Origin of the sequence: Amycolatopsis regifaucium (genome assembly GCF_001613935.1) — a bacterium.
GTDB classification, from domain to species: Bacteria; Actinomycetota; Actinomycetes; order Mycobacteriales; family Pseudonocardiaceae; genus Amycolatopsis; species Amycolatopsis regifaucium.
Genome location: NZ_LQCI01000014.1, coordinates 224,432 through 281,500 on the forward strand (window position 1 = coordinate 224,432; position 57,069 = coordinate 281,500).

53 protein-coding genes and 1 pseudogene (2 of these 54 only partly in view) are annotated in these 57,069 nt (G+C 70.3%); 17 read left to right on the top strand and 37 right to left on the bottom strand.

Annotation, left to right across the window (positions count from 1 at the left end; genetic code table 11):
• The 5 genes from AVL48_RS17945 to AVL48_RS17965 all read right to left on the bottom strand — a co-directional run.
• Positions 1-535: the 5' portion of a VOC family protein gene (locus tag AVL48_RS17945; protein WP_061984052.1), read on the bottom strand. Its footprint begins 92 nt before the window's first position; 535 of the gene's 627 nt are visible here — the first part of the coding sequence; the start codon lies at positions 533-535; its stop codon lies off the left edge, out of view.
• Between the two features lie 142 nt (positions 536-677).
• Positions 678-1,205 (bottom strand): regulatory protein RecX, encoded by a 528-nt coding sequence (locus AVL48_RS17950; RefSeq protein WP_143104879.1) that lies wholly within the window; start codon positions 1,203-1,205, stop codon positions 678-680.
• Positions 1,206-1,231: 26 nt separating this feature from the next.
• Positions 1,232-2,272, bottom strand: coding sequence for a recombinase RecA (gene recA, locus AVL48_RS17955; protein WP_061984048.1), 1,041 nt, complete (start codon positions 2,270-2,272; stop codon positions 1,232-1,234).
• A gap of 206 nt (positions 2,273-2,478) precedes the next feature.
• Entirely contained in the window at positions 2,479-2,673 is a 195-nt protein-coding gene (locus AVL48_RS17960; protein ID WP_061984046.1) for a DUF3046 domain-containing protein, read from the bottom strand.
• A gap of 610 nt (positions 2,674-3,283) precedes the next feature.
• Entirely contained in the window at positions 3,284-5,185 is a 1,902-nt protein-coding gene (locus AVL48_RS17965; RefSeq protein WP_061984235.1) for an Hsp70 family protein, read from the bottom strand.
• A 172-nt stretch (positions 5,186-5,357) separates the two neighbouring features.
• Between AVL48_RS17965 and AVL48_RS17970 the strand changes: the two genes are divergently transcribed.
• Both AVL48_RS17970 and def read left to right on the top strand, forming a co-directional pair.
• The gene (locus tag AVL48_RS17970) at positions 5,358-9,980 is read left to right on the top strand and encodes an ATP-dependent helicase (RefSeq protein ID WP_061984044.1); all 4,623 of its coding nucleotides are present in this window, start codon (positions 5,358-5,360) and stop codon (positions 9,978-9,980) included.
• Positions 9,981-10,017: 37 nt separating this feature from the next.
• Positions 10,018-10,518 (top strand): peptide deformylase, encoded by a 501-nt coding sequence (gene def / locus AVL48_RS17975; protein ID WP_061984042.1) that lies wholly within the window; start codon positions 10,018-10,020, stop codon positions 10,516-10,518.
• Between the two features lie 64 nt (positions 10,519-10,582).
• Here def and AVL48_RS17980 read toward each other — a convergent pair whose 3' ends face one another.
• The 4 genes from AVL48_RS17980 to AVL48_RS17995 form a co-directional block, all read right to left on the bottom strand.
• Complete coding sequence (locus AVL48_RS17980; protein WP_061984040.1) at positions 10,583-11,668, bottom strand: GNAT family N-acetyltransferase; 1,086 nt, start codon at positions 11,666-11,668, stop codon at positions 10,583-10,585.
• A 95-nt stretch (positions 11,669-11,763) separates the two neighbouring features.
• Positions 11,764-12,447: a VOC family protein gene (locus AVL48_RS17985; RefSeq protein WP_061984038.1), complete on the bottom strand. Its 684-nt coding sequence runs from the start codon at positions 12,445-12,447 to the stop codon at positions 11,764-11,766.
• Positions 12,448-12,508: 61 nt separating this feature from the next.
• A complete protein-coding gene (locus AVL48_RS17990) occupies positions 12,509-13,273 on the bottom strand; it encodes a maleylpyruvate isomerase family mycothiol-dependent enzyme (RefSeq protein ID WP_061984036.1) in 765 nt (254 codons plus the stop codon).
• A 24-nt stretch (positions 13,274-13,297) separates the two neighbouring features.
• On the bottom strand, positions 13,298-13,780 hold the full coding sequence (locus AVL48_RS17995; RefSeq protein ID WP_061984034.1) for an SAV_6107 family HEPN domain-containing protein: 483 nt from the start codon (positions 13,778-13,780) through the stop codon (positions 13,298-13,300).
• A gap of 236 nt (positions 13,781-14,016) precedes the next feature.
• On the opposite strand from AVL48_RS17995, the gene AVL48_RS18000 reads away from it, so the two are divergent.
• Together AVL48_RS18000 and AVL48_RS18005 are read left to right on the top strand one after the other, a co-directional pair.
• The gene (locus AVL48_RS18000; RefSeq protein ID WP_061984032.1) at positions 14,017-14,547 is read left to right on the top strand and encodes a YbaK/EbsC family protein; all 531 of its coding nucleotides are present in this window, start codon (positions 14,017-14,019) and stop codon (positions 14,545-14,547) included.
• Positions 14,544-15,107 (top strand): GNAT family N-acetyltransferase, encoded by a 564-nt coding sequence (locus AVL48_RS18005; RefSeq protein WP_061984030.1) that lies wholly within the window; start codon positions 14,544-14,546, stop codon positions 15,105-15,107. Before AVL48_RS18000 ends, AVL48_RS18005 begins: the two co-directional genes overlap by 4 nt.
• Here the strand turns inward: AVL48_RS18005 and AVL48_RS18010 are convergent.
• From AVL48_RS18010 to metF, 3 genes are all read right to left on the bottom strand, one after another.
• Complete coding sequence (locus AVL48_RS18010) at positions 15,104-15,991, bottom strand: DMT family transporter (RefSeq protein WP_061984028.1); 888 nt, start codon at positions 15,989-15,991, stop codon at positions 15,104-15,106. The two genes, AVL48_RS18005 and AVL48_RS18010, sit on opposite strands and share 4 nt — an antisense overlap.
• Before the next feature lie 299 nt (positions 15,992-16,290).
• A complete protein-coding gene (locus AVL48_RS18015; protein WP_061984026.1) occupies positions 16,291-17,976 on the bottom strand; it encodes a DUF885 domain-containing protein in 1,686 nt (561 codons plus the stop codon).
• A gap of 42 nt (positions 17,977-18,018) precedes the next feature.
• Positions 18,019-18,903: a methylenetetrahydrofolate reductase [NAD(P)H] gene (gene metF / locus AVL48_RS18020; protein WP_037304247.1), complete on the bottom strand. Its 885-nt coding sequence runs from the start codon at positions 18,901-18,903 to the stop codon at positions 18,019-18,021.
• 136 nt (positions 18,904-19,039) lie between these two features.
• Between metF and merB the strand changes: the two genes are divergently transcribed.
• Positions 19,040-19,726 carry an organomercurial lyase gene (gene merB, locus AVL48_RS18025; RefSeq protein WP_061984024.1) on the top strand — a complete coding sequence of 229 codons (687 nt, stop codon included), beginning with the start codon at positions 19,040-19,042 and terminating at the stop codon, positions 19,724-19,726.
• Positions 19,727-19,804: 78 nt separating this feature from the next.
• Here the strand turns inward: merB and AVL48_RS18030 are convergent, their stop codons facing one another.
• Entirely contained in the window at positions 19,805-20,113 is a 309-nt protein-coding gene (locus AVL48_RS18030; protein ID WP_061984022.1) for an AzlD domain-containing protein, read from the bottom strand.
• Entirely contained in the window at positions 20,110-20,778 is a 669-nt protein-coding gene (locus tag AVL48_RS18035) for an AzlC family ABC transporter permease (protein WP_061984020.1), read from the bottom strand. The genes AVL48_RS18030 and AVL48_RS18035 overlap by 4 nt, the downstream gene beginning before the upstream one ends.
• Positions 20,779-20,826: 48 nt before the next feature.
• On the opposite strand from AVL48_RS18035, the gene AVL48_RS18040 reads away from it, so the two are divergent.
• The 5 genes and pseudogenes from AVL48_RS18040 (at position 20,827) to AVL48_RS18060 (ending at position 25,481) form a co-directional block, all read left to right on the top strand.
• On the top strand, positions 20,827-21,375 hold the full coding sequence (locus AVL48_RS18040; RefSeq protein ID WP_061984018.1) for a CGNR zinc finger domain-containing protein: 549 nt from the start codon (positions 20,827-20,829) through the stop codon (positions 21,373-21,375).
• Positions 21,376-21,497: 122 nt separating this feature from the next.
• Positions 21,498-22,589 carry a polyprenyl synthetase family protein gene (locus AVL48_RS18045; RefSeq protein ID WP_061984016.1) on the top strand — a complete coding sequence of 364 codons (1,092 nt, stop codon included), beginning with the start codon at positions 21,498-21,500 and terminating at the stop codon, positions 22,587-22,589.
• Positions 22,589-24,064 carry a phytoene desaturase family protein gene (gene crtI, locus AVL48_RS18050; RefSeq protein ID WP_061984014.1) on the top strand — a complete coding sequence of 492 codons (1,476 nt, stop codon included), beginning with the start codon at positions 22,589-22,591 and terminating at the stop codon, positions 24,062-24,064. The genes AVL48_RS18045 and crtI overlap by 1 nt, the downstream gene beginning before the upstream one ends.
• Positions 24,061-24,699: pseudogene (locus AVL48_RS39810) on the top strand (phytoene/squalene synthase family protein). The gene crtI and the pseudogene AVL48_RS39810 overlap by 4 nt, the downstream one beginning before the upstream one ends.
• Positions 24,696-25,481, top strand: coding sequence for an LLM class F420-dependent oxidoreductase (locus tag AVL48_RS18060; protein ID WP_061984012.1), 786 nt, complete (start codon positions 24,696-24,698; stop codon positions 25,479-25,481). Before AVL48_RS39810 ends, AVL48_RS18060 begins: the two are co-directional and overlap by 4 nt.
• Before the next feature lie 59 nt (positions 25,482-25,540).
• Here the strand turns inward: AVL48_RS18060 and AVL48_RS18065 are convergent, their stop codons facing one another.
• Entirely contained in the window at positions 25,541-26,101 is a 561-nt protein-coding gene (locus AVL48_RS18065) for a CGNR zinc finger domain-containing protein (protein WP_061984010.1), read from the bottom strand.
• Positions 26,102-26,123: 22 nt separating this feature from the next.
• Between AVL48_RS18065 and AVL48_RS18070 the strand changes: the two genes are divergently transcribed.
• Positions 26,124-27,302, top strand: a complete 1,179-nt coding sequence (locus tag AVL48_RS18070; protein ID WP_061984008.1) for an MFS transporter — start codon at positions 26,124-26,126, stop codon at positions 27,300-27,302.
• Here the strand turns inward: AVL48_RS18070 and AVL48_RS18075 are convergent.
• Positions 27,271-27,639 carry an Rv2175c family DNA-binding protein gene (locus AVL48_RS18075; protein ID WP_061984007.1) on the bottom strand — a complete coding sequence of 123 codons (369 nt, stop codon included), beginning with the start codon at positions 27,637-27,639 and terminating at the stop codon, positions 27,271-27,273. The genes AVL48_RS18070 and AVL48_RS18075 overlap by 32 nt on opposite strands.
• A gap of 184 nt (positions 27,640-27,823) precedes the next feature.
• On the opposite strand from AVL48_RS18075, the gene AVL48_RS18080 reads away from it, so the two are divergent.
• Together AVL48_RS18080 and AVL48_RS18085 are read left to right on the top strand one after the other, a co-directional pair.
• Complete coding sequence (locus AVL48_RS18080; RefSeq protein WP_061984005.1) at positions 27,824-29,896, top strand: PASTA domain-containing protein; 2,073 nt, start codon at positions 27,824-27,826, stop codon at positions 29,894-29,896.
• Between the two features lie 130 nt (positions 29,897-30,026).
• Positions 30,027-30,827, top strand: coding sequence for a hypothetical protein (locus AVL48_RS18085; protein WP_061984003.1), 801 nt, complete (start codon positions 30,027-30,029; stop codon positions 30,825-30,827).
• 88 nt (positions 30,828-30,915) lie between these two features.
• Here AVL48_RS18085 and AVL48_RS18090 read toward each other — a convergent pair whose 3' ends face one another.
• The gene (locus tag AVL48_RS18090) at positions 30,916-31,749 is read right to left on the bottom strand and encodes an NAD(P)H-binding protein (protein WP_061984001.1); all 834 of its coding nucleotides are present in this window, start codon (positions 31,747-31,749) and stop codon (positions 30,916-30,918) included.
• 95 nt (positions 31,750-31,844) lie between these two features.
• Between AVL48_RS18090 and AVL48_RS18095 the strand changes: the two genes are divergently transcribed.
• Complete coding sequence (locus tag AVL48_RS18095; protein WP_061983999.1) at positions 31,845-32,588, top strand: TetR/AcrR family transcriptional regulator; 744 nt, start codon at positions 31,845-31,847, stop codon at positions 32,586-32,588.
• 56 nt (positions 32,589-32,644) lie between these two features.
• Here the strand turns inward: AVL48_RS18095 and AVL48_RS18100 are convergent, their stop codons facing one another.
• The 20 genes from AVL48_RS18100 to AVL48_RS18195 form a co-directional block, all read right to left on the bottom strand.
• Entirely contained in the window at positions 32,645-33,454 is an 810-nt protein-coding gene (locus AVL48_RS18100; protein ID WP_061983996.1) for a cell division protein FtsQ/DivIB, read from the bottom strand.
• 82 nt (positions 33,455-33,536) lie between these two features.
• The gene (gene murC, locus AVL48_RS18105; protein ID WP_061983994.1) at positions 33,537-34,946 is read right to left on the bottom strand and encodes a UDP-N-acetylmuramate--L-alanine ligase; all 1,410 of its coding nucleotides are present in this window, start codon (positions 34,944-34,946) and stop codon (positions 33,537-33,539) included.
• Positions 34,939-36,063 (bottom strand): undecaprenyldiphospho-muramoylpentapeptide beta-N-acetylglucosaminyltransferase, encoded by a 1,125-nt coding sequence (murG, locus tag AVL48_RS18110; RefSeq protein ID WP_061983983.1) that lies wholly within the window; start codon positions 36,061-36,063, stop codon positions 34,939-34,941. Before murG ends, murC begins: the two co-directional genes overlap by 8 nt.
• The gene (ftsW, locus tag AVL48_RS18115) at positions 36,060-37,541 is read right to left on the bottom strand and encodes a putative lipid II flippase FtsW (protein ID WP_061983981.1); all 1,482 of its coding nucleotides are present in this window, start codon (positions 37,539-37,541) and stop codon (positions 36,060-36,062) included. The genes murG and ftsW overlap by 4 nt, the downstream gene beginning before the upstream one ends.
• Entirely contained in the window at positions 37,528-38,931 is a 1,404-nt protein-coding gene (gene murD / locus AVL48_RS18120; protein WP_061983979.1) for a UDP-N-acetylmuramoyl-L-alanine--D-glutamate ligase, read from the bottom strand. The genes ftsW and murD overlap by 14 nt, the downstream gene beginning before the upstream one ends.
• A gap of 3 nt (positions 38,932-38,934) precedes the next feature.
• A complete protein-coding gene (gene mraY, locus AVL48_RS18125; RefSeq protein ID WP_037304276.1) occupies positions 38,935-40,020 on the bottom strand; it encodes a phospho-N-acetylmuramoyl-pentapeptide-transferase in 1,086 nt (361 codons plus the stop codon).
• A complete protein-coding gene (locus tag AVL48_RS18130) occupies positions 40,017-41,549 on the bottom strand; it encodes a UDP-N-acetylmuramoyl-tripeptide--D-alanyl-D-alanine ligase (protein ID WP_061983977.1) in 1,533 nt (510 codons plus the stop codon). Before AVL48_RS18130 ends, mraY begins: the two co-directional genes overlap by 4 nt.
• Positions 41,546-43,051 (bottom strand): UDP-N-acetylmuramoyl-L-alanyl-D-glutamate--2,6-diaminopimelate ligase, encoded by a 1,506-nt coding sequence (locus AVL48_RS18135; protein WP_061983976.1) that lies wholly within the window; start codon positions 43,049-43,051, stop codon positions 41,546-41,548. The genes AVL48_RS18130 and AVL48_RS18135 overlap by 4 nt, the downstream gene beginning before the upstream one ends.
• A 483-nt stretch (positions 43,052-43,534) precedes the next feature.
• Positions 43,535-45,463 carry a peptidoglycan D,D-transpeptidase FtsI family protein gene (locus AVL48_RS18140; protein ID WP_061983974.1) on the bottom strand — a complete coding sequence of 643 codons (1,929 nt, stop codon included), beginning with the start codon at positions 45,461-45,463 and terminating at the stop codon, positions 43,535-43,537.
• Positions 45,463-46,179, bottom strand: a complete 717-nt coding sequence (ftsL, locus tag AVL48_RS18145; RefSeq protein ID WP_061983972.1) for a cell division protein FtsL — start codon at positions 46,177-46,179, stop codon at positions 45,463-45,465. The genes AVL48_RS18140 and ftsL overlap by 1 nt, the downstream gene beginning before the upstream one ends.
• Positions 46,176-47,135: a 16S rRNA (cytosine(1402)-N(4))-methyltransferase RsmH gene (gene rsmH / locus AVL48_RS18150; protein ID WP_061983970.1), complete on the bottom strand. Its 960-nt coding sequence runs from the start codon at positions 47,133-47,135 to the stop codon at positions 46,176-46,178. Before rsmH ends, ftsL begins: the two co-directional genes overlap by 4 nt.
• 203 nt (positions 47,136-47,338) lie before the next feature.
• Complete coding sequence (gene mraZ, locus AVL48_RS18155) at positions 47,339-47,770, bottom strand: division/cell wall cluster transcriptional repressor MraZ (protein ID WP_005156436.1); 432 nt, start codon at positions 47,768-47,770, stop codon at positions 47,339-47,341.
• A 507-nt stretch (positions 47,771-48,277) separates the two neighbouring features.
• Positions 48,278-48,802 (bottom strand): hypothetical protein, encoded by a 525-nt coding sequence (locus tag AVL48_RS18160; RefSeq protein ID WP_244162300.1) that lies wholly within the window; start codon positions 48,800-48,802, stop codon positions 48,278-48,280.
• Between the two features lie 46 nt (positions 48,803-48,848).
• Entirely contained in the window at positions 48,849-49,907 is a 1,059-nt protein-coding gene (locus AVL48_RS18165; RefSeq protein ID WP_061983966.1) for a WXG100 family type VII secretion target, read from the bottom strand.
• A complete protein-coding gene (locus AVL48_RS18170; protein WP_061983964.1) occupies positions 49,904-50,227 on the bottom strand; it encodes a type VII secretion target in 324 nt (107 codons plus the stop codon). Before AVL48_RS18170 ends, AVL48_RS18165 begins: the two co-directional genes overlap by 4 nt.
• The gene (locus AVL48_RS18175; protein ID WP_244162301.1) at positions 50,224-50,727 is read right to left on the bottom strand and encodes a YbaB/EbfC family nucleoid-associated protein; all 504 of its coding nucleotides are present in this window, start codon (positions 50,725-50,727) and stop codon (positions 50,224-50,226) included. Before AVL48_RS18175 ends, AVL48_RS18170 begins: the two co-directional genes overlap by 4 nt.
• Before the next feature lie 60 nt (positions 50,728-50,787).
• Positions 50,788-51,540 carry an ESX secretion-associated protein EspG gene (locus AVL48_RS18180; protein WP_061983960.1) on the bottom strand — a complete coding sequence of 251 codons (753 nt, stop codon included), beginning with the start codon at positions 51,538-51,540 and terminating at the stop codon, positions 50,788-50,790.
• Complete coding sequence (locus tag AVL48_RS18185; RefSeq protein WP_082857675.1) at positions 51,537-52,115, bottom strand: PPE domain-containing protein; 579 nt, start codon at positions 52,113-52,115, stop codon at positions 51,537-51,539. Before AVL48_RS18185 ends, AVL48_RS18180 begins: the two co-directional genes overlap by 4 nt.
• A gap of 11 nt (positions 52,116-52,126) precedes the next feature.
• Positions 52,127-52,660: a DUF3558 family protein gene (locus tag AVL48_RS18190; RefSeq protein WP_074038076.1), complete on the bottom strand. Its 534-nt coding sequence runs from the start codon at positions 52,658-52,660 to the stop codon at positions 52,127-52,129.
• A gap of 4 nt (positions 52,661-52,664) precedes the next feature.
• The gene (locus tag AVL48_RS18195) at positions 52,665-53,018 is read right to left on the bottom strand and encodes a hypothetical protein (protein WP_061983956.1); all 354 of its coding nucleotides are present in this window, start codon (positions 53,016-53,018) and stop codon (positions 52,665-52,667) included.
• Between the two features lie 284 nt (positions 53,019-53,302).
• Between AVL48_RS18195 and AVL48_RS18200 the strand changes: the two genes are divergently transcribed.
• The 3 genes in view from AVL48_RS18200 to AVL48_RS18210 are tightly spaced (at most 19 nt apart) and all read left to right on the top strand, a layout consistent with a single transcriptional unit that may run on beyond the window.
• Complete coding sequence (locus tag AVL48_RS18200) at positions 53,303-54,382, top strand: AAA family ATPase (protein WP_061983954.1); 1,080 nt, start codon at positions 53,303-53,305, stop codon at positions 54,380-54,382.
• Positions 54,383-54,401: 19 nt separating this feature from the next.
• Positions 54,402-55,676, top strand: a complete 1,275-nt coding sequence (locus AVL48_RS18205; protein WP_061983952.1) for a DUF58 domain-containing protein — start codon at positions 54,402-54,404, stop codon at positions 55,674-55,676.
• Positions 55,673-57,069 carry the 5' portion of a transglutaminase TgpA family protein gene (locus AVL48_RS18210; RefSeq protein ID WP_061983950.1) on the top strand. The gene runs 1,123 nt beyond the window's last position, so only the first 1,397 of its 2,520 coding nucleotides appear in the window; it begins with the start codon at positions 55,673-55,675; its stop codon lies beyond the right edge, outside the window. Before AVL48_RS18205 ends, AVL48_RS18210 begins: the two co-directional genes overlap by 4 nt.

Here is a 57,069-nt window from a genome sequence, read left to right on the forward strand (position 1 = left end):
AACCGGTGCCCTCCGGGGCGACGCCCGCGTCCTTGGCGAGGGCCTTGCGCCGGTACAGCGCCAGCTTGACCGGGCTCGACCCGGATTCGAACTCGACATACACCCGGCCGAAGCTCTTGCCCACGGTGAGACCGTGCTCGACGTAGAACTTCTTGCTAGCGGAGATGTCGGCGACGCCCAGCAGCAACACGATGCCGTCGATCTCGCGAGTGGCCGGTCCGGTGTTCTTTTTCGCCGAGGTGGCGATCTTCCAGATCGCGCCGTCCGGGGCCTGGACGACCCCGCCGTAGCCCCACATCGACTTCGAGGCGGGTTTGATCGCGGTCGCGCCGGCGGCGAGGGCGGCTTCGATCAGGGCGTCGACGTTGGCGGGCTGCGACACCGTGAGGGAGAGGGTGTAGCCGCGGAAGCCGGTGGTGGGCTCCTGAGCGGCCCGCAGGCGAAGCTGGGTGTCGAGGCCGAAGGCGGTGGTGTAGAAGCGTTCGGCGGCCGCGGTGTCGGCCACTTCGAGGGTGATGGCGTCGATCAAGTTCATGCCGGTAACGCTATTTCCCGGCGGGCGCCCGATGCTTCTCGATTCCTGATCGGTCGTGTCGGCGCTGGTCGCGGTCTGCCGTGGAAAGCACAACACCGGTCGGCGGGCACGGGGGCCCGCTCGACCGGTGAGCAGCTCGGACTCAGTCGAGGGCGGGGTCGTCCAAGAGGGCGGCCTCGGCGCCGAACTCGCGGAGTTCGTCGCGGATCACGGTGTAGGCCAGCCCCTGGGGATAGCCCTTGCGGGCGAGGACGCCCAGCAGGCGACGGATCGCCGTCTGTTCGTCGACGTCGCCCAAGGAGCGCATACGCTTGCGTACCAGCTCTCGGGCGCGCTGCTCCTCTGCCTCTCGGTCCACCTCTTCGGCGGCCTGGACGGCGATATCCCCATCTATTCCTTTGCGTTTGAGTTCGGCCACGAGCGCGTTCCGTGCCAGGCCCATGTTGGCGTGGCGGGAACGAACCCACATTTCGGCGAACTCGGCGTCGTTGACGAGCCCTGCCTGGTCCAGCTTACCGAGCAGGGTCTCCGTCGTCTCCTCGTCGAAGCCTTTGCGCTTGAGGGCCTGACGCAGTTCCTCCGTGGAGCGCGGGCGCGCGGCCAGGAGATCAAAGCAGATCTCCTTGGCCTTCTTCCTCCGCTCGTCCGGCGGCAACTCCGCCGGATCCACCTTGGGCGCTCGCAAACCCGTTCCTCCTAGAAGTCGACCGGTGCCGGGGCGGCCTCGGCGTCGACGACGGCACCGATGCCGAGCTTCTCCTTGATGCGCTTCTCGACCTCGTTGGCGATGTCCGGGTTCTCGAGCAGGAACTTCCGCGCGTTCTCCTTGCCCTGGCCCAGCTGGTCGCCCTCGTAGGTGTACCAGGCACCGGACTTGCGCAGGATGCCCTGGTCGACACCCATGTCGATCAGCGAGCCCTCACGGGAGATGCCCTTGCCGTACAGGATGTCGAACTCGGCCTGCTTGAAGGGCGGCGCGACCTTGTTCTTCACGACCTTGACGCGGGTGCGGTTGCCGACGGGCTCGCCGCCGTCCTTCAGCGTCTCGATCCGGCGGACGTCCAGCCGGACCGACGCGTAGAACTTCAGCGCCTTACCACCGGTCGTGGTCTCCGGGGAGCCGAACATGACGCCGATCTTCTCGCGCAGCTGGTTGATGAAGATCGCGGTGGTGCCGGAGTTGCTCATCGCGCCGGTCATCTTCCGCAGCGCCTGGCTCATCAGCCGCGCCTGCAGACCGACGTGGCTGTCACCCATCTCGCCCTCGATCTCGGCGCGCGGCACGAGCGCGGCGACCGAGTCGATGACCAGGATGTCGAGCGCGCCGGAGCGGATCAGCATGTCCGCGATCTCGAGCGCCTGCTCACCGGTGTCCGGCTGGGAGACCAGCAGCGCGTCCGTGTCGACGCCGAGCTTCTTGGCGTAGTCCGGGTCCAGCGCGTGCTCCGCGTCGATGAACGCGGCGATGCCGCCGTTCCGCTGCGCGTTGGCGACCGCGTGCAGCGCGACGGTGGTCTTACCCGAGGACTCCGGACCGTAGATCTCGATGACGCGGCCGCGGGGCAGGCCGCCGATCCCGAGCGCGACGTCGAGCGCGATGGCCCCGGTCTGGATGACCTCGATCGGCACGCGCCCCTCTTCGCCGAGGCGCATGACCGAACCCTTGCCGTACTGCTTGTCGATCTGGGCGAGGGCCAGTTCGAGGGCCTTGTCCTTGTCGGGTGCTGCTGGTGCCATGGAGTCCACCTCGTTGGTTGAGCCGGTAGGGCTTGTTTCAGTTCTGAGCTGTCGGGCTCGACGCTACGGGCGACCACCGACAATTCCAGGCCTCGCGCCCAAGCTGTGGATCGCTGACCCCGTTGTGGACAACACCATAGACGAACGTGTGTTCGAGCCCGTGACCGACACGCCGTCGCGCTAGGGTGCTCGCCTTCATCCCGAGGTCAGCGCCGCTCCGGCGGGATCTCGAAGGCCTCGCAGACCGCCCGCCAGATGTCCTTGGCCGAGATTCCGGAGTCAAGGGCCTGTTCGACGGTCCGGCCCCCGAGTTCACCGAAGACGTGATCCCTCGAGAGGGTTTCCGCACGTCCGGGACCGAATTCGTCGGCCATCAGCCGCCGGAAGACCGTGATACGCATCGGGGGAAGTCTAGCCCCGGGCTCGATCCGAACCGCGCGAAGGGCTTCTTCACCGGCAGTGAAGGCCTCCTTGAGGGAACCCGAGTCTCCTCAGCAGTCCCAATAGCACCACCAGCCACAACGACGGCCGGACTGGGCTCTCAACTGTCCACAAGGGACGCTTTCCCGACCACGGCGCTCGATTCGGGTGATTCGCGCCGTGTCGGCATGAAGCAAACGTGGCGTGTCTCGGTCCGCCTCACCGGGAGTCTCATGACTGTCGCCAGTCGATGAAGGCCTCCTTCACTACCTTGAGGGTAGGCAAGGCCAGGCGGACCGAGGGCATCGACTGGGTGGATTTCGGGACGTTGGGTGACCAGAAATCCACCCAGTCCCGCGTGACCGGTCCAGTCACACCGGCCAGACTCGTGAAGACGTGAGGGGGTGGGTGGAAATAGAGACAGCGAACGTCCCTATTTCCACCCACCCCTCACCGTGAGTGACAACTCACGCTCGCGTCAACCCCGCTGAGAAACGTACATAGAGACATCCCTTGTCGGCGCTGAACCCGGGTCGGCGCCCGGAAACAGGAGACCTTCACGGCCCCGGATTCAGCCCCGCACCAGCGGACCTATTCACCCGGTTGGATGCTCTTTTCGAAGTAGTCGGCCAGTTCGCCCGGCGTCGGGCTCTGCCCTTCGGCCGGGACCTGGTAGATGAAGCCGGCCAGCGGCCGGTCGGTCACGGTGAACACCAGCACGGCCGCGTTCCGCCCGGCGGCCGAGGAGTACTGGCCTTCCAGGGCGTTGCCCACCCACTTGGCCTCGGTGCGGTCACCGCCGGCGAAGGCGAGCAGCTGGTCGGTGTAGGCCTTGAGCTTCTCCGCGGAGTCGCTCTGCAGATAGGTCACCTGGGTTCCGGCGCGGCCCGGCGCGGAACAGGTCGACGTCACGCCGAGATCTTCCGCCGGTTTCGCCGGTCCATTACCCATTCCGGGCTTGCAGTCGCCGGTGTCGGCGATCTTCCCGGCGAGCTGGCGCAGGCAGCCGGTGAGCCCCTTGTCGTCGGCCGCGCCGGGAGTCTTGCACTCGTCGGCGGTGTAGGTGGTCACCGACGAAGAGGTCAGGAAGTACACGAGCCCGGCGGCGATCAGCACGATGACGGCCGCGAGCGCGCCGATGACGAGCGGCTTCTTCTTGCTCGCGGTCGCCTTCTCGCCGCTGTCACCGCCGGCCAGGGAGTACGTCGGGAAGTTCGTCGGCGCGGGCTGTTGCTGCACCTGCTGCGGGCCGCTGTTCGGATAGCCCGACTGCGGGAAACCGCCGGACTGGCCGGGGCCGGACTGATAACCGGGAATCGACGCGACCTGCTGTGGAGGCGCGTACGGGCCCGAAACGCCGGGGTGCGCACCGGTGCCGGCGGCGAGCTGTCCTTCCACCCCCTGTGTCCGGGAGCTGATGCCGTCGGAGGCGACGTGCTGGGCGCCGAGGGCGACCGCGGTCTCGGGCTGGTCGAGGCTGCCGGGCACGACGCCGAGCTTCTCCGCGATCAGGCTGCCGACCAGCGGAAGCCTGCTCGAACCGCCGACGAGGTAGATACCGGCGAGCCGGTCCGGCGTCATTCCGGCCGAGCGGACCACGCGCGCCATCAGCTCGACACTGCGCAGCATCGACGGTCGTACCAGCGCCTCGAGTTCACCGCGGGTGACGAGTACGTCCTCGAACGGCTCCGGCATCGGAACCTCGGTCTGCGGGTGCCGCGAAAGAGCCTCCTTCGCCGCCTTCACGTCCTCTTGCAGCGCGCGTCGCGTACGGCGGTCCGGAGTGGACTCGGGCCGCAGGACCCGCTGCCAGCGCTGGGGATCCTTGTGCGAGACCTCGCGGCCGACGTGCACCAGCAGTGCCTGGTCGACGTCGAGGCCGCCGAGGTCGGGAAGGCCGTCTTCGGCGACGACGGTGAAGCCGCCGTTCGGGGTGGCGCCGACGATGGCGACGTCGAAGGTGCCGGCACCGAGGTCGTACACGGCGAGTGCCTGGCCGGGGGCGAGCGTCTTGCCGGGGAACGACGCGAAATGCGCCGCCGCGGCGACCGGCTCGGGGACGAGCACCAGGTTGCCGCCCATTCCGGCGAGGCGGGCGGCGGACAGCAGCACGTTGCGGCGCGTCTGGCCCCACTGGGCGGGATGCGTCAGCCGGACCTCGTCGGGCAGTTCGCCGCCGAGCTGGCGGGTGGTCTCGTCGAGGACGCGGCGCAGGATCGCGGCCAGCACCTCGGTGACCGGGATCACGTCGGTGCCGAGCAGCAGCGTCTGCTCGTCGATGCGGCGTTTGGGGTTGGGCTCGAAGCGGGTCGGGTCGAGCCGGGCACGGCGTTCGGCGTCACGGCCGACCATGATCGTGCCGTCCTCGGTGGCGAAGACCGCGGAGGGCATGTTGGCCGAACCGTCGACCTCGACCACCCGCGGCGGCCTCCCGTGCGCCGAAAGGACGGCCACGGTGTTGGACGTCCCGAGGTCCACCGACAGGATCCGCACAGCTCTTTCCCCTTCACAGACGAACGGCGACCGCCCCAGCACTGATCCGGTCGCGCTGGCCGTGATGCTCCCATGAGCGAGGTCACCGTACGTGCGGAACCCGCCGAACTCGTCCCCGACCGGGTGCCTTGTCACCGGCTTCGGAGCGAAACTGTCGGGGGTCCGGCGCACTATGGAGGGCGTGGCAGACGTACTCGACCTCTTCTCCCCCGCGACCAGGGACTGGTTCACCGGGGCCTTCGCCGCGCCCACCCGCGCGCAGGAAGGGGCTTGGCGAGCCGCGCACGCCGGGGAACACGCGCTGGTCGTGGCCCCCACAGGGTCCGGTAAGACCCTTTCGGCGTTCCTCTGGGCCCTGGACAGGCTGTCGGTCGAACCGCCGCCCGCCGAGCCGCGGAAACGCTGCCGTGTCCTCTATGTCTCACCGCTGAAGGCGCTGGCGGTCGACGTGCAGCGCAACCTGCGGGCTCCGCTGGCCGGTATTTCCCAGGCGTCGCGGCGGCTGGGGCTGCCGGTGCCGGACATCGGGGTCGGCATGCGCACCGGCGACACCACGGCCGCCGAACGGCGCTCCTTCGGCAAGACACCGCCGGATGTGCTGGTCACCACACCGGAGTCGCTGTTCCTCATCCTCACCTCCTCCGCGCGCGATTCGCTGCGCGGCGTGGAGACGGTGATCGTCGACGAGGTGCACGCGGTCGCCGGCGGCAAACGCGGCGCGCATCTGGCCCTCTCGCTCGAACGGCTCGACGCGCTCTTGGCGAAACCTACCCAGCGGATCGGGCTCTCGGCGACGGTCCGCCCGATCGACGAGGTCGCTTCGTTCCTCGCCGGCGGCAGGCCCGTCACCGTCGTGCAGCCGAAGCTGGCGAAGACGATCGAGGTCCGCGTCGAGGTCCCGGTCGAGGACATGTCCAATCTCGACAGTCCACAGGGGCCGAAGCAGAACGAAGACCTCGACGCGGGGCTCGCCAGGCTGCCGGGCGCGCTGGAGGAGATCGACGGCGCGCCGCGGAGGCCGTCCATCTGGCCAGCCGTGGAGGAACGGGTCCTCGAACTGATCCAATCCCACCGGTCGACGATCGTGTTCGCCAACTCGCGGCGGCTGACCGAGCGGATGACGGCCCGGCTCAACGAACTCGTCGCGGAGCAAGCCGAGCTGGAGCCCGACCAGCGGTATCCGGCCGAGGCGATCGGCCAGTCCGGGCTCACCACGGGCGCGGCGCCGGTGATCGCGCGGGCGCACCACGGGTCGATGTCGCGGGAGCAGCGCACCCACGTCGAAGAGGAACTCAAGACGGGCCGCCTCGCCTGTGTCGTGGCGACGTCCTCGCTGGAACTGGGCATCGACATGGGCGCGGTGGATCTCGTCGTGCAGATCGAGGCGCCGCCGACGGTCGCTTCGGGACTGCAGCGGGTCGGCCGGGCCGGGCACCAGGTCGGCGCGGTGTCGAGCGGGGTGATGTTCCCGAAGTTCCGGGGCGACCTCGTCTCCTGCGCGGTGGTCGCGGAACGGATGGCGGCCGGGGCGATCGAGGCGGTGCGGTACCCGCGCAATCCGCTGGACGTGCTCGCGCAGCAGATCGTGGCGATGGTGGCGCTGGAATCGTGGACGGTCGACGACGTGGCCGCCCTCGTCCGCCGCGCGGCGCCGTTCGCCTCCCTCCCGGACGACGCGTTGCTGGCGGTACTCGACATGCTCGCCGGCCGGTACCCGAGCGAGGAGTTCGGTGAACTACGCGCCCGGATCACCTGGGACAGGGTCAGCGGCGAACTGCACGGCCGCCCGGGCTCGCAGCGGCTGGCGGTGACCTCCGGTGGCACGATCCCCGATCGCGGCCTGTTCACCGTGATGACGCCGGGTGCCGACGACAAACCCGGCTCGCGGGTGGGTGAACTCGACGAGGAGATGGTCTACGAATCCCGCGTGGGGGACACGATCCTGCTCGGTACCTCCTCCTGGCGGATCACCGACATCACCCATGACCGCGTGCTCGTCGTGCCCGCGCCCGGCGAGCCGGCGCGGATGCCGTTCTGGAAGGGCGACGCCCCCGGCCGCCCGCTGGAACTGGGGCGGGCGCTGGGCGCGTTCGTCCGCGAACTGTCCACTTTGGAGCCTTCGGTGGCCAGGGAACGCGCCGCCGTCGCCGGGCTGGACGAGTACGCCTGCGACAACCTGCTGGCGTATCTGGAAGAACAGAAGTCGGCGACCCGGCATGTCCCGAACGACAAGACCGTCCTGCTGGAACGGTTCCGCGACGAACTCGGCGACTGGCGGGTCATCCTGCACTCCCCGTTCGGGGCTCAGGTCAACGCGCCGTGGGCGCTCGCGATCGCGGCCCGGCTGCGGGAGAACCGCGGGGTCGACGCGCAGGTGGCGCATTCCGACGACGGCATCGTGCTGCGGCTGCCGGAAGCCTTGGACTCCGAGGGCTCGGAAATCACCATCGGCGTCGAAGACGTGCTGCTCGATCCGGAAGAGGTCGAGCAGCTGATCGTGGCCGAGGTCGGCGGTTCGGCGGTGTTCGCCGCCCGGTTCCGGGAATGCGCGGCCCGATCGCTGCTGCTCCCCCGCCGCGATCCGCGCCGCCGCACCCCGCTGTGGCAGCAGCGACAGCGTGCGTCGCAACTGCTTTCGGTCGCGGCCAAGTACGAACGGTTCCCCGTGGTGCTGGAAGCGATGCGGGAAGTCCTCCAGGACGTGTACGACGTCGGCGGGCTGCGCGAGCTGATGGCCGACGTCCGGTCGCGGAAGGTCAAGCTGGTCGAGGTCGAGACGCCGTCGGCGTCACCGTTCGCGCGCAGCCTGCTCTTCGGTTACGTCGGGATGTTCCTGTACGAGACCGATGCCCCGCTCGCGGAACGGCGCGCGGCGGCGCTGGCGCTGGATTCGACCCTGCTGGCCGAACTGCTCGGCACCGAGGCGATCCGGGAACTGCTGGACGCCGAGGTCGTCGCCGAAGTCGAGCGATCGTTGCAGCGGCTCGACCCCGACAGGCACGCCCGCAACGCCGAGGAGGCCGCGGATCTGTTGCGGTTCCTCGGAGATCTCTCGATCGAGGAGGCCGCGGCACGCGGAATCCAGCGGGAATGGCTGGAGGAGCTGGAAGCCGCGCGGCGGGTGCTCCGGGTCCGCATCGGCGGCGGTGAACGTTTCATCGCCATCGAGGACGCGGGCCGGGTGCGGGACGCGCTGGGGACGGCGTTGCCGGTGGGGGTGCCGGAGGCGTTCACCGAACCGGTCGAGGATCCCGTCGGGGACCTGCTCAGCCGCTATTCCCGCAGTCGCGGCCCGTTCAGTGCCCGGCAGGCCGCCGAACGGTTCGGACTGGGGACGGCGGTGGTCACCGGTGTGCTGGACAGGCTGACCGCGCAGGGCAGGCTGGTGCGGGGTGAGCTGAGCCCGGTCGGACATCCGGAAACCCACGGCGTCGGGATGGAGTTCTGTGACGCGTCGGTGCTGCGCAGGCTCCGGAGGGCGTCACTGGCGCGGCTGCGGGCCGAGGTCGAACCGGTCGAACCGGCGGCCTTGGGCCGGTTCCTGCCGTCGTGGCACGGCATCGGCGCGCGAGTGCGGTCGGCGCCGACGGCGGACGACGTGCTGTCCGCGGTCGAGCAACTGGCCGGGGCCCCGCTCCCGGCGAGCGCGGTCGAATCGCTGATCCTGCCGAGCAGGCTGCCCGGCTACACGCCGTCGCTGCTCGACGAACTGACCACGGCGGGCGAGGTCACCTGGTGCGGCTGCGGTTCCCTGTCCGGCGGGGACGGCTGGCTGGCGCTCGCGCCGACGGACGTCGCCGATCTGCTGCTGCCCGACCTCGACGACGATCTGCCCTCCGGCCCGCTCCACGCGGCCATCCTGTCCACTTTGGAGGGTGGTGCGCAGTTCTTCCGCCAGCTCGTGGACCGGGCGTCACCGTTGGTCGAAACCCCGCCCAACGACGGTGAAGTCGTTGCCGCGCTGTGGGATCTGGTGTGGGCCGGGCTGGTCACCGGGGACACGCTCGGCCCGTTGCGGGCGCAGGTCTCCGGTTCGGGCGCGGCGCACAAGCCACGACGGCAGGCTCCTCGCGGCCGGTACGCGCGGCTTCGGGCCGGACGGCCGGCGATGCCGTCGCGCAGCGGTCCGCCGACGGTCGCCGGGCGTTGGGCGCTGACCCCGGAACGCGCACCGGACCCGACCCGGCGTGCGCTCGCGCGGACGGAGGCGTTCCTGGAACGGCACGGCGTCCTCACCCGCGGCGCACTCGACACCGAGCGGGTGACCGGCGGTTTTTCCGGGATCTACAAGGTTTTGCGCGGGATGGAGGACTCGGGCCAGGTCGTCCGTGGCTACGTCGTCGAGGGACTCGGAGCCGCGCAGTTCGCGGCGAAAGGCGCCGTCGACAGGCTGCGCGCGCAGTCCGGGAACCAGCGCACCACCCGGGAGGGGGCGGTCGTGCTCGCCGCCGCCGACCCCGCCCAGCCCTACGGTGCCGCGTTGCCGTGGCCTGCCGCGACGGGTGACACGAAGCACCGTCCCGCAAGGAAAGCGGGAGCGCTGGCGGTGCTCGTGGACGGTGTCCCGGCGATGTACGTCGAACGCGGTGGCCGGTCCCTGCTGAGTTTCACCGAGGATCAGGAGACCTTGCGGTCGGCCGCGCGGGCACTGTCCACAGCGGTACGGGAAGGCTGGCTGGGACAGCTCGCGGTGCAGAAGGCCGACGGCGAAGTGGCACTCACCTCCGAGCTGTCGGCGGTGCTCCAGGAGGCGGGATTCCGGGCGACTCCGAAGGGCCTGCGCCTGCGGGCCTAGAATTGCCGCTCAGGCCAGCGGAGAAGGACGTTCGAACATGGTGATGCGCGACCTGCGCTACTTCGGGGATCCCGTGCTCAAGACCGTATGCGACCCGGTCACGAAATTCGACAAGAAGGTCGAGGCGCTGGTCACCGACCTGATGGACGGGGTGAAACCGGCCGGGCGCGCGGGTCTCGCGGCGCCGCAGATCGGGGTCGGCCTTCGCGTGTTCAGCTACGACGTCGGCGGGCTGACCGGGTACGTGATCAACCCGGAGCTCGTCGAACTCTCCGAGGAGACACACGAGATCGGCGAGGGCTGCCTTTCCGTGCCGGAACTGTGGTTCCCGGTCGTCCGCGCGAAGCGGGCCGTCGTCCGCGGGGTCGACTTGCGCAACGAACCGATCGAGGTCGAAGGCGTCGACGTGCTCGCGCAGTGCCTGCAGCACGAGACCGATCACCTCGACGGCAAGCTGTACCTGGACCGCCTCACCCCTGAGCGCAAGAAGCGAGCGCTGGGCGAGGCCCGCGGCAAAGACTGGTTCTGGAAGCGCTGACCTCCCTTCGCGTTTAGTCCTCTGAATGCGGTAGTTGGCCCTACGGACCAGCGCGTTCAGAGGACTAAACGCGGGGGTCGGGGAGCGTGAAGCGCAGGGTGCCGGACTCGCCGGGGAGGCGTTCGGGGCGAAGACCCGCCCGGGCGCCGGTGCGGTAGAGGGAGTCGTCGCCGGGCAGGCAGACGGCGACGAGTTCGCGCTCCCCGTTGGCCGTGGCGAGAACGGCGAGCCGGGAGAGCAAGGCCGTGCCGATGCCCCGCCGCTGCCAGGAATCCTCGACCAGGAGCGAGACTTCGGCCGCCCCGCCGCCGGCGGCGGGGATCAGCTGACCGAGGCCGATCACGTCGCGGCCGCAGACCGCGAGCAGGCTCACTCCGCGCGGCGGCATCAGGAGCCGGTGCAGCCAGCGACGCGGTACGGCGCGCATTCCGGTGTGGTAGCGGTGGAACAACGTCGTCATCGAGCATCTCTGGTGCAGCGCGGACACCGCCTCCGCGTCACCGGGGACCCCCTTCCGCAGGACGATCGCGGCGCCGTCGAGCCGGTCGAGCACGATCGGCCCGGTCACGTTGTCGCGGACGGCGGTCATCAGGCCGATCAGCGCGAAGGCCCGGCTCAGTTCGAGTTCGACGAACGGCGACCACCGTCGGCGAGCGACGAACGCGGTCCCGTCCCCGGCGGGGAACACCGCCCGGTGCCCGCCCTCCGTCCGGGCGGGGTTCGCCTCGATGGAGGGAACCTTCGTGACGACGTCGGCCGCGAGGACGCCGCGAAGCACCTCCGCGAGTTCGCCGGGCGCCTCGACGGCCTGTTTGGCCGCGGTGAACGTCGAGGTGGCCGGATCGACCAGTTCGGCCAGGTCGGCGTCGATGACGGCGGAGCATTCGCAGCCTTCGTCGCGGATCGCGTCGATGAGCAGCTGCCGGGGCAGGCCTACGGCCGGCCGCAGGACGATCTCGTCGAGCACGCCGCCGGGGACCGGCAGCACCGAGAGCCCGAGGATGTTGCACTCGAGGTCGGCCAGCCTGATCGCGATCCTGGCGAGGGTGCCCGGCCGGTCGTCCACGCCGATCCGGACCCGCCAGGCCGACGCGGCCGCCGTCTCCGCACCGGAATGGACCTGGGTGGGCCGGATTCGATAGGTCTCCATGACCTCAACGGTCCCCGCCGGTTGTTGCCTTCCCACGGCGCCGGTGTTTCGCTCAGGTCAGCGTTCGGCGCCGCCGCGCAACCCCGGCGAAACACTCAGCGCGGGGAAAGCACGCTGAACTCGTTGCCCTCCGGGTCCACCATGGCCACGGCGCCTTGTCTCACCGAACCCTGCCCTGTCGCGCCGAGCTCCCGGAGTCGCCGGACCTCGGCGGCCCGGCTTCCGCCTCGCCGTGGCGCGATCTCGAACCGCAACCGGTTCCTGTGCCGTTTCTCCTCTGCGGTGACGAGGAACTCGATCCATGGACCGCGCTCACCCGGCGGTCGCAAGCCCACGATCGACTTTTCCCGGACACCGATCTCCCGGCCGAGCGCGGCCGCCCAGAACCGCGCGAGCCGCTCCGGGTCCCTGGCGTCGGTGACGACCGAGGCGATCGCACCGGTGCCCGCGTACTGCTCGCGGGGTTCGAGGACACAGAACTCGTTGCCCTCGGGATCCGCCAGCACCACCCACGGCACCCGTTTCTCCTCCGGCGGGCCCTGGCCGATGTCGATGTGCCGTGCGCCGAGGGACAGCGCACGGTCCACCAGTTCGGCCTGGTGTTCCGGCGAACGGCTCGCCAGATCCAGGTGCAGCCGGTTCTTGCCCCGTTTGGGCCCGGCCTCCGAGCGGAAGGCCGGGTCGAACGGGGCGTCCCAGCTGAACAGCCCTTCCCAGAAACCCGCCAGATCTCTGGGAAGGGCCGAGTCGAAGACCAGGTTCACCAGGTGTGCTGCCACACCGGTGAACCTAGACGAGACCACCGACAGCTCTGACCGGTTTGGCTTCCCCACCGACCGGTCATCGGGTCGCGAGCCGCAGAAGGGCCCAGAGTTGTCCCGCCATGTCCTGGTCTCCGCTGACCGTCACCGCCGTCGGACCCGCCCGGCCCCAGAGCCAGCGGTAGATCTTGTCCGGCTGTCCGGTGACCAGATCGTCCGCGCGCTGGGCATCCTCGGCCGAGCATCGCCAGGCGACCGTTTCCGTCGGCCCGGCTCTGGCGATCCAGTGATGGCCCGCGGTGCGCACGCCGACCGATCCGGTCTTCGTCCCGGACAGTCCCAGCAACGGCAGCCGCTGGCCGAACCAGAGCGCCAGCGCCTCGTCGATCCCGTCGAGTGCCACGTCCTCGGGGATCTCCGACACTTCCCGCCCGGCCGCGTTCTCCGCGTCGATCCGGTGGATCGTCGCTTCGTGCGCCATCCGCCGCCGCCAGAACCCGTAGCTGCGGTCCGCCGGCCACCAGGTCGGCGCCGGTTCGTCCGCGTCGTGCGCCGACAGTTCGGCGACGAGTTCGTCCCGGCCCTGGCGGAAGTACTCGTCCAGGGTCTGGCCCGGCCCCGGTTTGCGCTGCCAGTGCTCGGGACGACGCCCGTCGGTGATCCACCGGCGGGTGACCCGGTACACACTGCCCACGTGCCGGAGCACCTCGCCGAGGGTCCAGCCGGGGCAGGTCGGGACCGGCGCGTCGGCGGACGCGTTGTGCGCCACCTGGGACATCAGCTCGGTTTCGGCGCCGATCACCGCCAGAAACCTGCCCTGGTCGATCATGGCCTGCCCGGCCATCGGCCACCCCCTCTCCGCGGCGCGCTAGGCCACATGCGCCGAATCACCCATCGGCAGCCCGTGCACCACCCGCCGGACCAGTTCCAGGAACACCGTGGCGGCCTTCGTCAGCTCGTCCGCCAGTTCGACGGTGACCTTGCCCGTGATGCCCGCCTGCGCGGCCGCCCGCGTCCCGGAGTTGGCCGCGAAGAACGCCGCCCATTCCTTCAGTTCGGGCGCGACCGATTCGAGCAGCACCCAGCCGCTCGTGGGCCGGGCACGGCCCCGGTGCGGACGGCCCCGGGCCTCCAGGACCGCCGCCGCACCCCGCAGTGCGGCGAGGTACGCGCCGATGAACCGCTCCGCGGGATCGCTCTCCCGCTCTGCTTCGCCAAGGCCACGCCTTGCCTGTGCGTACAAGGAGACCGCCGCGGGTGGTGCCGGCGGGCGCAACGACATCGGCAGGGCGGGCTGCGCGGAGCCCCCTGGCCTCTCGGCTTCGTCAGGGGACACGACCGAAACGGACATGACGACCCTCCTCCTGTACGTGAGCGCCGGCCGGTGCCCGGCGCCGAGGCGCTTCCCCCGCCCCCGCGCCGGGCACCTACCGGTGCGCGCTCACCGGATGTCGAACGTCTGTTCGAACAAGTCCAATGTAACCCTGAAGTGCCCCTTTCTTCAACCCCGGCCCCCTCGAACCCGTAGCCGGGTGGTCGCCGCATGTGGCGCGGGACACGGGATCGGGCTCGTGATCTCATAGGGTCATGAGCACCATCGACCAGTCCGGCCATCCCTCGGTCGCCAAGGTCGCGGCCGCGCTCGCCGGGGCGGGTCAGCAGGCCGCCGCGGCCGGGATCCGGATCCTCCCCGCCGAAGTCCGCACGGCCGCGCAAGCCGCCGAGGCACTCGGCGTCGAGGTCGGCGCGATCGCGAACAGCCTCGTGTTCCGCAGCCGCACCGGCGACACGGTGTCGGCGCTGCTCGCACTGACCTCCGGCGCGCACCGCGCCGACACCGGGCTGCTGGCCGCGCTGACCGGCGCCGACGAGATCGGCAAGGCGGACGCGGAGTTCGTCCGCGCGCACACCGGGCAGCCGATCGGCGGGGTCGCCCCGATCGGTCACCCGAAGGCGTTGACCACCCTCGTCGACACCGCGTTGCGCGCCCACGACGTCGTCTGGGCCGCCGCCGGGCATCCGAAGTCCGTGTTCCCCACGACGTTCGAGGAACTGCTCGCGCTGACCGGGGGCACTCCCGCGGCCGTCGCGGGCGGCGGGCAGGATGGACGCCCGTGACCGCGATGTCCTCGGAATGCACCCGCTATGTCCAGTTGTCCGCGGACGAGTTCCGCGCCCGGCTCCCCGAGGCGCTGACCATCTACGTCAACGCCATGCGCTACCCCGAAGGCACGGCGGAGCAACGCGCGCCGATGTGGCTCACGCACGCGCTGCGCGAAGGCTGGCGCTGCATGGCCGCACTCGACGCGGACGGCGTCCTGCTCGGGATCGCCTACGGCTACAAGGGCCGCGGCGGCCAGTGGTGGCATGAGCAGGTCCGCCATGGTCTGACCCGCCGCGAGGGCCAGGCCGCCGCCGAGCACTGGATGTCCGACTACTTCGAGCTCACCGAGATCCACGTCAGCCCCGAAAGCCAGGGGAAGCGGATCGGCGAGGACCTCCTGCGACGGCTGCTCGACGGCGTGCCCAACGCCCATGTCCTCCTTTCCACGCCGGAAGGCACCAGCCGGGCCTGGAACCTGTACCGGCGCGTCGGGTTCGTCGATGTGCTGCGGGACTACCACTTCGCCGGGGATCCGCGGGCGTTCGCGATCCTCGGCCGGACGCTGCCGCTCTAGCTCGCGGGCCGCAGATAGGCGACGCCGAGCGCGGCGATGAGCACCACCGCGCCGCACCAGCCCACGACGCCGAGCCGCTCCCCGAGCACGGCCATGGACAGCAGCGCGGCGGTCAGCGGTTCGAGCAGCGCGGACAACGCGGCCAGCACGGGATGCGCGCCTTCGAGACCGCGGAAATACGCGGCGTACGCCAGCGCCGTGGGAACGACGCCGAAGTACAAAACGAGCGCGAGAACATCAGCGTGCGGCGGCACCGCCATCCCGAACCACACCGCGGCGGGGGCGAGTACGGCGCCGCCGATCAGGCAACCGAAAGCCGTGGTGGGCAAGGGATCCAGTCCCTCGACGCGGGTCGCGGTCACCAGGGTCAACGCGGCGAACCCGGCCGCGGCGAGCAAGGCGAACAGCACTCCGGCGACGTCGACCTTCTCGCCGGGCGTCCACTGCAGCAGCGCGAGCCCGGTGAGGGAACCGGCCAGTGACACCAAGGTCCACGTCGCGGGAAGCCGCCGGGACTTGACGACCGTCACGATGGCGAGCAGCACCGGCGCGCTGCCGATGGTGGTCATCGTCGCGACGCTCACCGAACTCAGCGAGACAGCGACGAAGTAGCTGGTCTGAAAGAGGGCGAACAGGCCGCCGACGGTCAAGAGGCGACGGCGGGCCTCCCGCGTGCGCGGAAGGCCGCGGAGACCGCCGGTGAGCCAGAGGTAGCCGGTGGCGATCACGCCGCCGATCAGCAGCCGGTACGCGGCGACACCCATCGGATGGAGTCCCGTGCGGGACGCCAGCAGGGATCCGGCGAGGCCACCGGTCCCCCACAGGACACCGGCGAGAACGAGCGCGGCCGACGATCGGGCGCGCGTGGGTACGGCAACGGACATGGGGAAACGCTCCTGCGTCTGTGTCTGTCGGAAAGGACGTCGACGACGCGGGGTGCTTCAGTGCATCACGAAGAGGCCGGGCGGCTGGAACGCCGCGCGGCCGGAGACACCCCGCTCAGGAGGCGGGGGGCGGGGTGACGAGGAAGATCCGGTGCACGGGGTGAACGTATCAAGGCTTGGGTGGCGGCGGCACCTGAATTGCGGCACGGCGGAGGCCCCCTCCGGATGCCATGAAAGGTCCTTTCCTTGCAAATTTCGCAAGGAAAGGACCTTTCATGGCACTGCCGGAGGCGAGAAGCTCAGTCCAGCGTCGCCAGCATCTCCCGCAGCGTGTCCAGCCCCATCCCGCCGAGCGCCAGCGCTCGCGTGTGGAACTGCTTGATGTCGAACGCGTCGCCCTGCCGGGCACGGGCCTCGTCGCGCGCGGCGAGCCACAGGCGTTCGCCGAGCTTGTACGACGGCGCTTGCCCGGGCCAGCCCAGGTAGCGGTCGATCTCGTCGTGCACGTGGGCCGGGTCGGTCACGGTCCGGGTGAGCATGAACTCCAGGCCGAGTTCGGGCGTCCACCGCTCGCCCTCGTGGAATCCGGTCCCGGCCGGGATCTCCAGCTCCAGGTGCATGCCGATGTCGACGATCACCCGCGCGGCGCGGAACAGCTGCTCGGACAGCATGCCGAACAGTTCGCCGTCGTCGGCGAGGAATCCGAGGTCCTGCATCAGCCGCTCGGAGTACAGCGCCCAGCCCTCGGCGTGCCCGGAGGTGAACGCCAGCAGCCGCTGGTACTTGTTGAGCGACTTCGACTGGTCGACGGCGGTCGCGATCTGCAGGTGGTGGCCCGGCGCGCCCTCGTGGTAGACGGTGCTGACCTCGCGCCAGGTGGTGAACTCGTCCCGGCCCTGCGGCAGTGACCACCACATGCGGCCGGGGCGGGAGAAGTCCTCGCTGGGGCCGGTGTAGTACGCGCCGACGGTGCCACCGGGCGGGGCGATCTTGCACTCCAGCGCCATCACCCGGTCGGAGATGTCGAAGTGCTTGCCGCGCAACGACTTCAGCGCGTTGTCCGACAAGTTCTGCATCCAGGCCTGGAATTCCGACCGGCCGCGCACGACGTACTTCGGATCGGCGTCGAGGGCGGTGGCCGCCTCGGCCAGCGTGGCGCCGAGCTTGATCCGGGCGGCGACCTCGAGCATTTCCGCTTCGATGCGGGTGAACTCGGCCCAGCCCCAGGCGTAGGCCTCGTCCAGGTCGAGCGTGGCGCCGGTGAACACCCGGGACCACAGTTTGTACACCTCGGCGCCGACGGCGTCCTTGACCGGCGCGAGCGGGGCGAGTTCGGCGCGAAGGAAACCGGCGAACTCCGCGTACGCCTCCTGTGCGGCGTTCGCGGCCTGGTCGAGTTCGGCGCGAAGCTGGTCGCTCAGGCCCTTCGCGCCCGAAGCCATGGCGCTGAAGAACCCGGTCTCCTCCTTGAGGCCCGCCCAGGTTTCGGCCTGCTCGGCGACCTTGCCGACCTGCCGCAACGCCGCCACCCGGCCGGCGCCCGCGGCCCCGAGCAGCGAGGCGCGGATGCCGTCGAGCGCTTCGGGCACCTTCGCCATCCGGACGGCGATGGTCGCCCAGTCCTCCGCGGTGTCGGTGGGCATGAGGTCGAAGACCATGCGCAGTTCCTGGACGGGGCTTTCCATCACGTTCAGCGCCGCGATGTCGAGACCCGCCTCGTGGATCTCCAGCTGCAACCCGATCCGCTCGGTGAACACCGCCTTGGCCGCGCGCTCGCCGTCGTCGGCGGGTTCGGCCGCTTCGATGTCGGCCAGCGCGCGGGCGGCGATGGCGGCCCGCGCCGCGTGCCCGGCGGGCGAGTAGTCGGTCAGCTGGTCGTCGTATCCGGAGATACCGAACGTGGTCGCGGCGACCGGGTCGGCCGCGGCGTACTCGTCGACGTACCGGTCACAGATCTGGTGCACACTTCGCGCGGTTGAAGCCATGCCCGGCACGCTACCGGGATGCCGGGCTACTTCGGTACGGAGTTACGCCCTGGCGGGGACCAGACCGAGCCTGCTGACCACCTCGCGCGTGGCCTTGGACCGGTTGAACGTGTAGAAGTGCAGGTCGGGGACGCCTTCGGCGATGAGCCGCTCGCAGAGTTCGGTCACCGTGTCGATCCCCGCCGCGCGGAAGGCCTTCGGATCGTCGGCCAGCGGTTCGAGCCGGTCCAGCAGCCGCCGCGGCGCGGGGGCGCCGGACAGCTTGATCGTCGTGTGCAGGGTCCGCAGCGTGGTCAGCGGCATGATGCCGGGGATGACCAGGGCTTCGCAGCCGGTGGCGGCGACCCGGTCCCGCAGGCGGAGGAAGTCTTCGGGCTCGAAGAACAGCTGCGCGATCGCGAAATCCGCGCCCGCGCGGAGCTTGCGCACGAGGTATTCGGTGTCGGCTTCGAGGTTCGCCGACCGCGGGTGGCCGTACGGGAACGCCGAGACGCCGACGCAGAAGTCACCGAGCGAACGCACCAGTTCGACGAGTTCCTCGGCGTAGTTGAGCCCCTCCGGATGGGGGACCCAGTCGCCGTAGACGTCGCCCGGCGGGTCGCCCCGCAGCGCGAGGATGTTCCGCACGCCGACAGCGGCGTACCAGCCGATGACGTTGCGCAGCTCCGCGACCGAGTGGTTCACGGCGGTGAGGTGCGCCATCGGCACCAGCGTGGTCTCGGTGGCGACGCGGGCGATGCTGCGGATCGTGCCGTCGCGGCTGGACCCGCCGGCGCCGTAGGTGATCGACATGTACGCCGGGTCCAGTGGCTCGAGTTCCCGGATCGACTTCCACAGCACGGCCTCGTCGGCCGCGTCGCGAGGCGGGAAGAACTCGATGGAGAACACGGGTCCATCACCCTGCAACCGCTCGACCACCGACGTCATACCGCCATGTTAAGGGGGGAAGTCCGCTGGCTGGGAGTCCCCTCTCAGGCAGTGGGCATGCGACTTCAGCCACTTTCGCGCGGTTGCCGAGTGGCGCGAGCCTGGGGAGACTCGATGACGAGCACAGGGAGCCGCCATGAGCGCCGAAACCGACACCAGCTGGGACGAAGACGTCCGCGTCGCGGTCTACCGCGCGTTCGCCGAGCACGGGAGGCCGCCGACGGCCCCGGAACTGGCCGACGCGGCCCATGGGTCGCTGGCGGTGGCGAAGCAGGCGCTGCACCGGCTCGCCGAGCAGCGGCATCTGGTGCTCGACACCCGTGAGCATGTGGCGATGGCGCATCCGTTCGCGGCGATTCCGCTGGGGTTCTCCGTGATGGGCGAGCGGACGCTGTGGTGGGGCGGCTGCGCGTGGGACTCGTTCGCGATCCCGCAGCTGGTCAAGGCCGAACCCGAGGTGCTGGTGTCCACGCGCTGCCGCGGCTGCGGTGAACCGCAGGCGTTGCTGGTGAACGACCAGGCCCCGCCGAAGGGTGATCTGGTCGCGCACTTCCTGGTGCCGGCGGCGCGGATGTGGGACGACGTCGTGCACACCTGCGGAAACCAGCGGCTGTTCTGCGGCGAGTCCTGTGTGGACGAATGGCTCGCGGAAACGGGGCAGGACAAGGGTTACGTCATGGATCTGACGACGCTGTGGCGGCTGGCGGCCGGCTGGTACGAAGGCAGGCTCGACCACGGCTACACCCGCCGGGACCCGGCGGCCGCGGCGGCGTACTTCAAGGAAGCCGGGCTGAGCGGACCGTTTTGGAGCACTGGGGGCTAAGTCAAACGTGGTCTGACGGTGCCCCTTGCTGGCAACGAGCCGATCACGCCATAGTTGCCTTACCCCTCACGAGAACCCTCAGAGGAGCAAAAAACGCAGTGCGGCGGTGACGACGACGCCGCAGAGGATCGCGGCGAGCACCGGCACGCGCAGTACGTAGGTCACCGCGATCGCGGCCAGTCCGGCGCAGAGCGTCCAGTCGACCCCGGACCAGGCCGGGCCGGTCACGTCGGTGAGCACGAGCCCGGCCAGGAGCGCGGGTGCGAGCAGCGCGATGACCCCGGCCAGCCGCGGCGGCAGTTCCCGGTCGCCGAGCAGGACCGGGCCCGCCGCCTTGAATCCGATGCTGACAGCCGCGACGGCGACGATGGCGATCCAGAGGGTCATCGCCGGGCCCCCAAGCCCACCAGCGCGGCCACCGAAGCGCCGATCAGCGCGAGTCCCACCGGGACGAACAGCACCAGGACGCCGGCGAGACAGGCGGCGAGCGCCGCCGTCCAGACCGCCTCCCGCGATCGGCGGAGTTCGTCGATGAGCAGGACCAGGAAGAAGCCGGGGAACACGACGTCGAGACCGAAGCGCGCGACGATGTCCGGCGACGGGGCGGCGAGGACGCCGAGCACGGTGCCCAGGACCCACGCGGGTAACTGGACGAGCGTGCAGCCGATGAGCTTCTCGCGGTCGAAGCGCCCTCCGCCGAGGTGGGCGGCGACCCAGGAGCCGTCGACGACGGCCTGGCCCTCCCAGGCCCGGCGCAGGCGCCCGCCGCGCAGGTCCGCGGCGACGGCGGCGCCCATCGGCAGGAAACGGGCGTTGATCAGGGCCGCGGCGCCGACCGCGACGGCGATGTTGCCGCCGCCCGCGAGCGCGGTGGCCATCGCGAACTGGGCCGAACCGGAGAACACGATGATCGACGCGACGATCGGGGCGGCGATTCCCCAGGCCAGAGTCTGACTGTAGGCGCCGAAGGTGACACCGAGGACGAAGGTCGCGACACCCAGTCCGAGCCCGACTCGGACGCCGGAAAGATAGTGCTGCCGGAGCGTGGTCATACGACCGAGCCTAACAAGCTAAACTGAGTTTGACCATTAGGAGGGCCTGTGGACCACCATTGGGACGGGTACGACAGCATCGGCGGGAGTGTGCCGTTGGACCTGGTCAACACCGTTTCCTGGCGGCGCGATCCGGCCAGGCGGGAAGACCGGCTTTCGGATCCGGCGCGGCTGTCCGAATGGGTCGTCCTGGTGGGTGCGAGTAGCGAACGACTGGAAATCTCCGAAGCCGTCCTCGAGAGGGTGAAGGCGTTCCGCGAGACGCTCTACCGCGTGCTCGTGTCGGATCCGCCGGACCTCACGACGCTGCGGAAGCCCCTGATCGAGGCGTACCGGCACGCGTCGCTTCCGTCGTCCTTGCCGCTGCGGTGGGTGGTACCGCTGGACGACGGCGCCGCTCTGCCGCACTTCCTCGCGTTGGCGACCGAAGACCTGTTGCGCTCCGAAGCACTCGATCGGGTCCGGGAGTGCGAAGGGCCGGGCTGCGGCTGGGTCTTCACCGATCACACGCGCAACCGGTCGCGGCGCTGGTGCAGTTCGGCGGACTGCGGAAACCGGGCGCGGGCGAAGCGGCACTACGCCAAAACCCGCGTTTAGTCCTCTCAGTGCGGTAATTGCGCGCGCAAGGACCGCGTTCAGAGGACTGAACGCGGCGAGTTCCGCCACATTCGACGGCACCCGACTGGGTCACGACGACGTCCTTCCCGGAGGATGTGCGCATGGACACGTCCGCCTACGACGCCGATCTGCCCGCCAACGTCGAGCGGGCGCTGGCGGGGTTCCTCGAGCGCGCCGGTGCCGAAATCCGCCGCACCGAACCGAGTGTCGGCGTCGGGATCGACGCGCTGGCCGGGTTCGTGCTGGGCGGCGGCAAACGCCTGCGCCCGACGTTCGCCTGGTGGGGCTGGCGCGGCGCGGGCGGAGATCCGGCCGGGCCGGACGTCGAAGGCGTGCTGCAGGCGGTGGCGAGCCTGGAGCTGATCCAGGCGTGCGCGCTGATCCACGACGACCTCATCGACTCCTCCGATTCGCGCCGCGGTTCGCCGACGGTGCACATCGCGGGCGCGAAGCTGCACGCCGACAGCGGCTGGCTGGGTTCGCCGAGTACGTTCGGGCTCGCGACCGCCGTCCTGGTCGGGGACCTCGCGCTGGCCTGGGCCGACGACATGTTCGGCGAGGCTCCGCTGCCGCCCGCGGCGCTGGCCGCCGCGCGGCCGGCGTGGCGCGCGATGCGTACCGAGGTGCTCGCCGGGCAGTACCTCGACGTCCGCACGCAGGCCACCGGCGACGCCTCCCCCGAGGCGGCACTGCACATCTGCAAGCTCAAGACGGCCGCGTACACCGTCCAGCGCCCGCTTCACCTCGGTGCCGCGCTCGGCGGAGCCGACGAGACCCTGATCGCGACCCTGCGCGAGTTCGGTGACGAGGTCGGCGTGGCGTTCCAGCTGCGGGACGACCTGCTCGGCGTGTTCGGCGACCCCTCGGTCACCGGGAAACCGGCGGGCGACGATCTGCGCGAGGGCAAGCGCACCCTGCTGGTCGCCCTCGGTCTCCAGCGCGCGGCCGAACAGGGCAAGGAAGCGGCGGAGAAGGTCATCTCCGACGCCATCGGCGACGCTCACCTTTCCGAAGAGGCCGTCGAGACCGTGCGCGAGGCGCTGCGGGACGTCGGCGCGGTCGACGCGGTCGAACGCCGGATCGACGAGCTGACCGATTCCGCGATGGCCGCGCTGGACCGCGCGCACCTGGCCGAACCCGCTCCCGCCGCGCTGACCGGGCTGGTCGTCAAGGCGACCCAGCGGACCTACTGATGCGCACCGTCACCGGTCCGAGTGACCACGTGGTGGTGATCGGTGGCGGGCTGGCCGGGCTGACGGCGACGCTGCACCTGCTCGGCGCCGGACGCCGGGTGACGCTGCTGGAGCAGGACAAGGCCCCCGGCGGCCGCGCCGGGCAAGCGAACTTCGGCGGCAACACCGTCGACACCGGGGCCAGCGTGCTGACCATGCCGGAACTGCTCGACGAGGCCTTCGCGGCGGTCGGCGAATCGCTGGCGGACAACCTGACGCTGACCCGGCTCGACCCGGCCTACCGCGCCCGCTTCGCCGACGGCAGCACGATCGCCGTGCACACCGACGCGGCGGCGATGGAGGCCGAGATCCGCGCGGCCGCCGGTCCGGCCGAAGCCGAGGGTTACCGTCGGCTCCGGCGCTGGCTGACCGAGTTGTACGCGGTGCAGAAGGACCGGTTCATCGGCGCGAACTTCGACTCCCCGCTCGATCTCGCGCGCCCGGAACTGGCGAAACTGGCCGCACTGGGCGGTTTCGGACGACTCGGCCCGAAGATCGGCGGTTTCCTGCGCGACGACCGGGTACGCCGCCTGTTCTCCTTTCAGGCGCTCTACGCGGGACTCGACCCGGCCCGCGCGATCGGCGCGTACGGCGTCATCTCCTTCATGGACACCGTCGGCGGGGTCTACTACCCGTCGGGCGGGATGGGCGAGATCGCGCGGGCGCTGACGGCCGCGGCCGGACGGGCCGGTGCGGAGGTGCGGTTCGGCACCGAAGCCGCTTGGCTGGAAAGGGTTTCCTCGCGCGTGCGCGCGGTGCGGACCCGTTCGGGTGAGCGGATCCCTTGTGACACCGTGGTTCTCGCGACCGAACTCGGTACCGCGTACCGGCTGCTCGGCGCCCGCCCCCGGCGGCCGCTGCCGCTGCGGTACTCGCCGTCGGCCGTCGTACTGCACGGGCACGCGCCGCGGTCGTGGCCGGATCTGGGCCACCACACCATTTTCTTCGGCCATGCCTGGGAAAAGACGTTCTCGGAGATCATCCGCGAGGGCAAGCTGATGAGCGACCCTTCACTGCTGGTGACCCGGCCGACCGCGACCGAACCGGGCCTCGCCTCCAGCGGCGACCAGGTGATCTCGGTACTGGCACCGGCGCCGAACCTGCGCCGAGGCAAGATCGACTGGGACCGGGTCGGGCCCGCTTATCGCGCGGAACTGCTGAGCACCTTGGAAAAGCGCGGCCTCACCGGCTTCGCGGACGAATTCACCGTCGACGAGATGATCACCCCCGCGGGCTGGGCGGAGCGCGGGCTCACCGCGGGCACGCCGTTCTCCCTCGCGCACACCTTCGCCCAGACCGGCCCGTTCCGGCCGGGAAATCTGGTGCGGGCGGCGGAAAACGTGGTGCTCGCCGGCTGCGGGACCACGCCGGGTGTCGGTATCCCGCCGGTGGTGATCTCCGGCAGGCTCGCGGCGGAACGGGTCACCGGGCGATGAACGAGCTCGACGCCGCGGGTATCACCGGACAGGCGTTGCGGGCGGCGTACACCGAGTGCCGCCGGATCAACGCGCGCCATGGCCGCACCTTCTTCCTCGCGACCCGGCTGCCGCCGCCGCGGGGCGCGGCCGTTCGCGCACGCGCTGGACGAGGTCGCCGCTTCGGCCGGGCGGGTTTTCGACGGTGTCAGCCGCGGGCCGTTCGACGCGTTCCTGCGGTCCATGGCGATGGACATCGAGATCACCGAGTACGCGACCTATGCGATCTGCGGGAGTACATCCACGGCTCGGCCGGGGTGATCGGCCTGCAGATCTCGACCGGGGAAGGCTTTACCTGCCCACCGAGGAGCTGGCCGCGTTCGGCGTCGACCGCGAACTGCTCGAGTGGTCGCGTTCGAGGGGGCTCGGTGTACCGCCGCGCGGAAGCGGGAATCCCGTTGCTGCGCGAGGAATCCCGGGCCTGCGTGCGGACCGCGCTCGTCCTCTGCGAAGGCATCCTCGACGAGATCGTGGCACTCGATTACGACGTGCTGAACACCCGCGTGGTCGTGCCGCGCCGCCGCCGGACGGGGGTCGCCTTGCCGGGTCTGTTGACGAGCGCGTGGAGCAACTCCAGGCTTAGGGTGCGGTCATGACCACTGCTGCGAACAGGAAGATCCGGATCGGCGTCCAGCTGCAGCCGCAGCACGCCGAGTACAAGGCGATCCGCCGGGCGGCCTCGGAGGCCGAAGACCTCGGTGTGGACATCGTGTTCAACTGGGACCACTTCTACCCGCTGTTCGGCGACCCCGACGGTTTGCACTACGAGTGCTGGACGATGCTGGGCGCCTGGGCGGAGTCCACGTCGCGGGTCGAGATCGGCGCACTGGTGACGTGCAACAGCTACCGCAACCCCGAACTGCTGGCCGACATGGCCCGCACCGTCGACCACATCTCCGACGGTCGGCTCATCCTCGGCATCGGCTCCGGCTGGTTCGAGAAGGACTACGACGAGTACGGCTACGAGTTCGGCACGGCGGGCGGGCGGCTCGACGACCTCGCCGAGGCGCTCCCGCGGATCGAGAGCAGGCTCGGCAAACTGAACCCGGCGCCGACCCGCAAGATCCCGGTGCTGATCGGTGGCGGCGGCGAGAAGAAGACGCTGCGCCTGGTCGCGAAGCACGCCGACATCTGGCACGGCTTCGGCGACCCGGAGGTCGTCGAGCGCAAGGTCAAGATCCTCGACCAGCACTGTGCCGACATCGGCCGGGACCCGAAGGAGATCGAGCGTTCGGTCGGCGTCGACGGCGACCCCGAGGAGCTGGGCCCGAAGCTGCTGGAGCACGGCGTCTCGCTGTTCACCGTGGCGACCGGCGGACCGGACTACAACTTCGACAAGCTGCGCGCCTGGATCCAGTGGCGCGACAAGCAGTCCTGAGGTTCTTCCGCGCGCCAGGAAAGGTCCTTTCCTTGCAAATTTCGCGAGGAAAGGACCTTTCATGGCGTCTCGGGTGGCTTACGCCGGTGAGCAGCCACCCGCTCCCGGGTCGCACACCGCGTCGAGCAGTACCGACGCGGACTCCCCCCACCCAAGTGCGCGAAGGGCTTCCCGCAGCCCGAAGCGGCGCATAGACCGCCCGGAGGCGCCTGGCGGTCCGCCAGCAACACCGCCAGTGCCAGCGCGGACGACGTCACCAGCCACGCACCCCACGGCCCGTCGTCGTCGGCATCGACGTGCAGATGCCAGCCGAACCCGGAGTCGTGGTCGGTCAGCCGCGGCGGATGCGCGTGCCGGGCCAGCAACCGGTTGAGCACCTCGGCCGCCTCCGCGACCTCCCGCGCCGCGAACACCTCACGCAGCTCCAAGGCCGCCTCGCGCAACGACGTCACGTCCGAAGGCGTCAGCTCGACGCCGGTCTCCCCGTGCGCCTCCAGCACGGTTCGTACAGCCTCGACCGAGGGGTCCGGGGCGAGCAGAACCTCCAGGAGGTCCACCGCCCGCTGCGCCGCCGCCCGCGCGGAGCGGCCCGGCAGGAAATCCCGCTGCGCTGAAGTCATATCCCACTGTAACGTCTTTTTCATGAGAGGCCGTTACAGACTCGCCGTCTACCTCACCGGAGCGACGGTCGCCAGGACCGGTGACGAGCTGTCCGGGCCGGCGTTGCTGCTGCTCGGTCTCAGTGTCGACGGCTCGGCCGCCACGGGATCCGCGCTGCTCGCCGGCTTGACGATCGCCGCGGCGGCGGGCGGGCCGCTGCTCGGCGCGCTGCTCGACCGCAGTCCCCGGCCGGGACGGCTGCTGGCGTGGGCGTTGCTCGCCTACGCGGGCGGGCTCGGGGCGGTACTCGCGCTCGTCGAAGTCCCCGCGGCGATCGCGGTCGCCGTCGCGGCGGGACTGCTCAACCCGGCACTGGCCGGCGGCTGGACGGCTCAGCTGCCCCACGTCCGCGGTGGGACCTCCTTGCCGAGGGCCAGTGCGCTGGACGCGATGACGTTCACCGCGGCGAGCCTCATCGGGCCGGGACTGGCCGGGCTGGTGACCGCTTACGTCGGCGCCCCGGCCGCGGTCGCCGTCGCGATCACCCTCGTCGCGGCGGCCTTCCCGGCCGCGTGGTCGCTACCCGCCGTCGAGGCCCAGCCCGCGAAACCGATCCGCCACCGGCTCGCCGAGGGGTTCGCCGTCCTCTTCCGCAATCGCTCGCTGCTGCGGGCGACCGCGACGTCCACGGTGTCCTTCGTCGGCATCGGGATCGCCGTGGTCTGCTACCCGCTGCTCGGCGCCCAACGGCTGGGGAACGCGGGGTTCGGCGCGCTCCTGCTCACCGCGCTGGCCGCCGCGTCACTGGTCGCGAACGCCGTGCTGGCCCGCAAGCCGCCACCACCGGATCGCACCGTGCTCGTCAGCACCGTCCTGCTGGGCGTGAGCTTCCTGGTCGCGGCGGCCGGGCACGACGTGGCGACCTTGCTGGCCGCCGCCGTGCTCGCCGGTTTCGCCGAAGGACCCCAGCTTTCGGCGCTCTTCGCCATCCGGCATCGCGAAGCACCCGCAGGGGTGCGGGCGCAGGTTTTCACGACGGCGGCAAGCGTGAAGATCACCGGACTCGCGGCGGGCGCCGCGGTCGCGGGACCGCTGAGCGCACTCTCCGTAACCACCGGGCTGTGCGCCGCCGCGGGCTGTCAACTGCTCGCGGCTGCGACGTATGTCCTGGTCGGAACGTCCGGACGGACTAGAACGCCATCGCCTGCGCGCGCCGCTTGACCTCGGTGCCGTGGCTGGTCCGGAGCGCGTTGACCGGGGTGGCCCCCGGCAGGGTCTCGTCCTCGGCGAAGAGCCAGCGCAGCATCTCGGTCCGGCTGAAGCCGGAGTCCGCGAGCACCGTGATGGTGCCGGCCAGGCCCTTGACCACGCCGTCCTTCACCAGGAACGCGCCGGGAACGTACAGCTCACCCTTGCGCCGGACGGCGATCAGATGACCGTCACGCAACATCTGGCGGACCTTGTTGGCCGAAACGTTCAGCGCGGTCGCGACCTCCGAGATCGGCAGAACGGCCACATCTGCACCGAGAACGTCGTCGGCGACGGGAATACCACTCACAGGTCACACTGTGCCACATTCCGTCTCGCGTCCCGTTACTGCGCACGGGTGACGACTCCGCCATGACGGAAAGTGCCCGTTCGGTGACGCATACCACCGTTCCGACGAAATGGCGGAAATCGTGATCCCGCCCGTGCCAGGTCCCGTACACCAGAACATGGGCACTTCCGTACGATCCATAGCCGTGACACGCACGGACCCCACTCTGGTGGGCACTCTGCTCGAGGGCCGTTACCGGGTGGACAAGCTGCTCGCGCGCGGCGGGATGTCGTCGGTGTACCGCGGCGTCGACACCCGCCTGGACCGTCAGGTCGCCATCAAGATCATGGACCCCCGCTTCGCCGACGACAGGTCGTTCGTCGAGCGCTTCGAACGGGAGGCCCGTTCGGCGGCCCGGCTGCACCATCCGCACGTGGTGGCGGTACACGACCAGGGCTTCGACACCCCCGGCGGGGAGGAGTCCGGGCGCGCGTTCCTGGTCATGGAACTCGTCGACGGCGGAACCCTGCGCGAACTGCTCGCCGAACGCGGCCCGCTCGACGTCGCGCTCGCGCTGAGCATCGCCGAACCGGTGCTGTCCGCCCTCGCGGCGGCGCACGCGGCCGGGCTGGTGCACCGCGACGTCAAACCGGAGAACGTGCTCATCGGCCGCGGCGGCACGGCGCTTTCCGGCGGCGTGGTCAAGGTCGGTGACTTCGGTCTGGTCCGCGCGATCGCGAGCGCGGGGACCACGAGTTCGAGTGTCATCCTCGGCACCGTCGCCTACGTCTCGCCCGAACAGGTCGCCACCGGCGCGACCACCTCCAGCGGCGACGTCTACTCCGCCGGGATCCTGCTGTACGAAATGCTCACCGGCCGGGCCCCCTACACCGGCGACACCGCCATCTCGGTGGCGTACCGGCACGTCAACGACGACGTCCCGCGCCCGAGTGAACTGCGGCCGGGCATCCCGCCCGCGCTGGACGAGCTGATCCTGCGCGCCACCCGCCGCGACCCCGAACAGCGGCCGTCCGACGCGGCGGTGTTCCTCGCCGAGCTGAACCATCTGCGCACCATCCTCGGCATCCCCTCCGTCCCGGTACCCGTGCCGCTGCCGCCCGACGCCGACCGGGAGACCGACGCCGAACGCACCACCCCCGGCATCCCGGCCGTCCCCGCGATGAACGCCGCGACGGCGACGACGGTGCTGGCCCCGGTCGCCGAGGCGACCTTGCCGGTCACCGGCCCGCGTGGGACGCAGGCGCTGCACCGGGAGCCGCGGTTCCCGCCCACCCCGCCGCCCGGCACCCAGCCGCCGCGGACGCCGCCTCCCCGGGCCAAGCCGCCCGCGGACGACGAAGACCAGCCGCGGTCGCGAAAACGCCTTTACCTGATGATCGCGGCCGCGGTCCTGGTACTCGGGGGCCTGATCGGCGCGTTCGCCTTCATCCTCAACGACTCCGGTCCGACGTCGTCCTCGGTGCCGAAGCTGGCCGGGATGAACCAGGCCGCCGCCGGTGACGCGCTCCGTTCGGCGAAGCTGACCCCGGCCTACACCGAGGAGTACAGCGACACCGCGGCGCAGCACACGGTGATCCGGTCCGATCCGGCGGCGGGCGCGTCGCTCGCGCCGGGCTCGACGGTCAACGTGGTGCTGTCCAAGGGCCGCCCGATCGTGCCGGACATCCAGGCCGGGACCAGCCAGCAGGACGCCGAGACGGCGATCAAGGCCGCACAGCTCACCCCGGCGCGAGGTGAGCAGGAGTTCAGCGACGTCGCCAAGAACAAGGTGATCCGCGTCGACCCGAGCCCCGGTTCGCAGCTGAACATCGGCGGGCAGGTCACGATCATCCTCTCGAAGGGCCCCGAGCCGCTGCCGCCGGTCCCCGACGTCACGGGCCAGAGCAAGGACGCCGCGTTCTCCATCCTCCAGCAGGCCGGTTTCCAGCCGTTCCAGGCCGGTGAGGAGTTCTCCGACCAGTTCGCCGCCGGCCAGGTGATCCGCACGGACCCGAAGGGCGGCGGCAAGGCGAGCAATCGCCGCATCGGGGTCTTCGTTTCGAACGCCGTCGAAGTACCGAACGTGACCTTCAAGCGGATGGAGGAGGCGTTCCAGATCCTGCGACAGGCAGGTCTGGAGCCCGACCGTCAGGGTCGCGGAAACGGCAACGGCCACGGCGGCGGAAACGGTGGTTTCGACTTCGTTCTGGAGCAGGATCCGCAGCCCGGCACCAAGGTCCCGAAGGGCTCAAAGGTGCGGATCAGGGGCTTCGGGTAACGCGAAAGGTGTGATGAAACCGTTCAGTACCGGCATGGTCATCGGATACCGTGAACCGCATGGTGGTCTTTGACGGCGTGAGCGGCATGTCGGACAGGTTCGCCCCGCGTGCAGTCGCGCCTGGTCCGCGATGAGCTTCTTCACGGACGGCCCGCGCAGCCGTCCCCTGTTCCCGGTGCCGGAACAGGAGCTGTTCGGCTACAACGGCCGCCCTTGGGTCGACCCGCCGCGCGAGTACATCGTCCCGGCGATCCTGCCCTGGTCGATGCCGCTGGGCCGCGCCGAGCGGACCATCGTGGCGCTGCGCGGTATCGAGGTGTGGCCGGAGTCGGTGACCTTCCAGCTGTCGGTGTACGCGCGCGACCTGCTGTTGGACGAACCCGCCGAAGGTCTGATCGACCACCGTCGCGTGCCGGACTACAACGCGCTGCTCGTCGGAGTGCTCTTCCCGGACGGCCGCCGCGCCAGTTCGGAGAACATCTCCGTGCCTTCGGCGTCGAAGCCGGACCAGCCGGTGCTGCGCGCGCAGGGCCTCGGCGGTACGTCATTCCACGTCGACCACGAGATCTTCCTGTGGCCGCTGCCGCCCGCCGGGCCGCTGGAGTTCGTCGTCCAGTGGCTCGACCGCGACATCGAAGAGACGCGGACCTCGCTCGACGGCACCGCGATCCGCGACGCCGCCAAGGAGGCGGGCGAGATCTGGCCCGGCCTGCCCGCCCGCGAGGCGCACGGGCTGCCCGTCCGCCGGGTCGGGGCGCAGGCGATGATCACGCCCGCCTGGCCCCGCGAGTCGCAGGCCCCGCCTCCGCTGCCCCAGCCTCAACGGAAGTCCCAGCCGCTCCCGCCCGCCCCGCAGCCCGCTCAGGTGACGGCGGACCGGCCGCGGCGTGGCGCACCGCTGCCGACCCGCCTGCCCCGGCGGGCTCGCTGAACTCAAGCTGATCCTGAGTGGCGATTCGGGCTGGAGCGAACCCTCTCTTAGGCGAAGTACATGATGGGGAAATCGCCACTCATGACCCTCAGCGGAACGCTTCGACGTTCGCCACCGCCCACTGCTCATAGGTGACCCCGGGCCGTCCGGTGAGTTCCTGGACGACGCCCGTGGGCGTGTCGGGATGCTCGGTGAAGTACGCGAAGCCGTCGAGCAGCCACTTCGCGATCCCCGGCGGAATGCCGGCGTCGGTCCACTGCTTGTCCGCCTCCTCCCGGGTGAGTTCGTGGAAGGCGACCTCCTCGCCGAGCGCGGCCGAGATGGCGGCGACCTGTTCGCGCTGGCTGATCGCCGTCGGTCCGCTCAGGGTGTACTTCTCGCCGACGTGCCCCTCGGTCAGGATGACGTGCGCCGCCACGGCCGCGATGTCCCCGAGATCGATGGGCGTCATGCGGGCTTCGGGGTAGGCGTCGCGGACCACCCGTTCGGCCTTGATCCGCTCCGCCCAGCCGAGCGTGTTGTTCATGAACGCGCCCGGTCGCAGGAACGTCCAGTCGAACCCGGCCCCCTGGACCGCCTTTTCGATGATCGCGTAGGCCACGCCGCTCGAGTTCTCCACCGGGTCATCGGCGTTGCTGCCCGACAGCGCCACCACCCGGCGCACCCCGGCCTCCCGCGCCAGCCGCACGAAGTCGTCCACCGTGTCCGCCAGTGGCGCCAGGTACACGGTCTCGACACCCTTCAGCGCCTCGGGCAGCGTCTCCGGCTTGCCCAGATAGCCCTTGGCGACCTCCACCTGAGGCGGCAGCGCCGCCTTCGCCGGGTTGACGGTCAGCGCCCGCACCGGCGCCCCGGCCTTGACCAGTTCGTCGACCACGAGTCTGCCGACGCTACCGGTCGCACCGGTCACCAGGATCGTCACGATTCCCCACTCCTTTTCGTACGCCCTACGGGATTGCTTCAACCGTACCGCATACGAGAATGTAGAATCCAGCTTCACGGCCGAGTGGAGTGTGGATGGACTTCGAGCGCAGTCTCGAACTGTTGTGGCGTGACCGCGGCCAAGCCCGGCAGCCGACCAGGGGACGGAAACCGAAACTCACCCTCGACCGGGTGATCGCCACCGCCGTCGCCCTCGCCGACGGAGCGGGCGAGGCGACCGTGTCGATGAGCCAGATCGCCAAGGAACTCGACGTAGGCACGATGACGCTCTACACCTACGTCCCCGGCAAGACGGAACTGCTCGACCTCATGGTGGACTCGGTCCTCGCCGCTCGGGACCTCCCCGGCCCCGGCGAACCCAGGCCGGACGGCTGGCGCGAGCGGGTACGGCTCTACGCCGACCGCACCCTGGCCGTGTACCGCGAGCACCCGTGGCTGCGGTCGGCGTCGTCGGTGCGGCCGGTGCTCGGACCGGGGCTGATGGCGGGACAGGAATACCTGATCGCGGCGGTCGCGGACATCGGGCTGCCACCGCGCGAGGTGACCGCGGCCGCGCAGAGCATCGAGGTGTACGTCCAGGCGAACGCGGCGCTTTCGGCGGAGACGGCCCAGATCGAACAGCGGACCGGGGAGTCGACCGACGCCTGGTGGGGGCAGCGGTCGGTGTTCTGGGAAAAGTACTTCGACGTCGAACGGCATCCGGCGATGACCCGGATGTGGGAGAGCGGCGGTTACGACGCCGACAGCTGCGAAGCCGCCTACGACACCTTCACGTTCGGCCTGGAGCGCCTGCTGGACGGCATCGAGGCCCGCGTTTAGTCCTCTAGATGCGGTAGTTCGCCCGGCCAACTACCGCATTTAGAGGACGAAATGCGTCAGGAGACGGTGGGCAGATCGGGCGCCGAGACGTCGAAGACCTTGCCCTCGCGGGTGAGCAGCGCGGCCAGCACCTTGGCCTTGCGTTCGGTGTCGGCCGAGGTCCCCCAGCGGACGGTCTTCCCGTCGGCCAGCGCGAACTCGACACTGCCGGGTGTCTTCGCCGTCGCGGTCGTGACCTGCTTCAGCAACTGCTGCGGGATCACGCCGAGGACGCCGGTCACCGCACGGGTCACCGGGTCGTCGGCCGACACCGACGGCAGCTTCAATTCGGGCAGCCCCGCCGGCCGCTCCTTGAGCGTCTTGAACACCACTCCCCCGCCGTCGACGAGGTGCACCCCGTCGCCGCCGGGACCGCTGTCGAAGAACGCGATGGCCGCCCGTTCGGTCACGGTGATCTCGAGCGTGCTCGGCCAGGACCGCGAGACGTCGACCGTGGCGATGCCGGGCATCTGCGCCACCCGGTCGCGGATCTCTTCGGTGTCCAGGCGCAGCATCGGCTTCTGGTCCGGTACCGCCGCCGTGGCGCGGATCTGGTCCGCCGGGACGGAGTTCGCGCCGACGACGTCCACCTGCTGCACGCCCAGCATCGAGCTGAACCACAGCAGGTAGACGACGGCGATGACGGTCAGCACCGAGAGCAGCGCGACCCAGCGCCGCCGCAGTTCCTTGCGCCGGATCGGCCGGGTGGTCCGGCGACGATCGTGCATGGACCGCCTGCCGCGCCGGGCCTTCGCCCGTCGAGCGCGGTCGGTGCCCGGACGCCGACCGGGTTCGGCCGGGCGGCGGCGTTCCCCGGTCTGCGTCATGGCTGAAGCGTGTCTCCCGAACTGAGGTGGGCAGGATGGGTGAGGGTACGCGCGCGCGTTGAACGCGCCCCGGGAGACATGGCTAGCCCGCCCGCCGGTCCAGTTCGGCCAGGATCTCCGGGCCGATCTGGGTGACGTCACCGGCGCCCATGGTCACCAGCAGGTCCCCGGGTTCGACCAGATCCGCGGCGAGTTTCGCCGCGACGTCGAACGCCGGCTGGTAGTGCACGGTGGCGCCGGAGATCTGGTCGGCGATGAGCGCGCCGCTCACGCCGGGCTCCGGTTCCTCGCGGGCACCGAACACGTCCAGCACGACGACCTCGTCGGCCAGCGACAACGCCGCCGCGAACTCCTTCGAGAACGTCTTCGTGCGCGAGTACAGATGGGGCTGGAAGACCACGACGACCCGGCCCGTCCCGGCCGCCGTCCGCACCGCGCGCAGCTGCGCGTCGACCTCGGTCGGGTGGTGCGCGTAGTCGTCGTACACCCGGACGTCGCCGGAGCGGCCCTTGAACTCGAACCGGCGCCGGACACCGCCGAACGCGGCGAGCCCCTCGGCGAGGCCCTCGACCGGCGCGCCCAGCTCGATCCCGGCCAGCAGCGCGGCGATCGCGTTCAGCGCCATGTGCTCACCCGGAACCGCGACGCGGAGGTCAATTTCGTTGCCCTGCAAGGAAACACGGACGACACCACCGTCGGGGGCCGGGGTGTAGCCGAGCACCTTCGCGTCGTCCGCGCCGGTGACCGAACGCCCGTAGCGGCGGACACGGATGCCGCGGTCCTCCGCCTGCGCGCCGAGCCGGTCGGCCGCCGCGTCGTCACCGCAGACGATGAGCAGCCCGCCCGGTTCGATGCGACCGAGGAAGTCGGTGAACACCGAGACGTACGCCTCTGCCGTGCCGTGGTGGTCCAGGTGGTCCGGCTCGACGTTGGTCACCACGGCGACCGTCGGCGAGTAGGCCAGGAACGACCCGTCGCTCTCGTCGGCTTCGGCGACGAAGACACCGCCCTCGCCGTGGTGCGCGTTCGCGCCCGACTCGTTGAGGTCGCCGCCGATGGCGAACGACGGGTCGAGACGGCAGTGCTGCAGGGCCACGGTCAGCATCGACGTCGTCGACGTCTTGCCGTGCGTGCCGGCGATGCACGCGACGCGGTGACCCCGCATCAGCCCGGCCAGCGCCTCCGCGCGGTGCAGCACGGTGATCCCGCGTTCCCGCGCGGCCACCAGTTCCGGGTTGCTCTCCTTGATCGCGGTCGACACGACCACCGAGGACGGGCCGTCGGCGAACGCGTCGAGATTCTCGGCGCGCTGGCCGATGGCGATCTCGGCGCCCTGTGCGCGCAGCGAAAGGAACGCGCGCGACTCCTTCGCGTCGGATCCGGACACCTGGGCCCCGCGGGCCAGCAGGATGCGGGCGATGCCGCTCATCCCGGCGCCGCCGATCCCGATCAGGTGGGCACGCGTGAGCGTGTCCGGGAGGTTGTCAGGCACCGGCTACCTCCAGCACGATCTTGGCAAGGGTCTCGTCGGCCTGGCGGTGGCCGAGACCGACCGCGGCCGCACTCATCTTCGCCACCCGGTCGGCGTCCGAGACCAGCGGGATCACCAGTTCCGCGATCTTGGTGGCGGTGAGGTCCGCGTCGGTCACCATCAGCGCGGCACCCGCGTCGACCGCGGGCTGGGCGTTGCTCGCCTGCTCACCGTTGCCGTAGGGCAGCGGGACGAACACCGCGGGGAGACCGACGGAGGTGACCTCGGCGACGGTCATGGCGCCGGAGCGGCACAACACCGCGTCGGCGGCGGCGTAGGCCAGGTCCATCCGCTCCAGGTACGGCACGGGGACGTACGTGGGCCTGCCTGGGAACTCCTGGACGACCAGGGTGTTCTTCGGCCCGTGGGCGTGCAGCACGCCGACACCGGCGTCCGCGAACTCCTTGGCCGCGGCGGAGACCGCGCCGTTGATCGACACCGCGCCCTGCGAGCCGCCGAAGACCAGCAGCGTCGGGACGTCCGGGTCGAGGCCGAAGAACTCACGGGCTTCGGCACGCAGCGCGGCCCGGTCGAGCGAGGTGATGGAGTGACGCAGCGGGATGCCGACGACCTCGGCCTTCGGCAGCGGTGTCCCCGGGACGGCGACGGCGACGCGGGCGGCGAACCGCGCGCCGACCCGGTTCGCCAGGCCTGCCGCCTTGTTGGCCTCGTGCACCACGATCGGTGTGCGGCCGCGCGCGGCGAGGTACGCCGGGAGCGCGACATAGCCACCGAAGCCGACGACCACGTCCGCGCCGACCCGGTCCAGAACGGCACGGGTGCGCTTGACCGCGTCGCGGACCTTCAGCGGCATCTTCAGCAGCTCAGGCGTCGGCTTGCGCGGCATCGGCACCGGCGGGATCAGCTCCAGCGGGTAGCCGCGAGCCGGGACGAGCTTGGTCTCCAGCCCGCGCTCGGTCCCCAGCGCGATCACCTTCGCGTCGGGACGCAGGCGCATCACCGCGTCGGCGAGCGCGAGTGCTGGTTCGATGTGTCCTGCGGTGCCGCCGCCGGCGACCACGACCACCGGCGCCTTGCCCGCGGCGGATCTCTCGGCTCCCTTAACGGGGTTACTCACCTATGACCTCTCCGGTTTGCGGTACCCCGTTTCGCGGTACCGCGGTTCACCGCCGTACGTGCGGCCGTCCTCCTGCCGGGCTCCCGCACCGAGCGGCGCCGCTCCTGTGCGGGCGATGGCCTCGCCGTCCTCGGCGCGGGCCTCGCCGCCTTGGCCGCGCCTCCCCTGGCCGCGGCGCCCTTGCGCTTGGCGGGCGGGCGGTACGGATCGGGCGCGGGAAGCCTCAGCAGGCGTCCGAATTTACCCGGCCCCTGCGAACGCAGTGCGGCCACCGCCTCCGGTTCGTGCCGGGCGGCGTTGGCGAGCACCCCCATGATGAGCATGGTGATCACCAGCGACGTCCCGCCGTAGGAGATCAACGGCAGGGTGACCCCGGTGACCGGCAGCAGGCCGACGACGTAGCCGATGTTGATGCCGGCCTGCGCGACCAGGAAGACGGTCAGTGTGCCGGCCACGATCCGGATCCACGGGTCGAGGTTGCGGGCCGCGATGCGCAGGCCCACGATGGCGACTCCGGCGAACAGCGCCAGCACCACCACGCAGCCGATGAAGCCGAGTTCCTCGCCGATCAGCGCGAAGATGAAGTCGTTCTGCACGTTCGGCAGGTAGCCCCAGTTGGACTGGCCCTGCCCGAGCCCCTTGCCGAAGAGCCCGCCGTCGGCGAGCGCGAGTTTCGCCTGGTTGGCCTGGAAGCCGTCGGCGCTGGTGTCCGGGTCCCCGGAGACGAACGACATGACCCGCCGCAGCCGGTACGGGGCGATGATGGCGAGCACCAGCACCCCGACGAGCCCGCCGGCGAGGATCACCCCGAACAGCCGTTTCGGGGCGCCCGCGAACCACAGCAGGGCCAGCAGCACCACCGCGAGGGTGACCGTGCCGCCGAGGTCGGGCTGCATCATGACGAGCGCGAACATCAGCAGCGCGATCGGCACCACCGGGACGAGCAGATGGCGCCACTGGTTGATGATGTTGTACTTGATCACCAGGATGTGGGCGCCCCAGAAGGCGAGGGCGAGCTTGGCCGCCTCGACCGGCTGGAAGGCGAACCCGCCGAACATGAACCAGCCCTGCGAACCGTTGACGGTCGAGCCCAGCGGGGTGAGCACCAGCGTGAGCAGGCCGAGGCAGACGACGGTCATCGTCGCCGAGAGGCGCCGGACACGTTCCAGCGGGATCCGCAGCCCGATCCAGAACACCACCGAGCCGATGGCGACGAACAGGATGTGCTTGCTGAACTGCGCGTACACGCCGCTGCCGGTCTTCGGGTTGTACGAAGCGACCGAAGACGCCGAAAGCACCATCACGATGCCGATCACGGTCAGCACGCCGGTGAGCGCCAGTACCAGGTGGAACGAGGCGAGCGGCCGCGAAAGCCACGCCGTCAGCGCGGTGCGGAACGCGACGAACGCGCTTTCCTTGCGGTCCCGTGGCTTACGTGGCTGTCCGGGCTCGCGTTTTCTTTCCTCAACCGCCGTCACTGGTCTCCCCCGCACCGTCGCGCAGGACACGGACCGCGCGAGCGAACGCGTCGCCGCGCGCGCCGTAGCTCGAGAACATGTCCAACGACGCCGCGGCGGGGGCCAGCAGCACCACATCTCCGGGCCGCGCCAGGGCGCGGGCCGCCTTCACCGCCGCAGTCATGGGGTCATCGTCACCCGGAAGGAGGCTGTGGACCGGGACATCCGGCGCGTGTCGCGCGACAGCGGCGGCGATCGCGGGTGAATCCACGCCGAGGAGCACGACTCCGCGGAGCCTGCCGGCGATCGAACCGACCAGTTCGTCCACCGACGCGCCCTTGAGCTGGCCACCGGCGATCCAGACGACGGAGAGGTGCGCGCGCAGCGAACCGCTCGCCGCGTGCGGGTTGGTCGCCTTGGAGTCGTCGATGTAGCGCACACCGTCGAACTCGGCGACCTCCTCGGCCCGGTGCGGGGCGGGACGGTACTCGCGCAAACCCTTGGCGACGTCCTCGCCGCTGACGCCGTAGGCACGGGCCAGCGCCGCCGCGGCGAGCGCGTTGGACACGTTGTGCGGACCGGCGGGCCGGACGTCGGCCAGCGTGCCGAGTTCGTCGGCGCTGGTCGCCGGGTCGGCGACGAAGGCACGGTCGACCAGCAGGTCTTCCACGATGCCGAGTTCGCCGGAGCGCGGGGTGTCCATGCCGAAGGCGACGCGGCGGGCGCCGGCGGGCGCGTGCTCGTCGGCGAGCCGGATGGACCACTCCTCGCCCACGTTGTGCACCACGTTCCGCGAGTGGGCGTGGATCCGGCCCTTCGCGGCCGCGTACTCCTCCATCGAGCCGTGCCAGTCGAGGTGGTCCTCGGCCAGGTTCAGCACCACGGAGGCGTGCGGCGCCAGCGTGGACGACCAGTGCAGCTGGTAGCTCGACAGCTCGACGGCGAGCACCTCGTGCCCGGCCCGGACCGCGTCGAGTACCGCGAATCCGACGTTCCCACAGGCCACGGCGTCGACGCCGGCGACGCGCAGGATCGACTCCAGCATCCCGACCGTGGTGGTCTTGCCGTTGGTGCCGGTGATCGCGAGCCACACCGGCGGCTTGTCGCGCAATTGCCCGACGCGCCACGCCAGCTCGACGTCGCCGATCACTTCGATGCCCGCTTCGGCCGCCGCCACCAGCAGCGGCGACGTGGGTCGCCAGCCTGGGCTGGTCACGACCAGCTCGACCCCTTCGGGCGGCTCGGTCAGGCCCGGCACCAGCTCGGCGCCGAACCCTTCGAGTTCCGCCAGCCGTTCGGCGCTGCCGTCGGTGACGGTGACCCGCGCCCCCTGCTCCCGCAGGACGGGGACGACGGATTTGCCGGTGACCCCGGCTCCGGCGACGAGGACGTGACGACCGGCCAGTTCCACCGCCTAACCCCCGAGGCCCAGTTGCTCGCTGTAGAACAGCCCGAGACCGAACATGCAGCAGATGGCCGAAAGCAGCCAGAACCGGATGATGACCGTGGTCTCCGCCCAGCCCGCGAGTTCGAAGTGGTGATGGAACGGGGCCATCCGGAACAGCCGTCGCCTGGTCGTGCGGAACACCGCGATCTGCGCGACCACGGAGATCATCTCGACCATGAACAGACCGCCGATGACGATGGCGAGCAGTTCGGTGCGGGTGGTCATCGACAGCCCGGCGACGAGACCGCCGAGCGCGAGTGAACCGGTGTCGCCCATGAAGATCTTCGCCGGGGCCGCGTTCCACCAGAGGAAGCCGACGCAGGCACCGGTCGCGGCGGCGGCCACCACGGCCAGGTCCAGCGGGTCGCGGACGTCGTAGCAGGCGGCCTGCGGGGTGACCGCGCACGAGAGGCGGGTCTGCCAGAAGGCGATGACGACGTAGGTCGCCAGCACCATCGCCGCGGTGCCGCCGGCGAGACCGTCGAGACCGTCGGTGAAGTTCACCGCGTTCGACCAGCCCGAGATGACGACGTAACAGAAGATCACGAAGAACACCGACGGGAAGGTGATCAGCGCTAGGTCACGCACGTAGGACAGGCTCTCCGACGCCGGGGTCAGCCCGCGTTCGTCGGCGAACTGCAGCGCCAGGATCGCGAAGCCGATCGTGACCACCAGCTGGCCGACCAGCTTCGCGGTCTTGTTCAGCCCGAGGTTGCGCTGCTTGCGGATCTTGATGAAGTCGTCGAGGAACCCGACGATCCCGAGGCCCACGGCCAGCCCGAGGACCAGCAGGCCCGAAGCGGACGGGCCGCCGGTGCCGTTGCCGCCGCTGAGCGAGCTGATCAGATGGGCCACGAAATACCCGACGACCATCGCGACGATGATCGCGACACCACCCATCGTCGGGGTACCGCGCTTGGATTTGTGGCCCTGCGGTCCTTCCTCCCTGATCTCCTGGCCGAAGCCCTGCCGGGAGAACACCCGGATCAGATAGGGAGTGAGGAGGATGGAGACCAGCAGGCCCGCCGCGGCCGCGATCAGGATGCTGATCACGCGTCACCACCGTTCGAGCGTTCTTGAGAGGGGGAAGGGGGTACTACAGGGGATTCAGCGTTCGTTTCGGGGGCGGCGAGCAGGGCGTCGGCCACCCGCCAGAGGGCGACGGACTTGGACGCCTTCACCAGCACGATGTCGCCCGCGCGGAGCTGATCATGCAGCAGGGCGATGGCGGCGTCGACGTCGGGTACCAGTACCGACTCCTCGCCCCAGGAACCCTCCTGATGCGCGCCCTGGTGCATGGCCGCGGCGGCCTCTCCGACGACGACGAGCTTGTCGATGTTGAGCCGGACGACGAGCCTGCCGATGCTGTCGTGCGCCTCGACCGCGTCGGCGCCGAGGTCGGCCATCACGCCGAGCACGGCCCAGGAACGGCGCTCCGTGCTCATCGACGCGAGTGCCTTGAGCGCGGCGCGCACCGACTCGGGGTTGGCGTTGAACGAGTCGTTGAGCACGGTGACGCCGTCGGGCCGGGTGGTGACCTCCATGCGGCGTCCCGAACGCCGTTCGAGGCTCGACAGGCGGGCCGCGATCTCCTCGGTCGTCGAGCCCAGTTCCAGCGCCACGGCGGCCGCGCTGAGCACGTTGCCGACGTGGTGCTCGCCGTACAGCGGGAGCTTCACCGGCGCTTCGCCGGACGGGGTGATCAGGCGGAACGACGCCCGCGCTTCCTCGTCGAGGGTGACGTCGGCGGCGCGGACGTGCGCGGACGCGCTCTCGCCGACGTACACCACGCGCGCGTTCGTGCGGCTCGCCATGGCGGCGACCAGCGGGTCGTCGATGTTCAAGATCGCGACGCCGCCGTCTTCCGCGCTCGGCAGTGCCTCGACCAGCTCGCCCTTGGCCTTGGCGATGCCTTCGCGGGAACCGAACTCGCCGACGTGCGCGGTGCCGACGTTGAGCACGGCCCCGATCCGCGGCGGCGCGATGGCCGCCAGCTCGGCGATGTGGCCGTGCCCGCGGGTGGACAGCTCCAGCACCAGGTGCCGGGTCGAGGCGTCGGCCCGCAGCGCCGTCCAGGGGTGGCCCAGCTCGTTGTTGAACGATCCCGGTGGCGCGACCGTCGGGCCGAGCGGCTCCAGCAGCTGGGCGATGACGTCCTTGGTGGAGGTCTTGCCCGACGAGCCGGTCACCCCGACGACGGTCAGGTGCTCTCCGGACAGCTTCTGGACCACGTGCCGGGCGAGTTTGGCCAGCGCGGCCAGTACCGCGGCGCCCGCCCCGTCCTTGTCGGCGACCAGCGCGAACGCGCGATCGTGCGCGGCACCGGCGGGCACCGGCGGCGCGATCACGGCCGGGGCGTCGACCTCACGGCCCGCGAGCACCGCGACGGCGCCGGACTCGACGGCTTTCGCGGCGAAGTCATGGCCGTCGACCTTCGCGCCGGGCAGCGCGACGAACAAGCCGCCCGGGGTGACCTCGCGGGTGTCGAATTCGACGCTTCCGGTGATCTCGGCGGTGCCGTCGGTCCGGTGCAGCCTGCCGCCGACGATGGCGGCGATCTCGGCCAGGCTGAGCACGATCACTGTGTCTCCAGACGTCTGCGGATGGCGGAGGCGAGCTCGTCCCGGTCGGAGAACGGGTGCACGACACCCTGTACCTCCTGGCCGGTTTCGTGGCCCTTGCCCGCGATGAGCACGATGTCGCCGGGCTGGGCGAGCTCGACGGCGTGGATGATGGCCTCGCGCCGGTCGGCGATCTCCAGGATCTCGCCGCCCAGCGCCGGTCCGGCGTTGCGGGCACCGGCCAGCATCGCCGCCCGGATCGCGGCCGGATCCTCCGAGCGCGGATTGTCGTCGGTCACGATCAGCACCTCACTGCGCCGGACCGCCGCCTCGCCCATCACCGGGCGTTTCGCGGTGTCGCGGTCGCCGCCGCAGCCGAGGACGGTGATGATCCGGCCGTCGGTGCGGGCACGCAGCGCGTCGAGGCCCTGCGCGACCGCGGCGGGCTTGTGCGCGTAGTCGACCACCGCGGTGAACGGCTGGCCGAGGTAGACCCGCTCCATCCGGCCCGGGACCTCGACCGAGGCGAGCCCTTCGACGATGGCGTCGAGCGGGACACCGGCGGTGTCGAGGATCGCCGCCGCGAGCACCGCGTTCGCCACGTTGAACTCACCCGGCAGCGGGATCTTCGCCGGGACGGTGAGGCCTTCGGGACCGTGGAGGGTGAACGTCTGCTCCCCCGCCAGGGTGGGTGTGAGGTCGGTGGCGCGCCACTGCGCGTCCGTGCCCGGCTCGGTGGAGACGGTCACCGTGTGCGGGGTCAGGAGCGCGTGCCCCCAGGCGCTGTCGACGACGACCACCTCGGCGGTGGAGCGGCCGTCGAACAGCAGGGACTTGGCGGCGAAGTACTCCTCCATGTCCTTGTGGAAGTCCAGGTGGTCCTGGGAGAGGTTGGTGAAGGCCCCGACCGCGAAGCGCGTGCCGTTGACGCGGCCCAGCGCCAGCGCGTGGCTGGAGACCTCCATCGGCACGTGCGTGACGCCGCGCTCCACCATGACGGCGAGCAGGGCCTGCAGATCCGGCGCCTCGGGGGTGGTGAACCCGCTCGCGAGCCGCTCCCCCGCGATCCGGGTCTCGACCGTGCCGATCAGCCCCGTGGTGAGCCCGGCCGCCTTGAGCCCGGCGTCGACCAGATACGACGTCGTGGTCTTGCCCGACGTCCCGGTGATCCCGAGCACCGACAGCGCCAGCGAGGGCTCGCCGTAGATCCAGGCCGCGATCTCGCCGAGGGCGGCCCGCGGGTCCGGGTGCACGAGGATCGGCACACCGGCGTCGCGGAGCACCGGGCGCTCGGCACCGGCCTCGTCGGTGAGCACGGCGGCCGCTCCGGCGGCGATGGCCTGGTCGCTGAAGTCCGCGCCGTGGGCGCGGGCGCCGGGAAGCGCGGCGAAGAGGTCACCGGGGAGGACGTGCTGGGCGCGCAGCGTGCTGCCCGTGACCGTCAGCTCGGCCGCGGCCGGATAGTCGTCACCGCCCACCACGAGCCGCGCGCCCGCCCTGGCGAGCAGCGTGCCCAGCGGCATCGGCTGGATCCTGGCCGGACGAGGGGGTGCGGCGACGGCCTTGACCGGGCTGTCCGGGACCTGGGCAGCCGTCGCGCCGGACCCGCTTTCGACGGCGGGACCGCTGCGGGGATCTGAAGTAGGCACCGACACAGCAAAGGAGGTTACCGGCGTGGCATTCGGGTGACCGAAGCGGTGCGGGGTGTGAGCGCGGTGATCATGCTCGTGGTAATGGGTGCGGTGAGCTCTCCTTGGCACGCAAGGGCTTCCGACTGTCGCTTGAGGACTTCGGAAAGGCGCGGGCCGGGCTTTTCGGGCGGTGTCCTAGGGCAGGGGCCCGTTCACAGACAGCTACGAGCGCCGCGGCGGTGGCCACGCGAAGGGAGCCTTGACGGTCTCGCGGCACCCTCGCCGAACGCTAGGAAAGGTCCTTTCCTTGCGAATTTTGCAAGGAAAGGACCTTTCCTAGCACGCGTGTGAAGAAAGTCGTCCCTTCGACAGCGCCTAGGAAAGCACCAGCGGGACCTGAGGCGCCGGACCATCCGAAAGCGGGATCTGGAACCGCTGCGTCAGGTAGGCGGCGATCGAGTGGAACAGCGGCGCGGCCGAGCCTCCGCCCGGCAGTGAGGCGTCAGGGGCATCGAGCCGGATACCGACCACGAACCGCGGCTTGTCGGCGGGCAGGATCCCGGCGAAGGTGATGTTGTACAGGTGATTGCTGTACGTCTTCGTCTGCGGGTCGACCTGCTGGCCGGTGCCCGTCTTGCCCGAGACCTGGTAGCCCTCCAGGGCCGCCTTCGGCCCGGTGCCGCTCTGCAGCCCCCTGCCGCTCTGCACCACGGCGCGCATCATTTCGCGCACGGTCTTCGCCGCCTGCGGGCTGATGACCTGCACGGTCTTCGGCGCCGGTTCGGGGACGACGGTGCCGTCGGGATTGACCTTCGCCTTGACGACCCGCGGTTCCACGCGCAGCCCGTCGTTCGCGATGGCCTGATACATCCCGGCCATCTGCACGACGGTCATCGAAAGCCCCTGCCCGATCGGCAGGTTGCCGAAGGTCGTGGCGTACCACTGGTTGCGCGGCGGTACGACGCCCGGGCTCTCACCGGGGAGACCGAGACCGGTGCGCTGGCCGAGACCGAACTTCTTGAGCAGGTCGGCGTAGCGGTCTTCACCGAGTTTCTGCGCCAGCAACAGGGTCCCGACGTTCGACGACTTCGCGAAGATGCCGGTGGTGGTGAACTGCTGCGTGCCGTGGATCCAGGCGTCCTTGACGACCTTGTCCGCGACCTGCAGCGAACCCGGCACCGGGATCGACGCCTCCGGGGTGGTGATGCCGTCGTCGATCGCGCCGGCGGCGGTGACGATCTTGTTCACCGAACCGGGTTCGAACGGCGTGGTCACCGCGCGGTTGTTCAGGTTCTCGGTTTCGCTGCGGGAAGCCGGGTCGTTGAGGTTGACCGTCTTGTCGTTGGCCAGCGCGTAGACCTCGCCGGTCTTCGAGTCCATGATGACCGCCTGGCCACCCTTGGCCCGCGACTTGGCGACGTACTCGCTCAGCTGCCGCTGCAGTTCGTACTGCAGATCGGTGTCGATCGTCAGCTGCAGATCCGAACCGGGGACGGCGTTCTGGATGTCCCGCTCGGTACCGGGGATGACGAGGTTGTCGTTGCCGTTCCGGGTGTTGACGATCTTGCGGCCCGGCGTTCCGGCGAGATCGTTGTCCCGTGAAGCCTCGAGGCCGTAGCCGCCGTGCAGGTTGTGCTTGGAGACGTCCTTGTCGTCGGTACGCCAGTTCGCGTAGCCGATGATGTTCGCCCCCACCGAGTCGCCGGGGTACTCCCGCTTCGAGCGCTTCTCGACGCTGATCCAGGGGTATGCCTTGACAATGGAGTCGGCGACCGACGGTTCGATGTCATGGACCAGGTAGGTGAACGCGTCCGGCTTGTGGAACTTGTCCAGCAGCTCCTGCTCGGTGATCACGCCCGGCAGTTTGGCCGCGATCAGCTTCGCCGCGCCCGCGACCTCCGTCTCGAAGGTCTTGCCCTTGGCGGGATTCTTCGCGGCGGCTTCGTCCATCGTCTTGTGCAGCCAGTTCAGGCTCACCGCGAGCGTCCGCACCTCGATGCTGAACGCGATCTTCGTCCCGTTGCGGTCCAGGATGGACCCGCGCTGCGCGGGACTTTCGATCACCGATGCCCGCTGCCGCTCCGCCGCCTCGGACAGCGCGCCTGCCTCGAACCACTGCACCTGCACCAGTTTGAGGCCGGCGAGCACCATCACGACGATCAGCAGGATCCGCACACCGGTGAACCGGCTCGGATGTCCCCCGTTGCCCCGCCGGGCGGTGGCACGGCGAGTCCCGGCGGCGTAGGTCCGCCGCGCGCTGCCCGCCGACCGGGTCCTGGCCTGTGCCGGACGGCCGGGTGACATCACTGACCTCCTTGCGCCTGGGGTTCCGCGTTCTCCTGTGGGACAGCGGGCTGGTCGCCCTCGATCAACCCGCCCTGTTGGGTGCCCTCGGCGGGAGGCGGCGGCGCGGCCGAGACCGGGGGCGCCTCCCCTTGTGCCTTCTTCGGCTCACCGACCACAGTGGACTGTCCATCCGGGCCGACCACGATGTGCGCGGGGTCGCCGCCGGGCACCATGCCCAGTTCCCTGGCCTTGGGCGCCAGTGAAGCGGGCGACTCGGCCTTCGCGACCTCGCGCTGCAGCCGTTCCTTCGCCTCGGCGAGCCCGGCGTTGGCCGTGCGCAGTTGTTCGAGCCGGTACGAGTCGGCGATGGCCTGCGTGGTCAGCCACAGCGTGCACGCCACGCCGACGGCCAGCATGCCCATCATCATCAGCACGAACGAGGCGCGCGAGCGCGGCCACCGCAGCTTGAGCTTCTTCCCCGGCTCTTCCTTGCCCGCGCCGCCTTCGGCGTCGGGACGGTTGCGCCGCTGGTCGCGCTGCAGCAGATCGGCGCGCTGGGCGCGGCGGGCGTAGGCGCGTTCGGCCGCCGACGTCCGGCCACGGGAGGCGCGGCTGGGCGGCGTGGTGCCCGGTGCGGCGGTTTCCGGCGTCTCGTCGACCGTGCTGGTCGCGCGGGCACGCCGTCCGGGCGCCGGTGCACCCCGGCGGCCGCGGGACTTCGCGGGAGCGGTCATCGTGCTCGGTCTCCGATCCGTTCGGCGGCTCGCAGCCGCACGGAGGCGGCCCGTGGGTTGTGTTCGGTCTCCGCCTCGCCGGCCTTCTCGGCCCCTCTGGTGAGCAGTTTCAGTTCCGGGCCGTGGCCCGGTAGTTCCACCGGAAGCCCTTCGGGCGTCCGGGATTTCGCCAGTTCCGCGAAGGCCTGCTTGACCAGCCTGTCCTCGAGGGACTGATAGGACTCCACGACGATGCGGCCGCCGACGGCGAGTGAGGACAGCGCCCGCGGCATCGCCCGCCGCAGCACTTCCAGTTCGCCGTTGACCTCGATCCGCAGCGCCTGGAAAGTGCGCTTCGCCGGATGGCCGCCGGTGCGCCTGCTCGCCGCGGGGACCGCGTCGTACAGCAGTTCCACCAGCCGTCCGCTCCGCGTGAAGGGTTCCTTCTCCCGTTCCGCCACAACGGCTTTGACGATCCGCTGGGCGAATCGTTCCTCGCCGTAGTCGCGCAGGATCCGGATCAGCTCGCCGGGTGCGTAGGTGTTGAGCACGTCGGCGGCGGTGATCCCGGTGGTCGGGTCCATCCGCATGTCGAGCGGGGAATCCTTGGAGTAGGCGAAACCGCGTTCGGCCCGGTCCAGCTGCATCGAGGAGACCCCGAGGTCGAACAGGATTCCGTCCACTCTGGACAGTCCGAGACCTTGCAGCGCGGACGGCATCTCGTCGTAGACGGCGTGCACGAAGTCGACGCGATCACCGTGCTTCGCGAGCCGTTGCGCGGAAAGTTCCAGTGCGTTGGGGTCACGGTCGAGTGCGACCAGGCGCAGTGCGGGGAACTCGGTGAGCAGCGCGTCGGAATGACCGCCCAGTCCGACGGTCGCGTCGACCAGCACGGCCTCGCGGTCGGAGAAGACCGGCGCGAACAGTTCGACGATGCGCTTGAGCAGCACCGGAACGTGCTCGTGTTCGTCTGCCATGTCTTCCCCCTTTCGTGTCGTGCCGGGGAAGATGCCGGATGCCGTCAGGTCCCTGTCCGCCCGCCTGCTGACCTGGTACCGGGGAAGGTGTACCAGGGCCACTGAGCGGACAGAGGCCTCACGGCATCCGTGTGGACGGTTTTCCGCGTGTCCGAAGCAGGAACCCGCGCCCCCCGACGGCGTGGGTGCTTCTTCGGTCACGTCTAGAAGACGCCCGGCAGAACTTCCTCTCGAGCCTTCGCGTAGCTGTCCTCGTGTTCGTCCAGGTAGCCCTGCCACGCCTGGGCATCCCAGATCTCCAACCTGGTGATCGCTCCGATCACCACGCACTCCTTGTTCAACCCGGCGTACCGCCTGAGCTCGGACGCGATCGCGATACGTCCTTGCCCGTCCGGGCGTTGTTCATCCGTCCCGGCGAAGAGATAACGCTGATAGGCCCGGACCGCCTCGTTCGTGAACGGGGCGTCGGCGACCTTCCTCGCCATCTGCTCGAACTCGGCCCGGGGAAAGACGAAGAGACAGTGATCCTGCCCCTTGGTGACCATCAACCCACCGGCGAGCGCGTCGCGGAACTTCGCGGGCAGCGTGAGCCGCCCTTTGTCGTCCAGTTTCGGGGTGTGGGTGCCGAGGAACATCGGCTCCACCTCCCTACCGATCCCGGCTGCGGGCAACCAGGGTCGGCCACGGGGCTCCCTTCTGCCCCACTGCGCACCACCGTACCCCACTTTTCACCACAGTCAACGCGACAAAAGCCGCCACCACTCCGTCGTGTCAGACGTTTTCGCTGGTCAGCCAGGTGGGGCCAGGTGGGGGGCCGGTGGGGGACGGTGGCCAAGATCCCCCTGGGCGGGCATCGAAGCAACCTCATCCATGCCTGATGCGTCCGGTTATCGGCAGCCGGAACCCTGCTGTGGGGCGAAGTGGGGGTGAAAGTGGGGAATCCGGTGGAGCGTGGTGGGGGACATTGTGGAGGGTGACGTCGGTTCATCCGACGACATGTCGACAAAGGACACCAGTCTCGGCTCCGGTGGCCTCGTTCGCGTGAAGTACATGAAGGCCCCCTTCCTTGCGCCTAGCGCAAGGAAGGGGGCCTTCATGTACTTCGAGGAGTCCTTCACGGGCAGGCCACTACCGATACCTGGTCAGCGGCGTCCGCGCTTCCGGCGGCGTCCGTTCATCCCGGGCGTGGCGCGACGGCCGACGCCGCGCCAATCCTTGGGTTTCTCCGTCGGTTCGGGCAGCAACCGGCCGAGGCGATCACCCACCCAGAATCCCGCCATCCAGCCGGGGATCACGCTCACGAAGACGAGAAGGATCCACCAACCGTCGGCGACCGGCCACAACGGCCGATCCACGGGGACGACGGAAGATCCCCCGCGCGAACTGTTCTTCTTCCGGTACTTGTACTCCTCGACCGGCACGCTGCCCGCAAGCGCGGAAACCGAGGTGACCGCCGTCGTCGAGACCTGTTCTCCGCCTTGGGGAACGTTGTCCCATCGGACTTCCACCTGGCACGAATACGTCAGCCACAAGTGGACCGCGTTCCTCTGGCAGCGCTCGACCTGAGCGGTACCAGCCCGGGTGAGCGTGCCCCACGGCTCGAAGCCGACCACCCACTGCAGAGAGAACACGAGCCATAACGTCAGGATCACGCCGATGGCGCCCATCACACCTTGCGGCCACCAGCGGGTCCGACCGGTACTCGCCGAGCGATCAGCCATCGTCGTCGAGCGAGCCGCTGATCCGGCCGGTCTTGGGAGGTACGACCCTGCCGCGCTCGGAGGAACCACCGTCGTACTGGTTGTAGTCCGCAGCGGCCGCCTTTCCGGCTTCCTTGGCGACCTTGAGACCGGTGTTGTCAGCGACCTTGCCCCAGGTGGTGTTCTCCATCCGGTCTTTCGCACCACGGAGGTACTTGAGGTTGTCGCCCTTGAGACTGTCCAGCGTCTTGTCGCTGGCCTTGATCGCCTTGTTCGCCTCGCGCCCCAGCTCCGAAGACTTCCGTCCCAGCGCCCGCGCCGCCTCACGGGCTCGCTCGCTCGAAGCTTCGAACCGCTTCACGAACTTCTGGATGGCGCCGAGCAGCTTGCCGAGCTTCTTCTGGATCTTCGCCATGACCTTGACCGCGTCGGCGAAGATGCTCGCGGTGAACGCCGCGACTGAGCCGCCCAAGGTGAACCAGGAAGAGGCGAGGGCCAGGAGCGCCCTCGTGATGACGTCGCTGATGAAGGTCGCGATGATGTCGAAGATCAACGCTCGCGCCGTCGCCACCACCATTCCCCCGGTGGTGATCCACTGCGCCGAATCCTTCGCTTCGGTGGCGACGTCACGCAGGGATTGGGTGTACTGCAACGCGACGCGGCGGTAAGCGATAGCCGCGTCGCCATCCCACCCGGATGTCGCGGACAGGGCGCTTTCGTAATCACCTGCCACGGCTTCGAGCTCCGTCGCGATATTGTTCCAGGTTTGTGCCGCTTGCTGGACCAGATCAGGATCGCCGGTGAGGATTTCCAGCGGTTCGCGGATGAAGTCGAGGTTCTCCATCAACCAGCCGACACCGGCCTTCACCAGCTCACCGAGCGGGTTCAGGACCATCGACAAAACGTCCAGTCCGAAGGAGACGCCGTCCATCGCGACCGCGAACGCGTCGAGATCTTCGCCCTTCCATCCTTTGTAGAGGTCACCGACGACACTGGAGCCGCTGTCGAAAACGCCTCCACCCTTGAACGGCTCGGATTTGTCTTCCTTCTTGGCGATCAGGTCTTCGCTCACAGCTTCTTCCCCAGGTCCCGGCCGAGCTGCGCCGCGTCGTCGTCGATCTTGGTGTAGTCCGTAGCCGCCTTCTTCAGCGCTTCGGACAACGCGTCACCGAGGTTCGCCGCGCTGGTCATCAGCTCGTCCGCGTCGCCTTGGGCCAGCTGCAGGACGCCACCGACGGGCACCGCGCACAGCAGGCCGTACCCCTGGAAACCGCCCATCCCGGCCTGGGTCGCCGCCGAGGCCGCGTCCCGGATCCGGTCGGCTAGATCGGAGACCTGGTCCGCGTGCGCCTTGAGGCGTTCCGGCGAGACACCGTATCCCGGCCCGCTCACGAGCGGCCGGTCCAGTCGACGTGCTGGAAGTCTTCGCCGTCGTCCTCATCGGACGCGGGGCGGGGCGGCCGGGGTTTCGCGGGCGGCCCAGAGGGTGGCTCGGCTGGGACGCCGAACCGTGCGGAGTCGTCCGGTTCCTCGGTGGGCCGCGGTTCCTCCCTCGGCGGCAGGGTGCTCTTGATGAAGTCGACCGCGTCGGAATCCTCGCCGGTCAGCCCGGCCATGATCTCCAGGGTCCGGTCCGCGGCCTTCGTCGTCGCCTTGCGGTAGGTGCTCATGATCAGCGACGCGAGCTGGGCGGGCGGCCGTTCCTGCGCCTGCGGGGACAGGGCGAGTGACGTCAGGCCGCCGCCGGGGTTGACCGTCACGGTGACCAGCCGGTCCGGGCTGCTCATGGTGACGACGTTGTTCTCCAGCTCGGCTTTCGCCTGCTCCGCCTTGGCCAGCAGAGCGGCGCTGCGTTGTTCCTGTTCGCGCATCCACTCCTGCGGATCGCGCACGTGGCCACCGAACGGCACTATCATTCCGAAACCCCCCTCGGGTCGTCGACTCGTCACAACTTAGCGGTCCGGATCCAGCAGTGAAGCCAGTCGCGTCGCGAGCCGTGGACCGTCCACAGGGGACACGTTCACCCAAGCCTGTCCGCCGCGTCCCCCGGTCCGCGCCGCGCAGTACGCGCCGACGTCGGTGTCGAACCAGGTCAGCCCGCCCGCCCGGCGTGTCCGGCCGTCGCGGTCACGGGTCCGCACGGTGAACTGGCCGGCACTGTAGACCGGCCGCGCCTGGATGGCGAGCACCTCGCGCAGCTGAGTGTCCGAGGCCGACGATCGCCGGCCGTCGGCGAAGAGCGGATCCTCCATCTCCCCGCCGAAGCGCGCCGCGGGCAGGCTGATCCCGTAGCCGGGGCCCGGCCGCAGCTCCGGCAGGACGTCGACGATCGCGGCGAACACCTCACCGTCGCCGATCCCGGAAAGCGCGATGGTCTGCTCGGGCTGGGTGGCCAGTACGCCGTGCCGCCCCCGCGCGGCCGCGACCGCGCGGAACGGGGCTTCGGCCGTCATGTCGGCCAGCGCCTCGCATTCGACATACACCTCGGCATGGGCAAGCAGGTCCAGTCGCGCTTCCAGCGCGGCGTCGAGCCGGCTCCCGTCATAAAGGCCTCGTTCGGCGAGATTTTCGTAGACCGCGCCGCGGATCTCGGCGCGTTCCGCTTCCGTGCCGCCGACGCTGCGGACGGCCAGCGGCCACGGCGGGGCGGCGTGACCGAGGTCGGACCAGAGGACGTCGAACGCCGACGCGGAAACCCGGATCAAGACCGCCCCAGCTCGGGCGGCTTCCCGAACGAGATTCGCGGGGTCAGCGAATGCAGTGAGGCGTCGCGGTTGTTCATCACGTCGACGGCCTTGCGCCTGGCCTCTTCGGCCTCCGCGCGGCGCGCCTCCATCTCGTCGGCGAGCGCCGCGAGTGCCAGCAGGTTTCCGCCGGCGGCGGCACCGCGGATCATCGCGCCCGGATCGAAGTCCACCGGCGGCGGCATGTCCGCGCGGGCTCGCGCCGCGACCTCGGCCTGCCCGGAGATCGCCTGTCCGAGCGCGGACGAGAGATCGGCGGACCAGGTCAGCCAGCCGGACGCCGTCGCCAGCACGCCGCGGAGCGCGTCGCCCGCTTCCCCGCGCCAGTTCTCCTCGCTGCTGCCGATCAACCCGGCCAGCTCGGACGTCGCGTCGTGCATACGCCGCGCGAGGGCGTCCCAGGCGGCGCCGATACCGCCCGCCGCCTCGGGATCGTTGCCTGCTTCGACCTCGGCGGCCAGCGCCTCGTGGCTGTAGGCCTCGTACCGCGTGGCCGCGACGGGGACCTCGCGTCCCGGCATCTCTCCATCAGGCACGGCTTGCTCTCCTAAGGCAGCTTGGGTTCGGCCAGTCCCGCCACCGTCACCGCGCGCTCGCAGGCGAGCGGGGTGTCGGTGAAGTCCGTGTTGCTCACGTCGATCTGGACGCTCGCCTTCTCCCCCATGCCGAGCAGGACCGCACAGGTCCCGTCGGCGGCCTTCTTGTCCGCGACCTTGAGCGCGTCCCGGTCGCCGATCTTGGTCTTGGTGGCGGTCTTGCGCGCGATCTCGAGGTCGGCCAGGCCGTTCCGCTCGTCCACGGTGATGGTGACGCCGAAGGTGGCGGGCACCGTCCAGTCGCAGGCGCGGGCGCCGTTGATCTCCTTCGGGACGCCGAGCACGTTCACCCCGGCGCTCGACCGCTCCGCGGGGCCGAGCAGCGCACAGGGATCCAGCTTGGCGGGCGGAACCGTGCCCGCGGTCGAACCGCCGACGGCCACCTGTCTGGTATTCGGGGCCTGCGCCTGGCCCGCGGCCCCTTGCCCACAGGCGGACACCGCGAGGACGATGAGGGCGCTGAAGCCGAGGAGGCGGGGACTCATGGGTTCAGCCGCCGACACAGTCCACGTCCGCCGCCGCTTGTTCATCCTGACGGGTGTAGCGGGCCAGTGCCTTCTCGATCCGGTTCTTGAGCGCCTCGAGTTCCTTGCCGAACGCCGTGAGCGCCTCGACCGCGGAGCCGTCGGCGCCGATTCCGTACTGCGCCATGAACCGGCCGACCTCGTCCGCGTATCCCCCGCCGAGGGGAACGGTGCGGCCGAGCACCTTGGCCTCGCGGACCATCTGGCCGACCACGTCCTGCAGGGCGGAGATCTTCACATGGGCGTCGGCCGCCAGCTCCGGGGCGACCGCGAACCCGCTCAGATCGAACCGGGTTTTGGCGGAACTCACCTCGCTCATATGCGGTTACGCCTCTCCGTAGTCGAGCGACCTCGCATCGGAGCATACGACAAAACCCCGTGTCAGCGGGAGCACCCAAAAACGCGCTCACCTCACACGATCGAGGTAAGGTCTCTGGTTGCACAGAGTCATCGACTGGGGTTGGCGGGGTTCCCCCCGCGAGTTCGCCCGAGTTTGACACACTTCGTGGGAGGCTGACCGCTGCTCGGGGGACTACTCGAGTGAGGAAGAGCTGCCTTCAGCAGACCCAGCGGACATCCAGCCACGTGGCATCAGGAGGTCGAGTGACGTCGAGAATCCAGTCTGCGACGCCCGGCGAACAGCAGGGCGAGCAGGCAACCGGGCACGAGCCGTACCCCACGGCCGCCGGCTCGGTGAGCGGCCGGCAGAACGGCCGCGAGGGCAGAGCGTCGCTGGACGAACTGCACGAGACGGCGCGGCGGATCGCCGCCAACGTCGAGCGGGTACTGGTCGGCAAACCCGAAGTCATCCGCATCGCGCTCGTGACCCTGCTCGCCGAAGGCCACCTCCTCGTCGAGGACGTCCCCGGGGTCGGCAAGACCTCGCTGGCGAAGGCGCTGGCCCGCTCGATCGACTGCACCGTGAGCCGGATCCAGTTCACCCCCGACCTGCTGCCCAGTGACGTCACCGGGGTGTCCATCTACAACCGGCAGAGCGGCGGGTTCGAGTTCCGGCCCGGTCCGGTGTTCGCGAACATCGTGGTCGGCGACGAGATCAACCGTGCCTCGCCGAAGACGCAGTCGGCGCTGCTCGAATGCATGGAAGAGCACCAGGTCACCGTCGACACCTCGACGTACCACCTCGAAGAGCCGTTCATGGTGATCGCCACCCAGAACCCGATCGAGATGGAGGGCACCTACGCGCTGCCCGAGGCTCAGCGGGACCGGTTCACCGCGCGGGTGTCCATCGGCTACCCCGACCAGCAGGCCGAACTGGCCATGGTCGACGAGCACGCCGGGCACAACCCGCTGGCCGATCTCGAGCCGGTCTCCGACCGCGACTCGGTGCAGCGGCTGATCGAGACGGTGCGGTCGGTGCACATGTCGCCGGAGGTCCGCCGGTACGCCGTCGAACTGGTGTCGGCGACCCGGCAGGTGCCGGAGATCCGCCTCGGCGCGTCGCCGAGGGCGACCCTGCAGCTGGTACGCGCCGCCCGCGCGCAGGCCGCGCTTTCGGGCCGGGAGTTCGTCGTCCCGGACGACCTGCACACGGTCGCGGTCCCGGTGCTGGCGCACCGCCTGGTGCTCACCACCGAGGCGCACGCCGCCCGCCGTTCGGCCACCGACGTGGTCCGCGCGATCCTGCACCGGGTTCCCGTCCCGCAGGGCTCGAACCACCGCTGAGTAGAAGGAAAACGGGGCCATGCTGCGTGCTCTGTCCGGCCTGACCACACGCGGCCGCTGTCTCCTCGCCGCCGGCGTCGCCGCGGCGGTGTGCTCGTTCGTGCTCAACGAACGGGACCTGCTGCGGGTCGCGGTGTTCGTCGTCGCTCTGCCGCTCCTGGTCGCCTTCTTCATCTCGGCGACCCGGCTGCGGCTGGGCGCGGCGCGCGCGCTGCGCCCGGAACGGGTCTCGGTCGGCTCGCCCGGTGAGGTCCAGCTCGAGCTCTGGCGTGACGGCAGGCTTCCGGCGGGGGAAGTGCTCCTCGAAGACGGGGTGCCCTACGCGCTGGGTTCGCGACCGCGGTTCGTCGTCGAACGGCTTCCCCACGACCGGCGCGTCGCACTGCGATACCCGCTTCAGCCGGTGCTGCGGGGCATCCAGCAGGTCGGCCCGCTGCGGGCGACGATCACCGACCCGTTCGGGCTGTGCGAGTTCGAACGTGAGCTGATCGGGCATTCGCGGCTGGTCGTCGTGCCGAAGGTGGTCGGCCTGTGGGGTCTCCCCAGCGGGGCGGGTATCGGCGCCGGTGACGACGGCAGCATCCGCCTGCACGCCGGGCAGGGCGAGGCCGACGTGATCGTGCGGCAGTACCGCCAGGGCGACGACCTGCGGAAGGTCCACTGGCGCTCGACCGCCCGCCGCGACGAGATCATGGTCCGCGTCGAGGAACGGCCGTGGCGCGGCGGCACCACGGTGCTGCTGGACCACCGCGCGGCCGCGCACCACGGCACCGGACCCGCCGCGAGCCTCGAATGGGCCGTCTCGTTCGCCGCTTCCGTGGGGTTGCACCTGCGCCGCTCCGGGCACCGCGTCCGGCTGATCACCGAACACGGCCAGACCCTGGCCGACACCCCTGGTGAGGGTGGCGAGCACTACGACAACGTCGTGCTCGACGTCCTCGCCGCGCTCCAGCCCGCGCACCAGCGCGACATCACCCTCGGCCACGACCCGGCCGAAGGACAGGAACTCATCGCCGTGCTCGGCACCGTCGGCAACGAATCCGTGCACGAGCTGTCCCGGTACCGCCCGCGCGGGATCCGGAGCCTCGCCGTGCTGCTCGACACCCCCGGCTGGTCCTCGGGCGTCAACCGGCCCGAAACCCGGGCCGCCGCCACCGAAGAATCGGCGGCACTGCTGCGCGCCGCGGGCTGGGGCGTCGTCGTCGCCGGGCCCGGGTCGCCCATGCAGCAGGTCTGGGCCGAGCTGTGCCAGACGGCCGCCCGCCGCGGCACCCTGATCGGAGGTGGCCTGTGACCACGACCGCGCCGCCCCGCCAGCACACTCCGAAACCCCGTCCGGAGGCACCGCCGGTCTGGACGAGCAGTGTGCTCGCACCGGTCGCCGCCGGCCTCGCCACCTTGTTCGCCTCCACCTCGCTCACCGGTGTCGTCACCGGCTGGGCGTGGTTCGGCTATCTGCTGGTCGCGGTGGTGCTGATCGCCTCCACCGGACTCGCTCTGCGCTCGCTGCGCGCGCCGACCATCGTCGTCGGGCTGGCGCAGCTGCTGGTGCTGTTGTTCCTGATCACCGGGGCGTTCACCACCAGCGGCATCCTGAAGATCATCCCCGGCCCGGACGCGCTCGAAGAACTGCGTGGCGTCCTCGCCGCGTCGGCCGAACAGATCCGCGTCGGCCTGCCGCCGGTCGAGGGCACGCCGCCCATCCTCTGCCTGGTCACCATCGCGATCGGCCTGGTCGCGGTGCTCGTCGACACCCTCGCGGTGGCCGCCGCCGCGCCCGCCGCGACCGGCCTGGTCCTGCTGTGCGTCTACGCCGTTCCCGCCGCGCTGGCCGAGGACATGCTGCCGTGGTGGACGTTCCTGCTCGGCGCGGCCGCGTTCGCCGCCCTGCTCGCCGTCGACGGCAACCATCGGCATCGCCGCTGGCGCAACCGGGACGCCCCCGGCCTGGGGAACTCGGCGAGCACCCTGTCCGCCCCCGTCGGTGTGGTGGCCGCCGCGATCGCGATGGGCCTGGTCATCGGTACGGCGGTCACCGGCATCGGCACGGTCGGCAGCCTCCCCGGCGGAACCGGTTCGGGCCGCGGCGGAGCGGGCGGCTTCGGCGTCGAGCCGTTCACGCAGCTGCGCGGCCTGCTCGACCAGGGCGAGAACGTGGAGCTGTTCAAGGTCTACGGGATGGGCGCGGACAAACGGCTGCTGCGCGCGTTCACCCTCGACACCTATACCCCGAACAAGGGCTGGGGGCTGGCGCAGAACGGCCGCGCCCAGCAGGGGGTGCAGGCCAACCAGGGGCTCCCGCCCGCGCCGGGCGACGACGGCGTCGGACCCGCGCGTGAGATCCGGATCGAGCCCACGAACTGGGTCGACAACTGGCTGCCGATCTACGGTGCGCCGCGGACGCTCACCGGACTCGCCGACAACTGGCTGTACGACCCGGTCGGCGGCGCCGTGTTCACCACGACGAAGCAGAACGCGCCCGCCTACACCGAGACGGCGTCGATCAAGGAACCCTCGAAGGAGGAACTCCGGCTCGACGACGCTCGGCTCGCCGAAGTACCGCCGCAGTTCGTCCAAATCGACCGCGTCGACCCCCGGGTGGCCGCGAAGGCCAAGCAGCTGACGGACAACGAGTCCAACAACTTCGACAAGACCCAGGCGATCTGGTCGTTCTTCACCGCGCAGAA

Excerpts from the sequence above, each read along its gene's own strand:
- crtI (WP_061984014.1), top strand. The coding sequence starts at position 22,589 with ATGCGCACCGTCACCGGTCCGAGTGACCACGTGGTGGTGATCGGTGGC.
- AVL48_RS17960 (WP_061984046.1), bottom strand. The coding sequence starts at position 2,673 with ATGCGTATCACGGTCTTCCGGCGGCTGATGGCCGACGAATTCGGTCCC.
- AVL48_RS18035 (WP_061984020.1), bottom strand. The coding sequence starts at position 20,778 with ATGACCACGCTCCGGCAGCACTATCTTTCCGGCGTCCGAGTCGGGCTC.
- AVL48_RS18060 (WP_061984012.1), top strand. The coding sequence starts at position 24,696 with ATGACCACTGCTGCGAACAGGAAGATCCGGATCGGCGTCCAGCTGCAG.
- AVL48_RS18045 (WP_061984016.1), top strand. The coding sequence starts at position 21,498 with ATGGACACGTCCGCCTACGACGCCGATCTGCCCGCCAACGTCGAGCGG.
- metF (WP_037304247.1), bottom strand. The coding sequence starts at position 18,903 with ATGACGTCGGTGGTCGAGCGGTTGCAGGGTGATGGACCCGTGTTCTCC.
- def (WP_061984042.1), top strand. The coding sequence starts at position 10,018 with ATGGTGATGCGCGACCTGCGCTACTTCGGGGATCCCGTGCTCAAGACC.
- AVL48_RS18015 (WP_061984026.1), bottom strand. The coding sequence starts at position 17,976 with ATGGCTTCAACCGCGCGAAGTGTGCACCAGATCTGTGACCGGTACGTC.
- AVL48_RS18070 (WP_061984008.1), top strand. The coding sequence starts at position 26,124 with ATGAGAGGCCGTTACAGACTCGCCGTCTACCTCACCGGAGCGACGGTC.
- mraZ (WP_005156436.1), bottom strand. The coding sequence starts at position 47,770 with ATGTTCCTCGGCACCCACACCCCGAAACTGGACGACAAAGGGCGGCTC.
- AVL48_RS18195 (WP_061983956.1), bottom strand. The coding sequence starts at position 53,018 with ATGAGCGAGGTGAGTTCCGCCAAAACCCGGTTCGATCTGAGCGGGTTC.
- AVL48_RS17995 (WP_061984034.1), bottom strand. The coding sequence starts at position 13,780 with ATGTCCGTTTCGGTCGTGTCCCCTGACGAAGCCGAGAGGCCAGGGGGC.
- AVL48_RS18160 (WP_244162300.1), bottom strand. The coding sequence starts at position 48,802 with ATGGGCGCCATCGGCGTGATCCTGACGTTATGGCTCGTGTTCTCTCTG.
- AVL48_RS18140 (WP_061983974.1), bottom strand. The coding sequence starts at position 45,463 with ATGTCACCCGGCCGTCCGGCACAGGCCAGGACCCGGTCGGCGGGCAGC.
- AVL48_RS18030 (WP_061984022.1), bottom strand. The coding sequence starts at position 20,113 with ATGACCCTCTGGATCGCCATCGTCGCCGTCGCGGCTGTCAGCATCGGA.
- AVL48_RS18085 (WP_061984003.1), top strand. The coding sequence starts at position 30,027 with ATGAGCTTCTTCACGGACGGCCCGCGCAGCCGTCCCCTGTTCCCGGTG.
- AVL48_RS18205 (WP_061983952.1), top strand. The coding sequence starts at position 54,402 with ATGCTGCGTGCTCTGTCCGGCCTGACCACACGCGGCCGCTGTCTCCTC.
- AVL48_RS18100 (WP_061983996.1), bottom strand. The coding sequence starts at position 33,454 with ATGACGCAGACCGGGGAACGCCGCCGCCCGGCCGAACCCGGTCGGCGT.
- AVL48_RS18000 (WP_061984032.1), top strand. The coding sequence starts at position 14,017 with ATGAGCACCATCGACCAGTCCGGCCATCCCTCGGTCGCCAAGGTCGCG.
- recA (WP_061984048.1), bottom strand. The coding sequence starts at position 2,272 with ATGGCACCAGCAGCACCCGACAAGGACAAGGCCCTCGAACTGGCCCTC.
- AVL48_RS17980 (WP_061984040.1), bottom strand. The coding sequence starts at position 11,668 with ATGGAGACCTATCGAATCCGGCCCACCCAGGTCCATTCCGGTGCGGAG.
- AVL48_RS18095 (WP_061983999.1), top strand. The coding sequence starts at position 31,845 with ATGGACTTCGAGCGCAGTCTCGAACTGTTGTGGCGTGACCGCGGCCAA.
- AVL48_RS18065 (WP_061984010.1), bottom strand. The coding sequence starts at position 26,101 with ATGACTTCAGCGCAGCGGGATTTCCTGCCGGGCCGCTCCGCGCGGGCG.
- rsmH (WP_061983970.1), bottom strand. The coding sequence starts at position 47,135 with ATGGCAGACGAACACGAGCACGTTCCGGTGCTGCTCAAGCGCATCGTC.
- merB (WP_061984024.1), top strand. The coding sequence starts at position 19,040 with ATGAGCGCCGAAACCGACACCAGCTGGGACGAAGACGTCCGCGTCGCG.
- AVL48_RS18190 (WP_074038076.1), bottom strand. The coding sequence starts at position 52,660 with ATGAGTCCCCGCCTCCTCGGCTTCAGCGCCCTCATCGTCCTCGCGGTG.
- AVL48_RS17990 (WP_061984036.1), bottom strand. The coding sequence starts at position 13,273 with ATGGCCGGGCAGGCCATGATCGACCAGGGCAGGTTTCTGGCGGTGATC.
- AVL48_RS17970 (WP_061984044.1), top strand. The coding sequence starts at position 5,358 with ATGGAGGGCGTGGCAGACGTACTCGACCTCTTCTCCCCCGCGACCAGG.
- AVL48_RS18135 (WP_061983976.1), bottom strand. The coding sequence starts at position 43,051 with ATGCCGCTGGGCACGCTGCTCGCCAGGGCGGGCGCGCGGCTCGTGGTG.
- AVL48_RS18010 (WP_061984028.1), bottom strand. The coding sequence starts at position 15,991 with ATGTCCGTTGCCGTACCCACGCGCGCCCGATCGTCGGCCGCGCTCGTT.
- ftsL (WP_061983972.1), bottom strand. The coding sequence starts at position 46,179 with ATGACCGCTCCCGCGAAGTCCCGCGGCCGCCGGGGTGCACCGGCGCCC.